Here is a 57671-nt window from a genome sequence, read left to right as displayed (position 1 = left end):
ACGCCAAGGTACTTTTACCTGTACCGTTTGGTCCCATGATGGCGTGAATTTCGCCACCTTTCATTTGAAGGTTAATCCCCTTCAAAATCTCTTTTCCCTCAATCGTCGCTTTAAGTCCCTCAATGACAAAATCTGCTGCCATAATATTATTCCCTCCATTGATCGATTTGCGAAATCAAAAGTTGTATTGAAACAGGATGATCCTGATTCCCAGCACAATTAGATTCTATATCACATTATAATTATTATAAATTGAATCACAATGATTATCAATGATTCTCAACAATTTTATAACAAACCCTGTCTTTTTACAAATATCTCTTTTTATTTATCCTTTAATGCACCGCATGTTTCGCTATTTTCCGTAACCACCTAACGCAAAAAATAAGACCTCCCGCAGGAAGCCTTATTTCATACGCTTTATCGTTTAGCTAAGGTAGGAACGCAGCATCCATTGATGTTTCTCAAGATCACCACGAATTTTAATAAACATGTCAGAGGTAGGCTGGTCCTTAATTTCCTCAGCAAGCTCAATGCCTTCTGTCAACTCTTCAGAAATAGTAGCGAAGTCTTCAATCAGAGACTGGACCATACCACGTGTGTCCTCTTTACCAGTAGCTTCTTGAATCGTTGCCAATTCCAGATATTCTTTCATCGTTGCAGCGGGACTTCCTTTGATGCTTAGCAGACGCTCTGCAACTTCATCCATTTGCAGCGTCACTTCATTATATAGATCCTCAAATTTCACGTGAAGAGAGAAGAATTGTTCTCCTTTTACGTACCAATGAAAATTATGGATTTTAACGTACAATACATTCAAGTTAGCAACCTGACGATTCAAAATTTGTTCCAGTGAAGTTGTATTTACTTTATTAGATGCTTTAGCCATGAGATGATCCCATCCTTATCCTTTATATTTACCGGGCTACTTAATCCTTCATCCGGCAGCAACTTGTCTATTCTTAATTTACCCCTTAGCATGTAAGACGAAACAAGGAGAACCCTTCCATAAAATCTCTGTTTAAATTATTTACACTAAAGACGCTCTCTATTATGTTCAATTTCTGATTCTTGCAAAAAAACACAAGAGGCCAATGGCCTCTTGTGTTTTGGATTTTGTAAGATTGTTCAGTCAGACCATGAGAAGTAATGCATCCGCACCCGTCATGCCGGGTACGATACCTAGACGCTCCGCTTCTATGGTTACAGACTCCAATGGGGCAGCTAACAGCTGTGACAGCGTACGTACACCAACCGCCCGGGCTGCGATAATATGCCGATCACTGAGCTTCTCATTGAGCAAACCAACATCCAGCGCACCACACATAATATACCCTCGGCTTGTGCTGATTGAGAGCAGCGTTGTTTTCGGAAGCTTAACTTCTACCCCGATCAGCGTATGTTCACCTACGGTAATGGGCTCCATAGTAACCAATAGCAGCACCTCCTTTATTCACCAACCACGATGTATATGTATGCTTCACTCCCTGCTGATGTGCAGTTGGTAGTCCTAGGCTTTTCGTAAAAAACACAGTACCTTGGTCCCATTTTCTCTAGTGTCAGGTATATGATTATTACTTGTTTAATGTTATAGTTTATTTACATTCTTATAATTGTAAAGAAATGTTCAAACGAAAAGCTGGGGGATCTATGGACGAGAAACTACAACACACAGACGGCAACTATTTATTTAATGTCGACATCCTGATTAATGCCCGTACCAACCCGCTTGCATTGCAATATCTGCTTGAAATGTTGAACAATAATGACAAAATCACAGATTTCAACATTAACTCCGGTCTTGAATTGGGGAGAACCATTGACAGCTTGCTTCGTTCTGCCAAACTAGCCTTGAATCAAAGCTCTGCTCCTCCAACTTCATTTAAGCTGCCACCAAAGACCACTAAAAAGCAGCTCGATAAACCGATTGATAAACAGGCAGTATTGCCTGCACAGCAGTCAGCTATTGAGACGCCAGCTGATGCATACGGGAAAATTCGACAGTATATTCAGAACAACCAATTAGTACGTTTACGAGCGAATCGGTACGGAAAACAAGTGTCCATGCCCTGTCGTATTTTAAATTTTGATGAAGCAGCCAACTCTATTAGTGTCTATCACGTGGATGAGAAACAGGTATACAGCTTTAATTTAAATGAAATCGACGAATTTCTGTAAACGTATACGTTACAGATAAATAAGCATCCGCCCCTTTATGGAACGGATGCTTATTTATCAACTTCTGTAACTTGATCGCTTAGGATGCCTCTTTGCTGCGTAAGAATGCTTCCACAGCCAGACATAACCAGCCTGCTATGAAGCATACACCACCAATAGGTGTAATCGCTCCAAGCACCTTAATTCCGGAGATGCTCAGTACATATAAGCTACCAGAGAACAAAATCGTCCCTGCTATTAATAGCCTTCCTGCCCAGCGTAACCGGGTACTTTCTCCCCATTGACCTACAGCCAGTGCTATCAGAATTACACCCAGCGCATGTACCAGATGATACTGTACACCCGTCTCATATACCTTCATATATTCTTCGCTAATAACAGGTTTTAATAAATGAGCGCCAAAAGCGCCTACTCCTACTGCCAGCATTGCTAGCACAGCCCCCCAGGCCATAAGTTTCCGTTGCATGCGATTACAACTCCTTAATATTAGACTTCTTCTATCATAAACGATTACCGATTGCTTTTTCCAGCAGCCATTTACGAATTAGCCACAATCAGGGGTTGCTTTTTTAGCATCAATATGAAAAAGTGGATATTAACAACATTTCATTCTTATCTCTCAAGGAGTGCAACCTATGGACCTTAATTCTCTCTCAAAATCTGACGCGCCTACAGCAGAGGTAGGAAATACCCAACCTGATCTGAGTCAGCCAAGTGCTGGTTCGTCGTATTCGTACCAGAAAGTAGATCATGACCTGCAACACTCTGGACCTGGTATTGCTTCTTTCATCATCAGCCTCGTGACCATAATGGGTTATGCAGCTCTCTTCGTTTTCATTATTATGAAGGCTTCTTCCATGGTTAACGAGAACTCGAATCTATTAGCCGAATCATCGCAGTCCATCATGCTTCTTGGAATGACTGTTATTATTCTTTCAGCTCTTAATGTAATTGGTGTTGTCATCGGCATTATTGGGCTTTCCATCCGGAAGAGACGTAAGGTTTTCGGCGTTATAGGCACTATCATCAACGGTGTGATTATCCTACTCTTTATGCTGCTTATTACTATTTTCTTAGTCAATGCCGGGACGCTATAACGTTCATTTCTAATTCCAAGACAAAAGGGCTGTTCCTGAAATCAATCAGGAGCAGCCCTTTTGTTATTCATAAATGATAGCGTTCCTTTACTTTGCAAGTGACAGCTTCGAAAGTACACGCTGTTTAACTGTAGCATCGCCTTCCACTGCTTTTTCAACATATTCAAAAGCTACAGGATCATCCGTATTTAACTTCTCAATAACGCTCTCCATACCAGCTGTGATCTCAAAAGCCGTAGGACCTTCTTTGGTCTCAATCTCAACAGAATGACTATCTATTTGGCCGACGTAAACGCCTGTTCCTTTAAGAATTTTAGCTTCTGGATTTGCAGTAGGTTTGGGTGCGGGAGTACTTGGATTCTCTGTTGGTGCAGTGGTACTTGTACCTTCTGTAGGTACGGGTGTGCTTGTGGTCTCCTCTGTTGGCACTGGAGAAGCTGTTGCACTTGGTTCTGCAGATGGCTGTGCTGAATTATTAGTAGCACCGCAAGCGGTTAGGGCTAGCGTTAATGCTGCGATTGCAGCTATAGCGGGTAAGGAACGTTGTTTTTTCATGTTGACTGCCTCCTCTATGTTTAGCGGTTGTTTGCAAAGTCATTTTCTATAAGCCTACTCCTATAAACGTATCAACTCTGCTAAGGTTTCATAATACGTTATTTTTAGTAACTTCCAATCTTTAATAGGCATCCGCCGGATGCAGGCTTAAGCGAGATTAATACAATAGTGTTGAGCCTGATTTATCCCTAAGGAGTGGTCCCCTTGAGAATCGATATCGGCTGCGGATCCAGTAAAGAAGCAGGTTATCTCGGGATCGATCGTATCGCGGGTCCCAACGTAGATATTGTCTGTGACATTAGCCAAGGCATCCCTTTGCCGGACAATACCGCCGAGTTTGTAATGGCTAGTCGTGTATTACCTTATATCGACGATTTATCCGCAGTTATGTCGGAAATTCACAGAATTAGCACTCACAAAGCCATTGTTTGTATACTGGCCCCGTATGCCCACAGTTTTGTTCATATGTCCAATCCTTCCTTTAAGCAGAAGTTTGATGAATATACTCCGAGGTATTTCACAGGATCCTTTTTCCAGCCCCCGTCCGGTCCAGTATGCCCATCGATTCCTGACTATCCTATCCCGGTGCCGCCGTTCGATTATCGATTGCTGCGGATGGAGCTTTTCTATCAATACCCTTATGAAGATCCTCTTTATGAAACAGAAGAACTAGAAATACTAAAGACGCTTCAAGCCAATGTTGTGCATGAAATCATGTACCATTTCACCGTAATCAAAGAAGATATTTCTATTCATGAGCTGGAATTGATGAGTAGAGGGCTTTACGCTGAACCGCGTGTTCTTATGAAACGCAGGCTAAAATCACACGATAGACAAAATTCCCTATAATTTATTGATGGGACATACAATTATACCCGAATTACATCATAGGCTAACATACAGGTATTAACTGTGCCGTCCTGATTATGGGACGGTTCACTTTTTTAAAAGAAAATTAACCTCGAAGGAGGTGAGAATCATTCCACTAGTCGTACGGGCAACGATCAATGCGACCGGTGCTATCACATTTACGGGCAACACACTTGGACTTAGTCGCTCTGATACAGTCGGAGTACCTGGGACACAGGACAGCATCGGTGGCTTTACCACTGTCAATACATCGTCTATTTTTGGAACCTACCCTAACGGAACGACTAGTCTTTATACAAGCAATAGTTCAGCAGCCATACTTGTCCTTCCTTCAGGTAGCACAGTGCTGTATGCAGAGCTGATATGGGGTGGCACCTATATAAATGGAACCGTAAACCTCAGTTCGGCGATAAACAACCCAGTCACCTTCATTACCCCTGCCGGGACTTCATTTAGCGTTACACCTGATTCTGCAACGAGTAACGTAGTCGATTTGGGAGGTGGTGCTTCTGCATATGTCCGTTCCGCCAATGTAACCAGCATTATACAACAAGGTGGTGCCGGTACCTATACTACAGGCGGCGTTGTAGGCACAATTGTAATTCCAGGAGACTCGACAGCCAACCATGCCGGCTGGACTTTAGGTGTTATCTACCAGAATACAGCCCTCCCATTCCGCAATATGTCCCTACGGGCAGGTGCAATACTAGTACAGGCAACATCAGCCCCGGTTTCAACTACGATAACTGGATTCGCAACACCAATAACAGGTGCGCTTGGAGGCAGAGCATTATTCAGCGCACAGGAGGGAGATGCAAACCGTTCAGGCGACCAGGCCTTGTTTGGTCCAACTGCTGCTACACTCGTAGCGTTATCTGGCCCCAATAACTTTGCTAACAACTTTTTCGCATCACAAATCAACAATGATACAGGTAATCTCAATACAACTGGAACATTTGGAACACGCAATCAGACGAACGGGAATCCAGGAACCAACATCATCGGTGGCCGACAAGGCTGGGACATTACTAATGTTGACGTGTCAGCCAGACTTGCAAATAATCAGTCTTCAGCGATTTTACAATTAACTACCTCTGGTGACGCTTATGTGCTTAATGGAAATGCCATACAAGTAGATATAAATGCACCCAAAATAAACCTTACTAAAAGTGCCAATGTGTCCGGGCCAATAGTCGGGGATACGGTAACGTACACTGTAATTGTCAATAATACTGGTACAGCGAGTGCAGCTAGCGTCGTTTTATCAGATGCGTTGCCAGCAGGATCAACCTTTGTTACCGGAAGCGTTGTAGTGGCCAGCGTCGCAAGACCAACCTTTGATATTACAGCAGGAATCTCTCTAGGATCATTAGCTTTGGGTACTTCAATAACGGTTACATATCAAGCCAAAGTTACTTCATTACCGCCAAGTCCGCAAAATATCGCGAATACCGCAAATGCTGCCTTTACGTTTCAAAGTGTAGCAGGAGGCCCTATCATGACCGGGGTCATTCCATCCAATACTGTAACTTTACCCGTATACTCACCCGTTCTTAACATTGTAAAATCAGCCAACACTGCAAATGCGACCGTCGGAAATCAAATCACATATACGCTTCAAATCACCAACACCGGAAACATCGGTGCGCTAACGACACTTACGGATAACATTCCTGCAGGGAGCTCTTATGTTGCAGGAAGTTTCACCGTCAATGGAACACCATTCGCTGGAAATCCTGCTACAGGTATTGCTATTGGAACGATAGCTGCTGGAGGTAGTTCTACCGTTCAATTCCGTGTATTAGTGAACAGCCTTCCGTCCCCTCCACAACTGGTCGATCAAGCAAGCGCCGCTTATACCTTTCAGGTTCCAGATGGACGAATTATTGCTGGATCAGCCTCGTCCAATACATTGTCTATTCCCGTTAGACTCCCGAATGTTGCCGTGGTTAAAAGTGCAGGTTTTGCCGATGTCGCCGTCGGCGATACACTCCTATATACTTCTGTAATCACCAACAACGGAATTGAAGCAGTTACTAACGTCACCCTTACAGACACCATTCCTGCAGGGACTTCACTGGTTACGGGAAGTGTTACCGTTGCGGGGACGTCACAGCCCTCTGCAAATCCAGGAACAGGAATTACTGTGGGTTCAATCGCTGCGGGAAGTTCGGTTGCTGTCACCTTTCAGGTCAATGTTATCTCATTACCTAATCCATCACAGCTATTGAACAAGTCTACGGCATCCTATAGCTCAGGAGCCTTCACTGGCATTTCGCTTTCCAACACAACTACGACTCCGGTATATCAACCCATCATTCAAATTGTCAAAAGCTCAAACACCGCTAGTGCAACCGTAGGCGGCAATATTCTTTATACATTAATTGTTCAGAACTCTGGAAATATTGGAGCAGCCGTAACCTTAACTGACAATATTCCATCAGGGGCAACCTTTGTATCGGGTAGTGTAACTGTAAACGGAATCGTAAGACCAACAGACTCTCCACTTACAGGAATTAACTTAGGAACTGTAGCTTCAGGGGCTAGTGTTCCTGTAACCTTTCTTGTCTCTGTGCAATCTTTGCCTTCACCACCTGTTCTGAACAATCAAGGCAGCAGCAGCTATACCTATCAACTACCAAGCGGAAGATCATTATCCGGGGCTAGTCTTTCCAACATCTTAACCATCCCAGTTTCCGCTCCAAATATCACGCTTACCAAAACCGCAAACCTTGCTGATGTGGCAGTTGGGGAGAATCTGACTTACACAGTCCTAGTATCCAACACAAGCAGCGTAGCTGTGAATAACGTTGTCGTCTCTGACCCCATTCCTACGGGAGGAACTTTTGTAGCAGGCAGCGTTATTGTTGGCGGTTCATCGGTACCAGCCGCAAATCCAGGTACTGGAATATCTATCAGTAGTATTGCGGCAGGCAGCTCTATAACGGTCTCTTTTAAAGTGAATGTTTCTTCTTTACCAAATCCATCGCAGTTTGCAAACAGAGCTAGTGCTTCTTTCTCATCCGCTGCCTTCACTGGTTCTTCACTTTCGAACACGGTAGTAACACCTGTATATCAGCCTATTATTAGTATGGTCAAAAGCGCGAATACCGCTCAGGCATCCGTAGGAGGATCTTTGTCCTACTCAATCCTCATCAGCAATACCGGTAATATTGCAGCCACACTCCTATTAACTGATAATCTTCCACCTCAAGCTGTATTTAACGCGAACAGTGTAATCATAGGCGGAACACCTTTACCCGGATATAACCCTGTAACCGGAATCCCAGTAGGCCCATTGGTACCAGGTGACAGCGTATCTGTGAGCTTTCTGGTCACGATAACAGCGTTACCTCCTTCACAAATGTTACTGAACTCTGCTTCAGCAACGTATAGCTTCACTCTTCCAGATGGGCGTCAGCTCGGAGGAAATGTAGTTTCCAATACGCTCTCTGTCCCTGTCTCTGCACCTAACGTTAGTGTCGTAAAAAGCGTGAATGCTGCTACCGCTGTGACAGGCGATATCCTTACATTCACCTCTGTTTTGACGAACAACAGTATAGCTACAGTAAGCAATATCATTCTCAGCGATCCTCTGCCTGAGAATGCAGCTTTTATTCCCGGAACCGTAATTGTAGGCGGCATTACCCAGCCGCTAGCAGTTCCGTCCGCCGGCATTCTAATCGGTAGTCTAGGCCCAGGCGCCACAGCTACCGTAACATTCGAGGTGAGGATAACGATGCCGATACCATCACAGATTAATAATCAGTCATCCGTCAGTTTTACATCCGGTGTATTCTCCGGTTCTTCTTCATCAAATATTACTAGCACACCAGTCATTCAACCACAGATCTCCTTAGTAAAAAGTGCCGTAGATGGAGACGGTGATTTCGATGCCCTAGTTGTAGGTGATACGGTCATCTACACAGTTGTCGTAAGCAATACTGGTAATCTTGCTGCAAATGTAACCCTAACCGATAACATTCCAGTCGGAACCACCTTCAATCCTAATAGTGTTATCGTGGGTGGAATGCCACAACCAGGTGCAGCTCCAGATACCGGCATCGCTGTAGGAAATGTCGCACCGGGTAACAGTATCCCTGTTAGCTTCTCTGTTAATATCGTTTCCCTGCCCACACCGCAACAAATCGTCAATCAAGCTTCTGCAAGCTTCACCTTTACTCCACCCGACGGTAGGCCCTTAAGCGGAACTGCTGTGTCTAATACTGTCACACTACAGGTCTCGGCACCTAATATCGTAGTATTCAAAAGCTCAACCTCAACTTCCGTAGCGATCGGAGATACAGTTACTTATAACGTAAATATTACCAATAACGGTTTAGACGCTGTTAATAGCGTGTTACTTAATGACCCAACGCCAGCAGGCGCTGCTTTCGTAGCGGGTAGCGTATCTGTGAATGGAGTGCCTTTTCCAAACCTGAATCCTGCTTCCGGGATATCTATTGGCACCCTAACCCCCGGAGCTTCGGCGCTGGTAGCTTACAGTGTGACCGTGACCTCTGTTCCTCCTACTGCTACACTTATCAATAAAGCATCCGTAACCTTTACATCAGGTGTTTTTTCGGGTTCGACTTTCTCCAATACCGTTACCATCCCTGTGTACCAGCCGAACATCTCGGTTGTCAAAACAGCAAGTACGAATAACGCTACAACAGGTGACGCTGTCAGCTATACCCTGACCGTGAGTAACACTGGTAACTATCCGGCAAGCTTAATCATTACGGACAATATTCCTGCGGGTACTACCTTCGTTCCGAATAGTGTGCTCATTAATGGACTCCCCTTAGCGCAAGCAGATCCATCTACAGGGATTCCGGCTGGAGTTATTGCACCCGGTGCTACTACTGCAGTAATATTCACTGTTGATATCACCTCACTGCCCAATCCTCAACAGTTGGTCAATCAGGGTACCGTAGCGTATAGCTTCACTTTGCCTGACGGCCGCACACTTGGCGGTTCCGTCCTATCCAATACAATTACTATCCCTGTCTCTTCACCAAATCTGGCTGTAGTAAAATCTACGCCTACCACATCAACTACTGTTGGAGACACGATCACCTATTCAGTTACAATTACCAATAACGGAATTGAAACGGTAAATAACGCTGTGTTCACAGACGCACTTCCTGCGGGTACTACATTCGTATCTGGCAGTGTACTAGTGGATGGCGTGGCTCGTACGGGGGTTAGCCCTTCCACGGGAGTAACCTTGGGCAGCATAGCACCAGGTGTAACTGTAACTGTGGCATTCACAGTAAATACAGTCTCATTGCCACCTTCAGGCCTCCTAAATAACCAGTCAACGGTCAGCTTCACCTCTGGGGTTCTCTCGAATGTTGCCTTCTCTAATATTGTATCAACGCCTATTTACTTACCGATTCTAGCCGCAGCAAAAAGCTCAAATTCAGTTCAAGCGACCGTCGGAGATACGATAACCTACACGATTAATGTAACCAATACAGGAAATTACGGGGCTTTGGCTACTCTGAGTGATACTATCCCATCTGGAACAACATTTGTGCCAAACAGTGTGCTCATTCAAGGTGCCCCAGCTCCGGGAGCAGATCCAGCGGCTGGCATTCCACTCGGTGTTATATCCGCAGGTGCAACACTATCTGTTATGTTCTCAGTACTCATTTCAACATTGCCAGCAAGCCAGCAACTGATTAACCAAGCATCGGTAGCATTTGCTTACACCTTGCCTGATGGGCGGACGTTTAACAGTTCGATCAATTCCAATTCGACAACGATTTCGGTATCCTCACCGAATGTGATCGTAACTAAGTCATCACCAGCAACAGATGCCGTTGTTGGCGATACAATTACTTACAACCTTACAGTTACCAATAGCGGAATCGCCAATATCAGCAATGTAAACATCAGTGATCCAATACCAGCAGGTTCTTCGTTTGTTGCTGGCAGTGTGATCGTTGATGGCACTCCGCATCCTAATGCCAATCCAGCGAATGGCATCTCGCTCGGCACAATTGCACCGGGCGTTTCGGTCAATATCTCGTTCAACACTATCGTCAATGTACTGCCTAATCCTGCCACGCTCACCGATCAAGCTTCCGTCAGCTTCACATCTGGAGCATTCTCGGGATCCTCATTCTCTAATACACTTGTTATTCCGGTGTATCAGCCTATCATCGTTGTAGTCAAAGGGGCAGACAGAACCGCCGCAACTGTCGGAGATACGATTACTTACTCCTTGAATGTGACTAATACTGGTAACCTCATAGCAAATGTAGTCATAACTGACACGATTCCTAGCGGAGCTATCTTCGTTCCAAACAGCGTGCTCATTAATGGGGTGCCACAACCAGGCTCCGACCCGGCTACTGGATTAAATATTGGAGCAGTTGCTCCGGGAAGCACGGTAACAGTGACCATAACCCTGCAGGTTACAGTAGCCTCCCTCCCGTCACCGCAGCAGTTAGTCAATCAGGCTTCAGCAACTTTCTCATTCACACCTCCAGATGGTCGTCTGCTCACCGGAACTTCACTTTCAAATGTCCTAATCATCCCTGTCTCTTCTCCGGATGTAAGTGTCGTTAAGAGCACTACTTCTATTGATGCCGTTGTCGGCGATATCATCACCTATACGATTGTTGTTACCAACTTAGGGATTTCACCAGTCAATAACGTCATCATGGTTGACCCTATCCCAGCAGGCAGCCAGTTTGTAACAGGCAGCATCACTGTAGACGGAACCCCACGACCTAATGGCAGCCCGGCTTCCGGTATTGCCATCGGAACGATTGCTGCTGGCGCTTCCTCAACCATCACCTTCCAGGTTCAGGTAGTAGCGTTATGATTCCCGGCTCACGTACCCAACCTGTCGTAACCAATCAATCTATGGTACTCTTCAACTCGGCAGCGGGTGTTGACGGCATTGTCTATTCCAATACCGTTAACACCCCGGTCGTGGGCCCCGTGCTTTCATTGCTGAAGAGTACAGACAAACTCCATGCCTCTTTAGGTGACACTCTGGTGTATACCATTAAAGCTTCTAATAATGGAAACACAGATGCTTCGCTAACCGTGTATGACATTCTTCCAGAGGGTGTATCCTTTATTTCCAACAGCGTGCTTAGAGACGGTGTGCCTCTCCCAGGGGCTACACCGTCTTCGGGCATACCGCTAGGTTCTATTGCTCCGCAGAGTCAAGTGAGCATCGCCTTTCAAGTGGTTATCATTTCACTTCCCTCTTCACTAGTGCTGCAAAATAAAGCACTGGGCCGTTTTTCTTTTGCCACACCCGAGGGAAGAATCGTTAATGGAGATTTATATTCTAATTCCGTACTAGTTTCTTTACGCTCCTACCAGCTCTCTACCTTGTTGTCTGCAAGCACTCCGACCTCTTTTATAGGTGATGTAATTACCTATACATTACGGCTTACGAACGAAGGTAACAGCCTATTAAACCAAATCATCGCAACGATTTCTATTCCTAACGGATCTGTGTTCATTCCAGGGAGTGTCATTGCAGGTGGCGTCTATTATCCAGAATCAGAGCCTACGCAAGGAATATTAATTGGTCAACTTGATAAAGACTTAAGCATTGATATTACCTTTCGCGTTCGAGTTACAGAGATCCCCTCATCCTTGGGCCTGACTAACCGTGCAGCTGTCACTTATACCGTCGACGACGATCCCAATACAACCGAGAGTAACAGCGTCGTTATCTCACTTGTTTTGGCAGGTGTCACCATCAGCAAGAGAGTAGATCATGTTACAGCAGCTCCAGGTGACAACCTAAGATATGAACTAACGGTAACCAACAGCGGGAACTTGGCCGTAAATGCGGTTCTGACCGATGCTATCCCTTCGGGCACTCTTTTCGTATGGGATAGTGTTCTCTTAAACGGAGTGATGCAAAAAGGCGCCCGTCCTGCTGATGGTATTCAGCTAGGCACATTAAGAGGCGAAACTTCAGCGGTCGTGGTCTTTCAAGTGAGCATTCCTGCAGCCATAAACATTCATGCCCACGCAGCTGTCCAAAATCATGGCAGTGTTCAGTATACTTTTGTGCTCCCGGACGGACGGACAGTAAGACAAACCTCTCGTTCCAATATCGTTACTACCTTAATAGTCCTGCCTATCATTTCTCTCGAAACTCATGCAAAGCCTACCCTTGTAGAAGAAGGAGAACATGTCCAATGCTGGATCTCCCTAACGAATAATGGGAATTGGCCAGCAGAAGTATCCCTTGATCGGCTCACACCGGAGGAATGTCTTATTGATCCTAGCAGCATTGTGATTGATGGGATTCCAAATCCACAATCTTCATTTAACGGTATTTTGTCGCTAGGGACAGTCAAAGCTGCTGCCACTGTAAACATCCATTATTTTGTGAGGGTTAGTGAACATGTACTGGGTCGTTTCCTTAAGGGCTTAGTAACCGCTCCATACTTCTTCAATCTGGATGGACGTGAATACACTGGCGAGAGCCAGTCGAACAGTTATATATTGACTGTGGAAGAGATCAGTGAATAAGAAATCACATATCCCCCATCCCCATGAATATACTTTAGTTACAACCCCAAAACATAAATATTTATATTCCATGGGAGGTGGTCATCCTGTCGCAATCATCTGGTCCCTTTTCCTTTGTAGTCTCAAAAGAAGACTGGTCCCTTCATCGCAAAGGCCATCAGGATCAGGAACGTCATCAGCAAAAGGTCAGAGAAGCTATCAAGGATAATTTGCCGGATCTCGTGACCGAAGAAAATATTATTTTGTCAGGCGGTAAGCAGATTGTAAAGGTTCCGATTCGCAGTCTGGATGAATATCGAATTATCTATAACTTTCGTAAGCAAAAGCATGTTGGACAGGGCGACGGGGAAAGTCAGGTCGGTGATGTACTTGGGCGGGATTCACAGTCGACACAGCCCGGCAAAGGGGAAAAAGCAGGCGATCAACCCGGTCAGGACACCGTGGAAGCAGAGGTCAATCTGGAGGATCTGGAGGACATCTTGTTTCAGGATATGGAGTTGCCACATCTGAAGCCAAAGAATAAGGAAGAGATCGAGGTTAAATCCATCATCTTCAACGATATTCGTAAAAAAGGCATGATGTCCAACATCGATAAGAAACGTACCCTGCTGGAGAACCTTCGGCGTAATGCAAGCAGAGGTAATCCCGGCATTCACAGCATAAGTCCTGATGATCTGCGCTACAAAACATGGGATGATATTCGAACGCCTCACTCCAATGCGGTCATTATTGCGATGATGGATACGTCAGGTTCGATGGGATCTTTTGAAAAATACTGCGCCCGCAGCTTCTTCTTCTGGATGACCCGCTTTCTACGCCGCCAGTATGAGAAGGTGGAGATTGTCTTTCTCGCCCACCACACGGAGGCTAAAGAGGTCAGCGAGCATGATTTCTTCACCCGCGGAGAGAGTGGAGGAACCATCTGTTCCTCAGCTTATCAAAAAGCGATTGAGATTATCGACAGCCGATACCCGCCAGCGCAGTACAACATTTATCCGTTTCACTTCTCTGATGGCGATAACCTCACCTCCGACAACGAACGTTGTGTGAAGCTAATTGGAGAACTGCTAAAACGAAGCAATATGTTTGGTTACGGGGAAGTGAATCAATACAACCGCAGCAGCACACTAATGTCCGCTTATCGTCATCTGAAGCACGAGCAATTCATGCATTATGTCATTAAAGACAAAAAAGAAGTGTACCAGGCGCTAAAGACCTTCTTCAGTCAAAAGGGCACTGTTAATTCATAATTCCTACGTTTGATTATAGCCCACAGCTAGACTACCTGTTCTATTGTCCTATCCATATAAAAAACCTCCATTCCAGAGCTTGGGAGGGGAGGTTTTTTTCATAATGGAAATCTATTCAACTGTCCTAAACCGTTCCACAATACTTTTATTACCTCTCAGAAAATAGATGGCAAGAGTCATATTCCAAGTGAGCTTTAAACTCTACTGCCTATTGTACCTTCTCTCTATCCTTGCCTTTATCAGATTCACCCGCATTTCTATTCGCTGCTTCCCGGTCCTCCATCATCTCGTCCACCGTCTTTACCTTCAGGCGAGCTGCGCCTTCATTGTTGGCATTCGTTGGAATAAGATTTCCTGAAGCTAAGCGTTCCTTCGCTTTTGCAATGGCCTCGCTGTATTGTGGCAGCCACTGCTCCCCAGCTACGAGCATCTCATCGACCATCTGCCAGATTTCTTTCGGGTTACATACGGCACCTACCAACGGATCCATCATAAATGCTTGACGTAGCAGCTTGTCATCGCCGTGCACAGCAGCTTCGACGGCTAAACGTTGCACCGAGATACTAACGTTGCACACTGCGGCTGCTCCTAAAGGCAATTCACCTACAAGCGGCATCGATATACCGTTCCGATCCACATACCCTGGTGCTTCGATGATCGCATCATCTGGCAAATTAGAGATCACGCCATTGTTCACAGTGTTAAAGTGACCTCTATAGACTCTGCCCGTTTCCAAGCCTTCAATAATAAACGAACCATGTTCTTCTCCGCGATTCTCCACTGTATACTCCAATGCCGATTCCTTCATCCAATTCGGAAAATCCGTTTCGAACCAATTCCGCCCTTCGGTGCAGACACGTAGATATCCACCCGTCTCACCGTTAATCCAGCTTCCGAGATCGATCCAATCCATAATTTCTTCGCTACGTTTACGGTACCATGGCACATATTCACTTAGGTGCCCATTGGATTCTGTACTGTAATATCCAAAGCGGCGCAGCATGTCGATCCGAACTTTTTCCGTGCGACTGAATTCTGGATGATTCTCAAAAGCTTCTAAAAGACCTTCGGTCAAATCTTTACCCTTATGACTCGCCGAAATATACCAAGTCTGGTGATTGATACCCGCACAAATAATATCGACTTCCGACTTTTTCAGCCCATACACATCTGCAATTTGCCCATGCCCATGCTGCACCCCATGACACAGACCAATCGTCCGTACACCACCGTATTTGTTGCAAGCCCAAGTCAGCATAGCCATAGGGTTCGAATAGTTAAGTAGGAGTACATCCGGCGCAGCCATTTCCCTAATATCACGGCAAATATTCAGCATTTCCGCAATCCCGCGCTGACCATACATGATGCCTCCTGCACAAAGGGTATCCCCTACGCACTGATCGACTCCGTATTTCAATGGAATATCCACATCTGTAGCAAATGCTTCCAGTCCACCCATACGAATAGTACAAAATACGTACTTCGCATCCTTCAGGGCTTCTCTTCGATCCGTCGTTGCCTGGATTTGAATATTTAATCCATTCTCTTTAATATCACGTTGGCACAGCTCGGTAACCATCTCCAAGTTGTGGCTATTAATATCCATAAATGAGACTTCAATATTATTAAATTCCGGCACGGTTAGTAAGTCCCGCAACAATCCACGGGTAAATCCAATGCTGCCTGCCCCTATAAAAGACACTTTAAATGACATCCTTATCATCCTCCGGTAATGAATTGATTGTTCCTGTCCATTGTAGCAAGGGCGCTAGGGAAAGCGTAACCAATATCATGACCTCTTTTGAAGGAAGGTGTCAAAAATCCTAACTTATCTATTGAACATCCATCTCTTCATAACTCCAAGCATGACGCTCAATGGAATTACGATATTCTACAGGCGTGTTGTCAGTATACTTTTTGAAAAGGGGATGAAAATATTGTCTGCTACTAATCCCTACATAATCGGCAATTTCAGCAATTGGAATATCACTCTGCCCCAGCAGCATCTTTGCTTTCTCCATTCGCAGCATATTCAAATAATCACTGAGTGTCCTACCTGTATGTGACTTAAAAATACGATGCAGATATCCGGGATGCAGATTGACCGCGGCAGCGATATCCTTAACCTGAATACTCTGGTCGTAATTCTGATGCAGGAATTCGATACTGCGCCGCACATAAAGCTGCGAAGGCTGTTGACTCGCATGAAGCTGATCCTGTCGCAAGCTTGATACTCGAAGCAGAAGCTCACAGAACAATAAGTCGACCATACTTCCGCCTTTCCCGCCACTTTGATCAAGCTCTAGTACAAGTCCTTTTAGAACATGATAAATTTCCTCCGAATCAGGCATGACTAGACTGGAAAAGGGCATCTGTAACCATTCAGCAAGTGCCGCTTCTTTCCGAGCGAGCTTGCCGATAGATGGAGCAACCCCTGTATATTCCATAAATCCAAACTCCACATTCAGCATTCGGCAGGGCGTCCCATCCTCGACAATCAGTCTGTGCGGTACATTTGCATCGAGGATGATCAGTTCTCCCCGCTTCAACCTAAATCTCTCTTCTTCACCTGCTTTTGAACGGACATCCACGACACAGCTTCCTGAGATCAAATACATGATTTCGGTTGAATTATGCTGATGGTAAGACATACTGTAGTTGTTCCACTGTTTATAATAGTAAGCGAAAAAATGAGGACTATAATCTCTTTCAATTAATGCCTGCTGAAAAAGACTCCCACTAAGATTTAGAGGAAAATTCGTCAATCGATCACTCCTTTCTTCTATTAAAATGTTAACCCAAGTGTATCTCTCAAACTACTTCTAAGACAAGAAGAGCTACTTGAAGTCATTAAGATAGAAAAAAACGAGCAAAACTCCAATACACAGGAGAGTTGCTCGTTTTATTGTTTTTACTTATAAGATTTAATTCTCATACTTGAAAAGAAACCATAGATTGCTTAAGATCTGCTGCTAAGCTCTCCAGCTTTTGAGATAAGGAAACTAGCTCCTCACTTACAGTAAATTGCTGTGAAGACATAGAAGCTACCTCCTGCGTCGAAGCCGTCGTCTGCTGCACAATGGAACTGACACTCGCCATGGATTCACCTAATTGACGCTGAAACTCTATCAGCTCATGGATAGAGGCCGAAGATTCACTAAGATGCCCCATGAAGTGTTCCATTTCCTCTTTGACACTTGCAAAGATCGTTGACGACTCACGTACAGAAGAAATCTGTTCACGGAACTTTGGAGCGGTCTCATTGATATCTTTAACCGTGTTCTCAATGTGTAGACCAATCTCTTCCGTAATCTTGGAGACTGATTGGATCGAATCATTCGATTGGTTAGCGAGCTGTCTGATTTCATCAGCAATCACTATAAAGCCTCTGCCTGCTGCACCGGCTCTTACCGCCTCTATAGTGGCATTTAGCGCCAAAATATTGGTCTGCTTATTTACGGCAATCATAGGACTAAGAATACTACGAATTAAATGAGTACTCTCTCTTAGCTTATTGGAATTCTCTTGTATTCGATTGAACATCTCCACCGTAGATTCACTCTGCTCTACTAGCAGCTTCATCAGCTCTGTCCCCTGATCACTAACCTCAATAACTCGTTCCGCCGAAGCGTCCATTACTGTATTTAGTTCAGTTACTTCACTCATCTTACTGCCAATGATTTCGACATTAGCATGGCTTTTTTCTGCTTCGACAGCAAGGCTTGCTGCTCCAAGTGCAATCTCACCCGTAGCAGATGCAACCTCTCTGGCATGAAGTGAGGTTGTACCTGACGCTTTGACTAATTGTTCTGAAGTACCCAGCACTTCATCCGCTGACATTTCACTCTGGCTTGCAAGCAGAGAAATTTGCTCCATCATTTTGTTGAAGCTATGCCCAAGTCGGCCAATCTCATCCTTACCCTTAAAATTCGTTCGTACACGAAGATTTCCTTGCTCGCCATCTTCCATTAAGGTCGCCAGCTTACCCAGAGGACGCCCAACCAAACGAACAAGAACATAGCCAATTAACAAGGCTATCACGGCAGCTGCAAGCACCACAGAGAACGTAATATAAAGGAGCTTGTCCGCTGACTTCGTAAAATCACTGACTGGTGCATATCCCATAAGCGTCCACTTTGCAGTCGTTAAAGGTTGATAAACGACAAGCTGAGGACTTCCGTTCTCATCGGCTGCTGTAAATGAATGTTTCTTCTCTACATCTTGCTCATCTGATACTTTTATGTAAGAGGGTTGACCCAATTTAGCATGATCCGCACCATAAACTATGTTACCTTCTGTGCTTAAAATTCTAATCTCACCCGTAATTCCAATCTGAAGATTAGACAACATTTCGGTCATGGCCTTCCCTTTAACTTCAATCAGCATGTAATACTCTGCTTCAGGATGTACAAGATTGCGAAGCAATCTCCCCATAGTTAAAGAAGGCTCAGTATAAGCATCAAAGAAGCCCTTCTCACGAACCGGAAACCACACTGGCTCTCCTTTAGCATCCGCAATTTGTTTCAGTCTTTCAGCAATACCTTCATCACTACGAAGGCCACTAATGCCAGTAGATTTATACGATTCCGTTTCTTCCAAGCTCTTAGATACCAGTCTGACGCCATACATCCGCTCATCTGATCCTTTAACTAAGTCTAGCTTTCTACGAATCCGGTCTTCTGCGGAAACTTTGGCTACCGTTGTAAGTTCTCCACTATTTATTTTTTCCAAATCACCTTTTAATGCGGAGTCGAGGGCAAATTGTCTCGAAAGTGCTTCATATTCATTTAGTACAAAATCCAGCTTGTCCGCCGCTTGAACTACAGATTGTGAGGAGGCCGAGGCAACCTCATCTGTAATGATATCTTTGGCAGCATAATATGAAGTCAATCCTAGTACAGAGGATAAAAGCACTATGGAGCTAAATAGAATAACGAACAATTTTATTCCAACGGATCTAAATTGTATAGTCCATAGCTTTTTCATTATGTTCACTCCCTATAATGGAATAAGGGTACAGCCTTCCATTTCTGTACAAAGGCTGTACCCAGTTCATTCTTTAGTATGAAGCGAAATTGTTACCCCTTACTAGCTCCTGCAGTCAATCCATCAACAAGCAGACGTTGCAAGAATACAAACAAAATCATAATCGGGATAGAGATCAGAACAGCACCGGCAGAGAATAAGGTAAAGTTAGTATTTTGGTTCGTGTTAACCATATCCCACATTCCGACTGCGACGGTCCAGTTCTCCTTCGTCCGCAAAATAAGTCTGGCGAATATGAAATCCACCCAAGGACCGACAAATTGAGTCAGTGCCATGTAAGTGATCATAGGGCGTGACAAGGGAAGAATAACTCGCATAAAGATCCCGAAATTGCTCGCCCCGTCTATTCGAGCCGCCTCATCCAAAGAACGAGGAATCGTGTCGAGGAAACCTTTGGCGATAAAGGTTCCCCCCAGCGGTGCCCCGGCTGCATAAACGATAATCAAGGCAATATGCGTATCCAGCAAATTAAACTCCTTAAGGAGCATATAAATGGCAATCATACTCATAAAGCCAGGGAACATACCAAGGATCAGAACCGTAGATAACGCTGTTTTACGCGCTTTAAAACGGAATCTGGATACAGCATAACTGGTTAACAAGGTAAGAACTACACCGATAAGCATGGAGAATATAGCTATCTTCAATGTATTCGCATACCAAGTTCCAAACATATAGCTTGGTGACGTGAACAATTCTCTGTAGTGATCGAAGGTGAATTGCTCAGGGATAAACGATTTACTGTACAGTGATTTACCAGGCCGGAAGGAAGCAAATAGAATCCAGAGGGCCGGATAGAGGGCCGCTATCGACAAAGCAATCAAGATGATGTAGCTACCACTTAAGCGAATATAGTTCGCGATCTTTCTGCTCATTGGATCATATCCTCCTCTTTGAATGATTTCGTCCGGCGGTAATTGTACAGGGAGAATGAAGCAACAATGATAAAGATAATAATCCCTATTGCCGAAGCCATGTTGTTTTTATTCTGATCAAGTGTTAATTTGTATAGCCAGGTTACTAGCAAGTCCGTGGAACCGGCATATTGATAATCACCATTTACAGGACTACCACCTGTTAATAGGAAGATCGCATTAAAGTTGTTAATGTTACCTGCGAATTGCGTAATTAAAGTAGGCGCTGTGGAGAACAATACCATCGGTAACGTAACAATACGGAACTTCTGATAACCTGATGCTCCATCCACCTCAGCGGCTTCATACATATCCCGAGGGATTGTAGTCAGTACGCCCATAATAAGTAACATCGAGACTGGAATACCAACCCACATGTTAACAATAATTACGGTAACCTTAGCCCAGAATGGATCTGTCAGCCATGGTAATCCGCCCATTCCAAAATACCCAAGGTATTGGTTGATCGGACCGAATTGACCGTTAAATAAATTGCGCATGAGCAGCAAAGAGATTAACTGTGGTACTGCGTAAGGCACAATCAGAATAACTCTCCACATTCCTTTGAAACGAATACCTTTTTGGCTCACCAATAAGGCTACCAATAGTCCTCCGAAATATGTAGTAATCGTTGAAAGAACTGCCCATATAATCGTCCATGTTAATACACCATAAAAAGTGTGGCTCCATGTTTTGAGAACTAATAAATTTCGGAAGGTCTGAAATCCAACCCAGTCCACCAATTTAGCGGGTGGAAGATGATCAGGTGCGGAATAGTTCGTAAACGCTAGCAGGATCATGAAGATGATTGGCATGATCGTAAAGAATAGAACACCAATACCCGGCAAGACCAAGAACGTCTGAGCGAACTTATAATCCAGTATATAGCGAACACTTTGTTTAAAGGTGTTTGCCTGAAGACCGTTATCGCGTTTCTCTCCAGTCTTATAAGCATCTTTAATGTTCAAATACCAAGCGAGGATGATGATGATAAGCATTAGAATGGTAATCAAGCTTTGAATCAAAATATAGATCGAGTGATCCCCAGCTACCATCTTAGCGATGCCTTTTACTTTTACCAAACGGCTAGGGTTTTCTCCTAGTGTGACAAACCCCCATAAAGCAGTAGCAAGATTCTGAATAAAATAATAAACAGCGGCGGCTTCTACAACTAAAAACATGATTCCTTTGATGAATTGGCGGTTATATATTTGTCCCAATCCCATGAAAATCGTCGACAGTACTGCGGCCCTCGTGCGATGTCGCTGCATTTCGCTTCCGTTCTCCTCTCCGAGTGAAAATAAGAAGCTGCCCACCGCTAATCATGCGACGGGCAGCTTGATTCACTGTATGCTGTTAAGACTGTAAATTATGATCCTTATTGAGCTGCACCGTTATTCAAATCTTTGATTTGTTGTACGGCTTTGTCCATTGCAGCTTTTGGATCTGCATTCTTATCCCAAATTTCTGGAAGTGCTGCGTTTACAGGACTCCATACGTTACCCATTTCAGGAATGGAAGGCATAGGCTGGGAGCTCTTAGCTTGTGCTGCAAAAGCGGATACGAATGGATCATTTACAATTTGCGGATCAAGAAGCGCTTCGTTGTTTGTAGGAACAGAACCGATCGTTTTGTTCAGTAGCAATTGAGCATCTTTACTTGAAGCAAAATGAGCGTACAATTTAGCAGCATTCGGATATTGAGTAAACGAGTTAACTGCGAAAATTTTGATACCAGAGAATGTGATAGCTGTTTTGCCATTTACTGTAGGGATCGGTGCGATACCAAGGTTATCTCCAAGAGCTGCTTTGTATCCTCCAAGCTCCCAAGGACCTGTGATATCCATCGCTACATCACCTGAGTTGAACAAGCTGCGTTTGATATCACTATTGATATCACCGCTCTTAATTGGCAATGCTTCTTTCATTTTCGCGAATTCTTTAAGTCCTGCAACAGCTCCGTCATTAGCAAGTCCGATATCATTTTTATCTGTACCGTCCTTACCAAACAGATATCCACCATCGGAAGCGATAAACATGTAGTTGAAGTACAGGTTTCCTACTTCCCACATAATTCCGTATCTGTTCTTGGATTTATCTGTGAATGTTTTGCTGAATGCAAGAACATCGTCGAAAGACTTAGGTGCTTCTTTAACGAGTGATTTATTGTAGAACAATGCATAAGTTTCTGCTGCTCTTGGGTAGCCATACAATTCGCCTTCGTACGAAGATCCGATAATCGAAGCTTCAGTATTGCTAGCTTTTGTTTCTTCACCGAAGACGTCATTAGGAAGAACCAAGCTCGCACTTGCCGCTTTACCTAAGTTGTCGTGAGGGATAAGAACAACGTCTGCTGCTAATCCTGAAGGACCATCTTGCGTAAGTTTAGTTACTTGATCTGGTGGTGCCAACTCTTCAATCTTGACTGGAACGTTATATTTTGCTGTGAACTGCTTAGCAATTTCGTCTGCGAATGGTCTTTCTTCCTTACTTTCCCATACAACTAGAGTCGCTCCATCTTCAGGTACAATCTCATCTGTCGCTGCTGCATCTGTGCCCTCTGGCGCTGCAGTCTCTGTAGTGTTATTAGCAGCATTAGTAGCTTTTGCTGCGTTGTTACCCCCGGCATTCCCATTGTTACTCGAACCACACGCTGTAACGGACAGTGCCATAGAGACAGCAGCGGTGATAACCATCACTTTTTTTAACTTCATTACTTTAACCCCTCCCAATTTTAAAAAAGCATAAGATGATAAAATAGTAGAGCAGAAACTTGCGCAAACGATTTCAGTAAAGCTAAAAAAAAAGTTATTCTTTTAGCTCACTCCTTCTAAAGCTGCATTTAGCAGATCAAGAAAGCGCTTCATTCATGAATACATCATACAACAGTATCGTTTGTTTTTAAAAACGTTTGCACATACCATATTTGACCATTTTCCATTAATTGATAAACAATATAGGCATTTATCTCCATTTTTCACATGATATCTTTTAATTAATCGATATTTCATGTGTTTAAAAATGGAATTGCTATTTTATTTGCCCCTGATATACCACAAATTCACTTTTCCAGTAGATTTACAATTATCGGGCAGTAGAAACGCTCATATACTCAAGTGAAAATTTGTGCAATGGTTTGAACAAGAGTATTGAAAGCCCTTTTATTCCATGCTATAATCCAAATCGTTAAGAGGCAACCCAACATGCCTCCTGTTCTATATAACTAAAAGGCAATGTTACTTATGAAAGGTACAACCTCGGACAAGCTACTTCGCGGCGGTTGTGCCTCTTTGTTATGTGCAAGTTTGTCTCATCATTTGCGCATGTTGCATAAAAAACTGTGCAACCAATAACAATAGCGACATTCTAAACCCCACGCGCTGTGGTGAATTGTTCGGGAAAGTATCGCTCACAAAACTTAAGCGTATACTTTCGAGTTAGTTTTGCCGAAGCTGGTCAGGGAAGTATCGCTTACAAAACTTTAGGAGGACTTATTCATGTTACTGGAAGCTGTGTACCATCGCCCGCGGTTAAATTGGTCTTATGCCTATAATGAGAGTACGATTCACTTACGCCTCCGCGCTAAAAAAGGGGATTTAACAGAAGTATTTGCTTTTGCAGGGGATAAGTACACTTGGGATACCACGAAAGAGCTAATTCCCATGACCCTCTTCACCTCTGATGCGATGTTCGATTATTGGGAATGTGCTTCAGTTCCCATCTATCGCCGATTGAAATACGGATTCTTACTGCAAAAGGATAACGAGAAGGTTTGGATGACCGAAAATGATTTTCAAACGAACCGGCCAGAAAATCCAAACAAGCTTTTCGAGTTCCCATTTATTAACCCTGTTGATGTGTTCACTCCACCTGCCTGGGTAAAGGATGCTGTTTTCTATCAGATCTTCCCTGAACGCTTTGCAAATGGCGACCCTAGCCTTGATCCAAAAGATGTTCAGCCATGGGGAGCAGAGCCAACACCAACCAACTTTTTTGGCGGCGATCTGCAAGGGGTTATTGATCATCTGGATCATCTTAACGAGCTTGGCATCAATGCTATTTATTTCACACCACTCTTCACTGCAACTACTAATCATAAATACGATACAGAAGATTACATGAAAGTTGATCCGCATTTCGGGGATATTGCAACGTTAAAAAAACTCGTCGACCTCTGCCATAAACGTGGTATTCGTGTGCTGTTAGACGCAGTATTCAACCACTCCGGTGGAACCTTCGCTCCATTTTTAGATGTTCAGGAAAAGGGAGAAGACTCTATTTACAAAGACTGGTTCCATATTCGTGAGTTTCCGCTTCAAGTTGTAAACGGGATTCCTACTTATGATACTTTTGCCTTTGAACCACATATGCCAAAGCTTAATACCGAACATCCTGAAGTTAAAGAGTACTTACTGAAGGTCGCTGAATTCTGGATTACAGAAGTTGGAATCGATGGTTGGCGCCTCGACGTAGCCAATGAAGTAGATCATGATTTCTGGCGTGAATTCCGCAAGGTGGTAAAGCGCGCTAATCCGGAGGCCTACATTCTTGGAGAAATCTGGCATGAGTCTGCTCCGTGGCTGGAGGGTGATAAATTCGATGCCGTCATGAACTATCCCTTCACTGATGCTGTCTTAGACTTTTTTGTTCATGGTAACCTTGATGCAGAGGGGTTTGCCAACTCTATTGGTAGACAGTTATCGCGCTACCCACTGCAAGCAAGTGAAGTTGCCTTCAATCTGTTAGATAGTCATGACACTCCACGCTTACTCACGCTGGCTGCTGGGGACAAAAATAAAATGCGATTAGCTGCACTATTCCAGTTCACCTTTATGGGTACTCCTTGTATCTATTATGGCGACGAGTTCGGAATGGACGGTGAAGGTGATCCAGGTTGTCGTAAATGCATGGAGTGGAACCCTGAGAAGCAGGATCGTGATCTGTTCGAATTCTACCGTCAGCTCATTCAAATCCGCAATGAGCAACCTGCACTTCGTACGGGGACATTTACTTTCTTAGAGGCAGGTCGACAAGGCAGTAAGATAGCCTACGAGCGCCGATTGGATCTTGAGACTATAGTTGTACTGATCAATAGCGAAGAGACCGCTCAAACGTTCCGTATTGACGTAGACGAGCGAAATTGGGAGAACTTGTTCACGGCCGATACAGTGCGTGCTGAGCGTGGCAAGCTGAACGTGAAGATGCCTGCTTATGGTTTCGCTATACTTAAAGCAATCAACTAGATTTAAATGCCTTTGGCAGTATAAAACATAACAAAACAGGGTATCTCACTAGCTATGATAGCTGTGGGATACCCTGTTTTCTATTAGAGATGACTAAGAATGACTTTCACATTACTAGCCAACTACTAATACTTCGGTGCACTAACAATCAGCACACCGAAGTCCAGTTTTACTTGCTCAGTAGCGTATAAATAATCTGTGCGCTTTCGGCGCGGGTCATCCATCCTTTTGGAGCAAATTGATTGTTCTCTCTGCCTTGGAGAAGCCCTAGACCTGCTGCTGTCTTCACGTAGCTATCTGCCCACTTGCTAATGCTAGATGCATCTGCAAATGTCGTGACACCCACTGCTGGTTCGATCTTCTTACCAGACTTCACTTCAAGCGCACGGATCACCATGATAGCCATTTCCTCACGGGTAATGGAAGCATTCGGCGCAAAAGTATCCTTGCTTCGACCACTAACAATGCCCAGCTTAGAAGCTGTTGCTACGTATGATGAATACCATGCATCTGACTTGATATCAGTAAATTGAACCGGCCCTTCCGCATTTAAACCAAGTGCACGAACTAGTAATGCGGTAAATTCCGCACGACTAACATTGCTCTTCGGATTAAATTCGGTTGTCGTAACTCCTGAAACAATTTGTTTTGCAGCAAGAGACTGAATCGCATGGAATGCCCAATAAGTAGTTGGAACATCCTCAAACGACTTCACAATCTCTAATACGGCATATTTACTAAAGTGCGTGACTTGTGTAGATATCACATCTCCATTCAGCTGTCCACCTACGTACTCAAGCTCGCCATTATCGCCTAAATAGTAGATCCCCAATAGATCTTTATTCGATTGACCTTTAATCTTAAACGATATCGTGATTGGCTCATCGAACTTCTTAACTACAATCCGGGTACCATCTTTCTTCAGAATGCTAAGTCTCAGTTCAAACACATCGGAAAGCGAAGTTACGGTCCCCACCTCTTTGTTTAAACCATCGACTAATGCTTTTGTAGCAGACTGGACCAATGGTTTCAGCTCCAACAGGATTTGAGCACCTTCCGCATCCACACCTGAAGCTAAACTTGGTATTGTGCTTAACAGTTTGTTAGGGATAGTAACTAATAGATCCCCCACTTTAAATACTAGATCATTAGATCCCAATGTTTTAGCTGCTTGCAACGGTAACAATACCGCTGTCTTACCTGCAGCAATAACAATCTCTACCTTACCCTCTTTCACGTTCTTTAAGCTATCCTCACTGACAACTTGCATATCAGCAGGAGTTGTTGGGCTAACTGCCACGCTTCCAGAAGTTGGTGAATTTGTCACTTCAGGCGACGGCGTTGGTGTTGGTGTTACTTCTGGTGTCACTGTTGGTGTCGGTGTTGCTTCTGGCGACACTGTTGGTGTTGGTGTTGTTTCTGGTGTCTTCGTTGGTGTTGGCGTTGCTTCTGGTGTCTTCGTTGGTGTCGGTGTTGCTTCTGGCGACACTGTTGGTGTCGGAGTTGCCTCTGGTGACGCCGTTTGTGTTGGTGTCGGTGTTACATCCGATGCCTCTACCAGAATAACCGTACCCCCATCATCTCTACCTGGTAGATCAATGATTACTTTTTGATCTTCGGATACCGTGTATGTTTTACCGCTGTACTCATCCTTCACAGATGAATTGGCAGCAAACGGTACCGGAATCGTTGCGGATTCCTCACTTGTCTTAGTGTTAATAACCGTCACGACGTTCTCATTATCGTAAGACTTATTGAAGGCTAAATAACCTAAATCATCTGAACCTGCCAGCTTCGTGCGCGTCCCTTTGGAATACACTTTGGAGTATTTTGCACGGATATTCAACAGCTTCTGATAATGATCATGAAGTGGCTTTTCTGCAGTCAACTGATCCCAAGGCATATCTTTACGGTTCTCACTGAACTCACCTTTAGACATGTCTCCTGCATTTTTGCCCGATTTCCCCAGTTCTTCTCCGTAGTAAATGACTGGCTGTCCCTTGGCTGTGATTTGCAGAGCGGCTGCGATCTTCAGCTTGCCTTTATCTCCATCCACATAATTAGACAAGAAGCCATCCTCATCATGACTACTCAGGAATTGAGCCATCATCTTCGTGTTATCAATCTTTAACTCTCGTTCCTGCAAATAGGAATCAACACTGTTAACTTTACCATCAGTAAAGTCTTTCGCAGCATCATTAAATCCAAAATCAAGCAGTCCGTCCATCTGGCCTGTTTCGAGCATTCCACCATTGCTATCAATGGTTCCGCCAAAGTATTCACCGGTCATTTTGAAGTTTGGATCAATTGAAGTCAGTGCATTTTTAAATGCTTTCCAAGTTGTATCTTCTACATGTTTGACTGTATCCACACGGAAATAGTCAATCGTGTCTCCACGTTCCGTCCGAGCGTTATCTAACCACCCTGTTTGCCAAGCGATAATTTTTTCACGAACGGCTGGATCTTCCGTTTTGAAATCCGGCAAGCCTGCAAGCTCGCCTTTGATTGGATCTGTATCCGCGGATACACCATCCGTACGAAGCATTCCTTCAAAACGTGCTTTATCCTCAGCTGTAATCGTCGGCTCTTTATCCTCAGCCTTTAAACCGTAGCCCGTATGATTGAGTACAACGTCGACCATGATCTTGATGCCCTTGTCATGTGCCTTTTCGATCAATTCCTTGAAGGTCTCCATATCACCAAGATGCTCGTCGAGCTTTGTAAAGTCCTTGGCCCAATAGCCATGATATCCGTATTGTTTGAAGCCATCACCTTTATTAAAATCAATATTATCTACAATTGGCGTAATCCAAAGCGTGTTAATACCAAGTTCTTGCAAATAATCGAGATTGTCGATCATTCCTCGGAAATCACCACCGTGGTATGCTTCCAGTTGATCTTTATCTACATTCTCATTATTTGTTGGATCTCCGTCTTTGAAGCGGTCTGTAAGCGCGAAGTATATACGAGCCTCATCCCAATCAAAATCCAGCTTATCTCCTGTGTAGGTTCTCGCTTTTACCTCGAGTTTAGCATTTTCTTTATGTGAATTTCCGTACTGGTCCACGAGCGTAATCGGAATATTTTTGATCCCCGCTGACACCGTGTCCTTCACAGCAACTGTCTGTTTCATCAGCCCCGTATCCAACTTAACTTTGCTTGGTCCACCAAGATTGGTTAAATCCATGTATCCCTCTGAATATGTTACCTCTTCTGAAGTCACTACATTGATGGTTACAACCGCATTCTGATTAGATGTAACTGCTTCCGGATTCACGGATGTCGTAATCTTAACGTCAGGAATATGATACACAACAATAGATTCATCATTCACTGTATTCTTAGGATCTGTAAATTCAGTAGTGATTCCGTTTTTCGTGATCAAGAACGTATACTTATACGTACCTTCTACTAAATCAGTCAAAGTGTAAGTGAACCACTCGTTAGCGGAATCATAAACCATTGGATATGTTTTTCCATTCACTTTTACTTTAGCAGCCGTGATCGCTTCCATATTTCCATTACGGAACAAGGCATCATCGCGATATCTAAAAGTAATCGTTCCATCCTTAAGGATAGGACCGCTAATACTTGGTTTGATATCAAACTCCTTCACCCCGCTAGTTACATTCACTTTAGTGAATAATTCACCAGGCGTCAGCGGAATGATACGGTCATCCCCGTAGGGGTCCTTAATCGACCAATCGGTACCTTTACGAAGGACGAACCCTACACTTGTCGCATTCTCAGCAACCTCAATCAAAACACTCGCTGTGCCATTCTTAAAGGTTGTAAAATCAATCTGATCATTTTTAACTCCTGTATTCCAGACCCAGATGTTCCAATCCTTATAATCCTTATCACTACGGGTATAAGTGAACAGAACATATCTCTTATCCGTAACCTTAACTGTAACGGTTGTAGAAATACCGCCATAAGTAATGGTAATTACAGCTGTTCCATTACCAATTGCCTTCACTTGACCTTTATTGGTTACTGTAGCCACTTCAGGCTTATTGGAAGTGTAAGTAGCCAATTGCGTAACATTTCTTCTGCTGTTGTCGTCGTACTTCGCAAAAACAGCTGTTTGATGCGTATTGCCTGCTGCCAGCGTGTAGCTTGCACTATCGGTCTCTATAGAAGTAAGCGTAGCGGCTTCAGCTTCCATTTTGATAATTACTGCAGTCAAAGGATCTAGCTTGATTGAATTAGCATTTAAAATGAAACCACTCTGTTGACTAACCGCAGTAACACCAGCTTCATCATTGTCAACAAGCACCTGACCACTCGTCAAATCCTCCGATAAAGTCAGAGTTCTAGCTGTGCTATCGCCATTCATGAAGACATAATAGATACCTGTGCCATCAGTAGCTTTGTTTGAATAGCCAATGACAAGATCATCGGTCTTCATTTCTGGTGCAGGAATTAGGTTAACATTGGAATCAACCAGATCCTTGTCGCCCAATCGGAATGCATCGGTAGACTTTCTCAATTCCATCAGACCTGACGTATATTTTCTTGTCGTATTCTGTACTGGGAATTGTGATTCATCCGTTGCTTTAGTCCAATCAAACATGTTGACAGCATCCGAAGAATCATACGAATCATGAATAAAATAACCAAAGGATTTGCCTTCACTATCAAACATTTCAGTGTATTTATCCTGAGGAATCGAAGTGCTATTCCATTGCTTGGTACGCCCATATTCCTGGCCTGCATGAATGAAGGCAGTGCCTTGGGAGGTTAGAACAAGCATGTTTCCAAGTCTAATCCGTTTCTGGATTTCAAGCTCATTCTTCTCAATGGCAGGATCTTTCTTGATCGTTTGTGCAATAACATCGTGCAGCGTCAGGTTATCATGCGCTTCGATGTACGGAACGATATCACCTGGATCATCAGCAGGCGTATTTGAGGGCTCCGCCTTAATATTGTTAAAGATTGTCGCTATTGGACGCGCTCCGCCTGTAATAAATCTAGGTTGACCTTCGGAACCATAACCAGATTTCAATTCATTACGGAATTCATCAGAGAAAACACCGACGCTATCCGTTTTATCCATCCAGTCCTGATCTGCCCCTTTTCCAGCAAGGGAAGGATCGGCTGCGGCACCGCCGAATGTTCTCCAGCCTTCACCGATAAAAAGTGCCTTCGGATTTATTGCTGCCGCGGCATCATAAGCATTCTGAACAGCCTCTGCTGTCGCATCGCCCATCATATCCCAGCGCATTCCATCTATCTTGTACTCTTCAAACCAGTATTTCACGGAATCTACCATCAGTTTCTCAGCCATTTTATGGTTAGTGGCCAGATTGTTTCCGAAACCTCCGATAAAGTTGCCATTTGCATCTTGGAATGCGTAGTAATTAGGTACGATGTCGTTTAAAAATTCTTTTTTAGCCATATGTGTGTACACTACATCCAGAATGACACCCATTCCAGCTTCATGTACGGCGTCAATCAATCCTTTTAATTCTTTAATCCGCTCCTCAGGATCAGCAGGTTTCTGCGAATAAGCACCATCTGGAGAGAAGTAGTTGTGAGGATCATATCCCCAGTTGTATTCATTGTTTTTAGCGGAATAATCTGTTTCTCTAGTCCCCATCTTCGTTTCGTCCCCGTAATACCAAGCCATTACAGGAAGCAATTGAATATGAGTTACACCGAGAGATTTAATATAATCGAGCTTCTTTTCAAAGGCGCTGTAAGAGCCCCATCTTTCGCCACTCAGACTATCTTCGATCGATACATCGGATGTAAAGTCTCTGACGTGGACTTCATAAATGATTGCGTCCTCGCGTTTTTCGTAGCCTTTAATATCTGCATAACCAAAGGTATCCGGGTTCGTCTGGCTTAAATCAACGATAGCCGCTTTACCGACTGTATCCCCGCCAGCACCAGCTGCACCTGTGGTATCCATAGTAAATACCGCCATTGATTTAGCATAAGGATCAAGGACCTTATTGGTTACACCGTCATTCGTCACTTCATATTGATAAAAGAATCCTCTTACATCGTTTGTAGTCGTGCCTGTCAAATCAGTCGGCTTCAAATCAACCGACCAGACCCCTTGATCTCCACTCGTTAAGTCAACACTGCCCACAAGCACGTTGGAGTCATTCTTATCGTACACATTTACGACAACCGAGCTAGCTTTAGGAGCCCACAATTTTAACGTGGCTGTTTTGTCAGCGTTGTACGTAGCCCCTAGATCATCTCCTGTATAATTGTACATTTCATCAAGCATTCTCCAACCACTAGCCGCAGAGACCGTTTTGCCTGAATAAGTAACGCTAAGCGGAACTTTATCCAGATCAAAGGCTTTTGTATCAACTTCAATTGAAGTTTTGCTAGTAATGGTTACAGCCGATACAGGAATAGCAACACCGTCTTTATCTTTAACGGTAATCTCATTCTTCAATGCTGCTGCATCCAAGCCGTCAGTTAACGTGAAACCAAGAAGGATTTTGCTCGTCGACAACACTTCAGCAGATACTAAACCGATAGGTGTTTCACCAAATGGTGAAACATATACATTGTTGTCTCCTTCTTTTATCCACAGCTGATTGTAACGATCCAGTAGAGTAAATCCTTTGTCACCGCCGTCTTTATTATCGCCATTCAACGGGTTCACTACGAGAAACCCAATTTTTTTCGCAGCTTCTTTCAATGGAATATCAATATAAGCACCAAAGCGACCTACTTGATCTGCTTGGAATGGAACTGCATCTTTAGGCCAATCCTTAAGTGAAACTGCAACATCTTCCCACAACCATAATCCATACTGACTTTGATTGGAATCTGATCTCATATAATGGATCCGAACGGTATTTGCCGGAAGCTTGACCGGTTCATAAGGCGTAACTACATCAGAGCCTTCTGTGATCCATACTTCATTAGTTTGTGGAGTATTAATCGAGAAGTTCTTATCTCCTCCATCTTTAGCACCACTTGCACGCTGAAGTGCAATAAATGAGATTTTCTTAGCCCCATCCTTAATCGGCACATCAACATATGCACCATAGGAATCCATTTGTCCTTCAGGGAAAGGGGTCGCACCCATAGCCCAATCATCAGAAGGATTTACAACATCACCCCATAACCACAATCCCTTATCGGTGTAATCACTAGCTTTGTAGTGAACACGAATGTGCCCTGCTGGAACAGGTGTAACCTCTACAGGTTCAGTAGGGATTTTATATTCTGCGGTCACACTGTGATCTGCAGTATTGTACTTGAAGGTTACCTTAAGATCTAACGGTAGGCTCAACGCTAGATCGCTTTCTGGATAAGACATATCCTCTGCTTCTGTGGCTCCTGGAACAGAAACCTTATATGTGTAATCTCCCTGAGGCACAGTAACAACTGTACTGTACACACCATCAAAATCAGGATCTGTTAATGTGGACAACGCCTCTGCTGGCAGGTTTCCTGTCAATTTAGGCGTAATTGGCGTGTAATACGTAGAATCAGCTATTTTATGAGTGATGTCATTATAATAAAAGGTTACAGTCGTTTCTTCTTCTAACTTTATGTGGATATTCTCTCCATCATTTTTCCCTTGAGGGTTTGTATACTTTGCAAATCCATAGTTCTCATCCCAACTATCATTCAGAGCAACCTTGTAATTATATTCTTTCGCTGGCAGTGTTCCAGTAAAAGAATAAAGACCATCGCCTGAGTAAGTCATTTGAGTGACTACTGATGTCTCATCCCAATCCTTGCCGGGATTTTCCGCCCCAGTAGAAATAAACTGTGATTGCAAATCACCGACCAAAACTACCTTTGTCGTTTCTGCTGAAACCTTAACTGGGTGTAAGCCGAGACTGGAGAACACAAGAGCAACGATCATGAAGATCGCGAACGTCCTCTTACCCCATAAATTTATTTTCATTTTTGTAAAACCTCCCATAATTATGAATTCTCTTTGTGCAAGCGGATACATAATTTCTCGAACCCCGCCAATTATTCTGAGGTTATGAAATCATGCGTCTTCCTTCTGTGGTTGGAGAAGGTCTATGTGTGCGGCTCGTCAAACCGGATTAACAGCATCATCCTCCCATCAAAGTTAAAGATCAACACCAAAACCATGAATTTAGTGCAAACGTTTGCAAATAGTCGTGCACAAACCTAAGTACATAAAATTCATTCCTTAACACAATTGATATCGATCCAAAATCGCCCAATGTAAACGCTTGCTATATTTTGATTTACATACTAATGCTGTATTTATGGTATTGTCAACCAGTATTTTTATGTGTTTAACGAACTCAAATTATCATAAAAGTAAAAATAAAGAAAAGTAAACCTGATAATCCCATTTAGGATTTATCCCTTTTTTTGAATGTCTCTCTAATTCCATTCCTCGAATCGAATTGTTCCAAAAAATTTAAGCCACACGTTTGCATTTACGAAATGCTCCTCTCGAAGAAATTGGATATCTTTTATACATATTAAGATCAATCTTGCTAAATCATTCATACTTTTTTGGTGAAAACAAACAATTTTACACATAAATTTCTAATACTCTTTCCAAAAGTAGCAATATTGCCCTTCCAAATGACTTTATCTATTTACAATTTAGAACTCTTAGATTAATATTACTGTGTAAAGCAAACGGTTCCATAAGGAGGTTTCTATGACAGTTACCATTAAGGATGTGGCCAAGAAAGCGGGAGTATCTCCCTCCACGGTATCCCGGGTATTGTCCAATCACCCCAGAATCAGCCTGGAAACTTCCCGCAAGGTCAAAGCTATTATGGAAGATATGGGCTATACACCTAACATGATGGCTAAGAGTCTAGTATCGAAAACTACAAATAGCATATGCTTCAGTCTTCCTAAACCAGCTGAAGAGCTGTTCTCAAATCTATTTTTTATGGAATTAATCCGAGGGATCGTTACACAAGCTAGCCGTTCCGGCTACGACGTGTTAATTAGCTCCGGAGCAAACGAGAAGGAAGAATTGGAAGCCGTTTCAAGACTTCTAAAGGGTCGTCGAGTAGATGGTGTTATTCTGCTTTACTCTCGTACAGATGATGCTGTTATTGATTTTCTAGAGAGTAACGATTATCCATTCGTACTGGTAGGCCGAAGTGATCGATATGAGAATATTTTATCTGTCGATAACGATAATGTGATGGCAGCATATGATGCTACAAACCACCTCATTTCAATGGGTCATGAACGTATTGGCTTCGTAAGTGGACCGCCTAATCTAATTGTTTCTCGCGATCGTCTCGCAGGATACCGTAAAGCACTGCTGAATAGCGGTCTTGAAATGCGTGATGAATGGATTGTAGAAGGTGAATTTCTACAGGATAGCGGATATAGAGCGATGTCTTTTTTCATGAATTTGCCTAATCGGCCTACTGCTCTAGTTGCAGTGGATGATATGGTATCGTTCGGAATTTTACGTGGATTGAATGAGCTGAAATACAAAGTGCCTGACGATCTCGCTATTGTGAGCTTTAACAATATTCCATTATCTGAATTATCCAGCCCTCCGATCAGTAGTATTGATATTGGAATTTATCATCTTGGCTACACTGCATCTCAGGTACTTATTCAGAATATCAAGAGTCCGAATCACGATGCTGGTTATACAAACCGATTTGTTATTCCACATCGCTTGATCGTGAGAGAGTCATCCATGTACTCACATGCTAAGAACAAAACCGAATGAATAAGTGAAGCGATCAACGCTTCATTTATTTTTTGAAAATCTGTACAAACGTTTGCGCTAAATTACTAAAACTTCTTGATCCAGTTCTTTTCAGGGTGAATATTCGAATCTGAGGTTAAGATAAACTTAACATCTTTAGCAAAGCTTATACGAATTGAAAGCAAATTCAGATACGATTACCCAATGGATCACGATACTGTCACAAATTTTAGGAGGTACTACAATGACGGAAATTAAAGCCTGCTTGTTCGATTTGGATGGTGTTATCGTTGATACTGCCAAATACCATTATATCGCATGGAAAGAGCTTGCAGATGGATTAGGGTTTCTCTTCACAGAACAAGATAACGAACGCCTTAAAGGAGTTAGCAGAACTGCCTCGCTAAATATTTTGCTGGAAATCGGCGGACTAACTATCGATGAAGAAGAGAAAGCTAAGCTTGCGGAACAAAAGAATAATCGATATGTCGAATATATTGCGAAAATGGACAGCTCAGAGATTTTGCCAGGTGCACTTGATTTTCTGAAAGAGTGCCGTGAGAATGGCATCAAAGTTGCCCTCGGTTCTGCTAGTAAGAACGCAATGACGATATTAAATAATACCGGATTGACCCCTTACTTTGATGCAATCATCGATGGCACACACACAAGTGCTGCTAAACCTGATCCGGAAGTTTTTCTTTTAGGAGCTAGAGCACTTGGCGCTGATCCTAAACACTGTGTTGTCTTCGAAGATGCAGAAGCAGGAATTGAAGCTGCGTCGCGTGCTGGAATGTTCAGCGTTGGTATTGGTTCACCGGAAACGCTCAATGCGGCGAACATCGTTGTTCCATCGCTCGCTCATATGAGTGTGTCACAACTCAAAAAATCTTTTGCTTAAAGTCTAACGAACATTAATCAACTGAAAGTGTTAATGTGATTCGCCCTGCTACATCTAACCTACAATCAAATGAACTAAGTATTAATCATTAGATTTCTGGTGATGAGGTGACGGAGAGGAATTTTGGAACTGTAGAAGCGTAGCGTTCGCCTTTATAATCAGATTTCATCCGCAAAACGCGGCTAAAATATAGAAATCTGATTATAACAGCGATCGAAAGTCCAAAGATTCCTCGCAGTCGCACTTATACCACCGGAATTTTAATGGAAGAATGATTTGTTCATTATATATCCCCACAACATATTTAAAGGAGCCGGTTATCGTGAAACAATATTTAACAATTGATGAATGGTCCATTATTGAAGAATCCTTTGATCCACAGACACAAGAAATCTCTGAAAGTGTATTTAGCCTTGGCAACGGATTTATGGGTGGTCGAGCTAATTTTGAAGAGCAATATAGTGGAAGTAGCCTACAAGGCAGCTACATGGCGGGCGTTTACTATCCTGACAAAACACGGGTCGGCTGGTGGAAGAACGGCTATCCTGAATATTTTGCTAAAGTACTGAACAGCACGAACTGGATCGGTATTAATATCGACATTGAAGGAACTCCTTTAGACCTGGCAAAATGTACGGTTTCCGATTTCCGTCGTGTTCTTAACATGAAGGAAGGTACGCTTTCCCGTTGTTTCACTGCCACACTCGAAGATGGTAAGGAAGTTAAAGTTGAGAGTATCCGATTCGTCAGCATGACTCGTCAAGAAATCGGTGCTATTCGTTACTCCATCATTCCTGTGAATTTCTCAGGCAAGATTACGATCACTCCTTATCTCGACGGTGACGTGAAGAACAAGGATTCCAACTACGACGAGAAATTCTGGAATGAAGTTGAGAAGCAAGCAGGCACTGAAGGTGGACACCTCACCCTTAAGACTAAAAAGCTCGATTTCCATGTAACCTCTGCTATGGCTTTTGATATCCTTGTCAACGGTGAGAAAGTCAACGCTGATGCTGAAGCCATTGAACAAGAGAAATATGTAGCCAGCAAAATGAATGTATCCGTACAATCTGGCGATCAAGTCGTCATTTATAAATATGTTGCTAACGTAACCTCGCGTAATCACGGTCTTGGACAATTGGTCGATGCCGCTCAAACTGCTTTGCAAGCTGCTAAGGAAGCTGGTTTTGTAACCCTTCTGACAGAACAAATAGAAGCTTGGAGAGAGAAATGGAAAGAAAGCGACATCATTATTGAAGGTGACGTTTCGGCACAACAAGCGATTCGCTTCAATATTTTCCAGCTAAACCAAACCTACAATGGTGAAGATGACCGTCTGAACATTGGACCTAAAGGCTTTACAGGTGAAAAATACGGCGGCAGCACTTACTGGGATACAGAGGCGTATTGCGTTCCCTTCTATCTCAGTACAGCAGACTCCTCTATTGCTCGCAACCTGTTGATCTACCGTTACAAGCATTTGGAGAAGGCTAAGGAAAATGCTCGTAAGCTTGGTTTCGCAAAAGGCGCATTGTACCCAATGGTTACAATGAATGGCGAAGAGTGCCACAATGAGTGGGAAATTACATTTGAAGAAATTCACCGTAACGGTGCTATTGCTTATGCGATTTACAACTATGTGAACTACACAGGAGACAAAGCTTATCTTGGTCAATATGGCCTTGAAGTTCTGGTGGAAATCTCCCGCTTCTGGGAAGAACGTGTTCACTATGCAAATCGTAAAGACAAATACGTGATGCTTGGCGTAACGGGACCTAATGAATATGAAAATAACGTAAATAATAACTGGTACACCAACCGGATGGCTTCCTGGACTATGGAATATACCTTAGAAGCTCTGGATTATCTGAAAAAGAACGAATCCACACGCTATGCAGAACTAGTTGATAAACTAGGACTCCAAGAGAGCGAAACTGCAAAATGGAATGATATCATTGCCAAAATGTATTATCCTGCAGATGAAGAACTGGGTATCTTCTTGCAACAAGATGGCTTCCTAGATAAAGAGATTATTCAAGTCAAGGATCTGGCAGCTGAGAACCTGCCGCTAAATCAAAAATGGTCTTGGGATCGTATCCTTCGTTCTTGCTTCATTAAACAAGCAGACGTTCTGCAGGGATTATATTTCCAAGGGGACCGCTACGATCTGGATACCAAAAAACGGAATTTCGACTTTTACGAGCCGATCACTGTTCATGAGTCCTCCCTATCCCCTTGTATCCACTCTATTCTAGCCAGCGAACTAGGATATAAGGATAAGGCTTATGAAATGTACTTGCGTACTTCAAGACTGGATCTTGATAACTATAACAATGATACCGAAGACGGCTTACACAGCACTAGTATGGCCGGAACTTGGATGTCAATCGTACATGGCTTCGGCGGATTACGTGTTCATGATGGCAGACTGACTCTGAGCCCATCGAACCCAGGTCACTGGACAGCGTACTCTTTCAAAATCATGTTCCGCGGCTCCCGTCTAAAAGTAAGCGTTTCGGACGCACAGGTTACGGTTACGAATGAAACTGATATTCCAGCTTCTATTACTATCTATGACAAAGAATATACCGTGAACGGACTAAGCAGCATCACTGCTGACAGCAATTCCGTCACAGTATAAACCGACACCACAAGAGACCCCTTTGAAGCCAATAGCTTTTTAGGGTCTCTTTATTTTTTTCCTAAATGGATAACTTATATAAGGAGTGATTATTAATGAAAAGAACCTTTTGGAAGGAAGCTGTCGTTTATCAAATTTATCCACGCAGCTTTCAAGATAGTAATGGTGACGGTATTGGAGATCTGCAAGGCATCATTTCACGTCTGGATTATTTGCAGAAGCTCGGTGTCGATGTAGTTTGGTTGTCACCAGTATATAAATCGCCAAATGATGATAATGGTTATGACATCAGCGATTACGAAGATATTATGGATGAGTTCGGCACGCTAAAAGACTGGGAGGAACTACTGACTGGACTGCATGATCGTGGCATTAAGCTAATGATGGATCTTGTAATCAACCACTCTTCTGATGAACATCAATGGTTCGTAGAGTCCCGTTCGTCAAAAGATAATCCATACCGTGATTACTACATATGGCGTCCAGGTGGACCGAATGGCGAACGTCCAAACAATTGGAGTTCCATATTCAGCGGTCCGGCTTGGGAACTAGATGAGACTACCGGTGAATACTATCTACATCTGTTCTCACGCAAGCAACCGGATCTCAACTGGGACAATCCAAAGCTGCGCGATGAATTATACAAGATGATTACCTTCTGGCTCGACAAGGGTGTGGATGGATTGCGGATGGACGTCATTAATTTAATTTCTAAAGCAGAAGGGCTACCTTCCTTCCAAATCGAGGGCGAGGCGCCAGAGGAACTTGCTTGGGGTGGCGATTACTTTATGAATGGCCCCCGAGTCCATGAGTTTTTACATGAAATGAACCAAAAGGTTCTTTCAAGCTATGATATTATGACCGTCGGGGAAACGCCAGGGGCTTCAGTAGAGGATGCCGTTCTTTACACAGACGAAGATCGTGAAGAACTTCAAATGGTATTCCAATTCGAGCATATGGACGTAGATTCCGGCCCAGGAGGCAAATGGGATGTAGCCCCATGGACATTAACTAAACTGCGCGACATCCTTCACAAATGGCAGGTCGGTCTGGCTGACAAGGGTTGGAATAGTCTGTACTTAAACAATCATGACCAGCCGCGTATGGTTTCACGATTTGGTGATGATGGGAAGTACCGCGTAATATCTGCCAAAATGCTCGCTACCTTACTACATACACTTAAAGGCACCCCTTATATTTACCAAGGTGAAGAAATTGGGATGACGAATGTAAAATTCACAACGCTGGAAGATTATAAAGACATCGAAATTCTGAATATGTACCGTGAAAAAGTAACTGAGGGTGGCGCAGATCATGAAACGATTCTGAACGCTATCCATGTCAAAGGCCGAGACAACGCCCGTACCCCAATGCAATGGGATGCATCTGCTAATGCTGGATTTTCAGAAGGAGAACCATGGCTCAAAGTAAATCCGATTTACAAGGAAATTAATGTGGAGCAAGCATTGGCGGATTCTGATTCAATCTTCTACTACTACCAGGAACTAATAGCTTTACGCAAAAAGAACCCGATTATGGTATATGGAGAATATAAGCTACTGTTGCCTGACCATGAGAACCTTTATGCTTATACAAGAACTTTAGAGGATGAACAATGGCTGATCCTGCTGAACTTCAACGAGGCTCCTCAAACCGTTGATCTCCCCGCTGAGCTGAGCACCGTTACTGATTTAATTATTGGAAATTACCCGGATGAATCACCAACACGAGAAATTCTGCGTCCTTACGAAGCAAGAGTGTACAGATTACAAAGCTGACTCTCTCCACCTTCCTGAGTTATACTATATAGGATGATTTTGTTAAGATCATTCTTCCATCAGCAACCTGTCATTAGAGAGCAAGGAATAACAGGATTTGCAAATGTTGGCATGATAGTATGAACTCAAAGGGAGATGGCAGGCTTGGAATGGCTTATCCGCATGAAAGAAGCTTTAGATTATATGGAGAGCAAAATGGAGGAAACCTTTAATATAGAAGATATAGCAAAGGTTGCTTATTCCTCCCCTTTTCATTTCCAGCGTATGTTCTACATGCTCACCGGAGTATCAGTCAAAGACTATATCCGTAAACGGAAACTAACTCTGGCGGCACAGGAACTCGCTATTTCTAAAGTTAAGGTGCTAGATGTCTCATTAAAATACGGATATGACTCTCCCGAGTCGTTTGCCAAAGCATTCCGCAAAGCACATGGAATTACTCCTTCTGCTGCGCGGGAGTCAGGGGTACAGCTCAAAGCCTTCCCTAGACTCTCCTTCCATCTATCACTGAAGGGAGATAAAGAAATGGACTACAGAATTGAGACAAGAGACGCTTTTAATGTTATCGGACTAGTAGAGGAAATGACAACGAAAGATGGGGAGAATTTACGCCGTATCCCCCAGCTGTGGATTGAAGCTAACGAAAATGGTACGTCGGATAAGCTGATTGAGATCGGTGTTGATAAGGACATCCTTGGTATTTGTAAAGATTTTAATCACGAAAAAGAAACCTTCTCCTATTGGATTGCTGTCGAAGCCTCTCCAGAGACGGACGCTCAGGGCTTTGCTTCTACGACGATACCAGCTGCGAGTTGGGCTGTGTTCACCTCAGTAGGGCCAATGCCGAATGCTATTCAGCAAGCATGGTCACGGATCTTTCAGGAGTGGTTCCCTGCAACAGGCTATGAGCATACAGGAGGACCCGAGTTTGAGCTATACCTTCCGGGAAGACCTGATGCAGAGGATTATCGCTGCGAGATCTGGATACCGGTTATGAAAAAAAATTAATGCTTACTTAGACTATTCGGAATTCCGGATAGTCTTTCTTTCTTTCAGAATTTCTACGATTTCATTTTGAGAATCGGCTTAATCTTGGTATAATAAATAGATTATATGATTCAATAATGACTATTGTCGTCCGATTATCGGTGAAGGAGAAATTCATGTCTACTGTAAAAATATTTTCAGACAGCACTTCCGATTTGCCTCAAGGCTGGAAGGATACTTTTAATATCGGCATCGTTCCCCTTTACGTAGTGTTTGAAGAAGGAACCTACAAAGATGGTGAAGATATCACACCAGAAGAAGTGTATCGCCGTGTCGCAGCAAGCGGAGTATTGCCAAAGACAGCCGCGCCTTCGCCAGCTGACTTTATCGCCGCTTTTCATCCGGTAATTAGCCGTGGAGATGATATTGTATATATCAGTCTCTCCTCATCACTATCCTCTACATATCAGAATGCACTTTTGGCTGCTGGGGAATTCCCAGAGGGGCGTGTACAGGTTATTGATTCACAGACCTTATGTGGAGGCATCGCTCTTCTCGTTATGAAAGCTGTCAGAGCCGCTGAAAAAGGTTACAGTGCCATTGAGATTGCAGCTATGCTGAAGCAGAGTCGTAATCTTGTAGAAACAGAATTCGTGGTAGATACGCTAGATTACTTATATATGGGTGGACGCTGTTCAGGTATGCAGAATTTCATCGGTAGTCTGCTAAAAATTCGTCCTGTTCTTAGACTTGTAGACGGCAGCATCGTACCTACTAGTAAAATTCGTGGCAAAAAAGAAAAAGCCGTGGAACAAATGCTCCAGAACGCCTTGATTAACATCGATCGGATGGATAAAGAGCTGCTCATCGTTGTTCATACCTTAGCGGAAGAAGATGCTCGCTATCTAGAGACAGCGATACGAGAGAAAACTCAAGTGAATGAGATCGCTATCCTCAACGCAGGTTGTGTTATTGGTAGCCATTGTGGTCCACATACTGTAGGTCTCATGTATATGCTTCAAGATTAATAATCTAACGCAAATCTCCGGCCATTGCTTCGTAAGTCAATGGACCGGGGATTTGTGCGTTTACCCCTCCTGATTTGAAGTTGAATTTAACTCGACCTCTTTTTTTATGAAGGGTAACATAAACCGGAACGTTGAACCTTTATTCTCTTCACTTTCTACAAAGATTGTCCCACCCATCAGCTCAACCAGCTGCTTACAAATAGCGAGTCCTAACCCTGTACCGCCATATTTACGGTTGATGATCGGGTGCAGCTGTGAGAAGGATTGAAATAATAAATTGAGTTTATTATCGGCAATCCCAACACCTGTATCACGGACAGAGAATTCCAATAAATATTCTTTTGAATCCGAAAGTGGAATGTTCTTAACCGATAGTGTAACGCTCCCATGTTCTGTGAATTTCAGAGCATTGCCTACCAGATTGACAATAATCTGTCGCAAACGGATCGGATCAGCCAGTAACGTTGTTGGAACACTCGTATCCGCCCACCACCGCAAGGCCAGCTTCTTCTCTTCGGCTTTAGGCGTAAATAAATCAATGATGTCCGATATCATCTCTCGAAGTTCAAACGATTCGGTTTGCAGTGGCATTTTGCCCGCTTCCATCTTGCTGAAATCAAGAATGTCATTCAAGATCTGTAAAAGCGTGTAACTACAGCTTCGTAAAATCTCGACATACCCCCGCTGTTCTTCTCCAAGATCAGTTTCAAGTAAAAGATCTGACATCCCTATCATTCCATTCATCGGTGTCCGAATTTCATGACTCATCATCGCTAAGAAATCAGATTTGGCTTGCGCCGCCTGTTCCGCAGATTCTTTAGCGCGAATGATTTCTTTCGCATTCGTAATATCACTAAAAGCAATAACTGCTCCTGAGATCATCCCCCCATCCATAAGAGGCGAGACCCGATAATTGACAAAAAAGCTGGTTCCATCCTTACGCCAGAAGATCTCATCGTCTTTCCTGCGGATAATTCCATCTGCAATTGTAAGACTGATCTGACAATCAGGGGTTGAATAACGTGAGCCATCGCCTTGAATTTGATGAATATATTCCATCAGCTTCAGGCCAACCAATTCTGTAGGCTGGTAACCTAACATATCTGCTCCCTCACGGTTAATAAAGAGCGTTCGCCCTATATTATCTAGTACGAATATTCCAGCTGAGACGGAGTTCAGAATAAGGTTCGCTCGTTTATCTTCGACTTCAGCAGCAAAAGTAGATTTGAAGTTTGACTCTAGTTCTACCTTATCCGATAATTTAGCATGAAAAGAATCTGCTAATGCGTTTAGCCAGTCATGTAACCCTTCCGAATAATGATGATAGTTGCTGTTATCCACTTGTATGATCGCGAATACCCCGACAATTCCCTCGTCTATCGTTATAGGAATAAAGTTTCCCTTCACAACGTCCACTTTGGGATTGTTCAGATCTTGCAATTCAAAGCTAGAGGGATTCCCTTGCAGGGCAGCCTCAAAACTAGCTACATCAACAAGGTATATTCTTTTAAGTGCTGTCAGACCTATATCTTGGAACGATGCTTCTGCACTGGATTGTAGATAGAACGTACGATTCGTTCCTACGCAGCGACCTTGCCGATCCAACACAAATATCAAATTAGGATGATGGTCATATAACGATTTATAAGCGCTCTCTTCCGAAAGCAATCGTGTTAGAATGGACGTCCAGTCTTTATCCACAATTCATTTCACCTCAGGCTCTCTCATCCATTATCATTACCCTAAAATGAGCGGAAATCATCTCAAATTTTAAATTCTTCTATTTTGACCATTATAGCAAATATACTTTAATCGGTCGCAGATAAACACTAAATCCCCCTTTAGAACCCAACCACGATGACTTACACATCGTACTGAGATTCTTAAGAGGGATTTCTATAAATATTTTAGGCTATATCTTTATGGTCAATATTGCGAATCGCCATATAGGCAATACCTGCTCCTATCAAGCCAAGTGAGATCGACACCGCCGCTAAATTACCTAAGCGTGCTTGATCAAATCCACCCGAAATTAGGGACGTAACTAACACCGCCGAGACGATGGTGGCAGGGACTGATTTTTTCTTCATTCCAAAGTACAAAGGAATCAAAGCAATGCCCGCTGCGTAAAATGCGTTTGCGCCTAACTTGATCAGCTCTGAAGTGATCATGGGAAGGTTTAACTCACCCGGAATAAGCCCTACAAAAGAATTGAATCCTATTAGGATAGCGCCAACCACAATGTCTGACACGATGATGGCAACAAATGTGAAGGCGAACACTATCAATATTTTCGCAGTCATTAGCTTTTTACGTGAGATAGGGTACATGAAGAGAAGAGTAATAGTGTTGTTCTTATACTCATCAATCACCAGCTTGCTAATAATAACGGAAGCGAAAATAATATAAGCAGCCTTAACAAAAACGAACACACCCTCAAACATATCTGCGTAAGAAGCGAACGACGGTTCATTCTCATTTCGATCAACGAATAAAACCATAATCATAAACCCAAGAATAGCGAGATTGACGATTGCTGCCCCTGTAAGAAGGGTCTTTAGCTTATTCTTCCGAATCTCCAAAGATATTAATTTAAGCAACGCCTTCACCCCCAATCAATTGTAAAAAATAATCTTCCAGCGTATGTTGTTTCTTGCTGATGCTCTCAATCTCCACGTCTGCTAGCACTAACGCCTTATTCAGATCACGTTGTGAGATTCCACCGTCATAGATTCTTACTGTAATATGATCTAGTACTTTGAAGTTATTGAGGCCAAGCTTGTGCTCCAACACGTACACTGCTTTGTTAATCTCATTCGTAACCACTTCGATATATTCTGTATTTTGACCGCGAATGGAATCCATCGCCACCTCTTCTACCAGAGCACCCTGCCGGATCACACCGATAGTATCAGCAATCTGCTCGATTTCCCCCAGAATATGACTAGATACAAGTAACGTCATTCCATATTCACGGCTAAGCATCCGGAACACTTCACGCATCTCTTTGATTCCCACAGGGTCTAGTCCATTAATCGGCTCATCCAGAATGAGTAGCTCCGGTTTCGTCATAAAGGCTCTGGCAATACCAAGGCGCTGCTTCATTCCAAGCGAAAATTGCTTCACCGGCTTTTTATCGATACCCGTAAGCTTTACCAGCTCTAGCGCTTCCCCAATCGCTTGCGGATCATAATAGCCCATGTACTCTCCATGCAGGATCAGGTTTTCCTTGGCTGTGAGTTTATCATAGAACACTGGATATTCAATGATGCAGCCCATCCGTTTGAGCATTTCATACGAATGATTTGTCATTTTTTCATTAAAAAACTCAATCTCACCACTCGTCGGTTTAACGAGGTTCGTGATCATTTTCATGACCGTTGTTTTGCCGGCACCGTTCGGTCCAAGAAAGCCATAAATTTCACCTTGTTTAATATTCATACTCACATTGCTAACGGCTTCTTTGCCTTGGTAGGTTTTCGTTAAATTTCTTGTTCGCAGTATCGTAGTCATTTCCGTGCTCCCCTTTGTTTTCGTCTCGTCTTCCTTAGTTCTTATTGTACACAGCAGAATTTTCTTTTTTATTACTCGATTCTTACAAAAATCTTAAGCTGTACACAATTTCATTCTTTAGAAGCTTAATCTACGAAAAGAAAGGGTAAATACTGTTCTCACAAACGGTTGACTAACCAGTGTAATGGTACCATTCATCTGCTCCGTTAATCTTTTGGTGATCGTCAGACCCAGACCACTCCCTTGATATGATCGATTTCTCGAATCCTCCAGTGTATAGAGCCGTTCGAATACTTTATCCTGGTGAACTTCACTAATGCCTTTTCCCCTGTCCCAAACATCTATGTATACTTTGTTCTTATCACTATAGAGTTTCAAGCCTAATACGCCTCCGGCATCCCCGTAAGCAATCGCATTCGATAACAAATTGGTCAATATCCGGTCAAGCGCCTCTTCGTTTCCCATGAAATAAAGCGAGTCATCAGGAATCTCTATCTCTACCTCACTGCCCTTGGCGCTAAGGATATCATAGAAAGAGAGAATATTACGTCTGCATACCTCGCCTGCCTCAACACGTGAAAGATTGATTTCCCGATCCCCCGATTCCAGCTTGGCCAAGTCAAAGAACTTGTTCATCAGATGGATCACTTCATTCGCTTTTTGGTGAATTGTGTTCATCATACGTTCCCGTTCCTCGGCTGGCATATGTTCATCCTGCTGAATCGTCTCAATATAACCGAGTACTACCGTTAGCGGAGTCTTAAGATCGTGGGAAATGTTCGACAGCATATTACGCATGGACTTCTCCAGCTTCACGCGCTCAATGCTTCCTTTATGATTAATGTCGAGCAGCCGATTTAGATCAATCAGCACACTTTGCAGCTCCACATTACTACTGAATAACAGCAGTCTTTCGTGTGAACCTTCAGCCATGATGCTACATAGCTTGTCATGAATATATTTCAGGTCTCTGGAAGCTTTACGCGAATGCTGATATTGCCATACAATGACGACGAGCAGGAGTACAATGACCACACTAAACGCCATGCTCATTATAGCTGCTCTCCCAGCTTATATCCGATCCCCCACAACGTCTTGATGAACTCTGGATGAGAGGGATCATCTTCTATTTTTTCGCGTAATCTTCTCATATGTACATTAATAACGTTCTCATCTCCGAAATAATCATCTGCCCATACGCTAGCATAAATCTGCGCTTTGGTGAAGACCCTGCCCGGATGCGTAACGAACAGCTTAAGAATATGAAATTCCTTAGACGTTAACTTCACTTCTTCCCCGTTCTTTAGCGCAGAGAAATTATCCAAATCCACAGTCAGGCCACCAATGGAAATCTTTTGCTTCGCAGGAATTGGAGCTTCCGGTTGGATGGTGGGGGTAGCATAACCCGCTCTTCGAATCGCAGCCTTCACTCTTGCAGCTAATTCGATCATTGAAAATGGCTTGGTAATATAATCATCCGCCCCAAAGCCAAGTCCAAGCGCTTTATCCACATCGCTGTCCTTGGCTGACATGATCAACACCGGAACTAGACTTGTCGCACGGATCGTCTGGAGAATATCAGTACCGCTGCGCTTGGGCAGCATGAGATCTAATAATACAAGATCAAAAGGATTACTAGTACGGAATGTCCTTTCCGCTACTTCACCATCAAACGCCGTTTCCACTTCATAGCCCTCTTTTACTAAATAGGACCTAACCATTTCACTAATTGCTTCGTCATCTTCAATTAACAATATTCGGTGCATGAATGCTGCCTCCAATGATCTGAGAATAAAAATTAGTTAAAAACTTAAGGTATTTCTTTAAGGTAAACGTGACTGCGGTGAATGTTTGGACTTCCGGTCGCTGTTGTCCCCAGATTTCTTGATTATATACCGTGTTTCACGGTTGAAATCCGGTGACGGCCCATGCTTCCGAAGCGAGCTTTCCTACGGAAAGCTTTCAGGCGAACGCTATCGCTCCTACAGTTCCAAACTTCCCCTCCGCCACTCTTCCTTTTTAGAATGTTTTAGTTCAACTTATTTAAATTATTCGTAATACCCCTTAACCTCAGGCAGTTGCTTATAAATGCTTCCAGCCTGCACGATCTTAATGATCGCTTGAGCTAGTTCAGTCATCTGACCATCATCCTCAGTATTCTGGCATTCCGTCCACTGATAATGACGCTCTCCACTATTAATCTGAACCGATAAATCGTAACTTACAGCAGGTTTTCGATTACACTCGGTAGATAACTCTTTTTCACCTAAGTAATTCGCTAGTACCATTTCTTTATAGATTTGTCCTCGTTCCTGTTCAGAAAGCTCAAAATCGCTAACCTCGACTACTTCCCCATTCTGGAGATCTTTGACCAACTTCTTCTCTATCGTATTAATTTCGTTTTTTTGGTTCACACCATACTTTAAAACAAACTCAAACTTATCTTGTTTCGTTACGTCAAAAGGAATCTGTAGCAGCTCGATCTTTGTTTGTTCGCCCTCGCAGCCCGTTAAGGTATACGACAGGAGTTTATCCGTTTCGTTTCTAACAAGGTTCTGACAAGTGTATGTGGTTACTTGGGGACTACCAAACGTATCTTCGGAATTATCATGCCGCATTTCAATCCCTTGGTCAGTATATTTCAAGTCATTAAAGATCGGATCACCCTCAATTGTGTAATGAACCACACGCTGCTTACCCGCTTTATTTTGGATAAAAGCATCCAGCTTCTTAAGATTCTTAACAATCATTCCATGGCTGTTTATCACATCTTCTTGTTCATTAATGGTAGTTGTGAATTTGTCTTCTCCATTGGATGGCTGGTTAAAGCAACCGGTTACTATAAGCGCTATAAAAATCAGAAGAATACCGCTCGATCTCATCGATCATAACCTCCTTAAACACTCCATAAGTAGAATCTTTTGTTAAAGTATACCAATAATAACGGGGGCTGGGTATCCCTTCAGAGGGATATCTGATGATAGAGAGATTGATAGGAATTTAAACTAGATAGCAAAAAAGCCGATTGGATATCCAATCAGCTGTGCTTCTGTACCTCAGAAATCTTCTCAATATCTATCGCACTATATGCTTAACCTCTTTGTGAGTCTACGGAAATTCCTCCGGCTCTTAATGCAAGAAATGCATCAGGAACGGTGCTGCTACTGCGCCACCTAACATACTAGTCCCAAATATTGCCCAGTCATTTAAAATATGTGCAATGATCGACGTCCAGATATTCTTTGTTTTCATGTAAGCAAGCGTTAGAATAATTCGAGCTATTCCGATTCCCAGAATGGCCTGAGCAAAATTAAAATTGTACGTTTTTAAGTGTATTGCACCAAAAATGAGTGCTGTTACGATTAATGCAATAAACACGGACACCTTGCGTGACATTTTAAAGCCAATAAAGCAAAGCTGCATAATCGCCAGGAATGGCAAGATCGTTAACAATTCCTCGCCAATTAATTGAAATCCTGAGAAGAACAATGTCCAGAGCTTCTCACCTGTTGAAAGGGTATCCCCATGACCTAGCACCGCATTTACTGTTACAGCTCCCATCGATGAAAGCAGCGCAGCTACCCCCAACGTTACGATGAAATTAATAATAAAGAATAAAATCCCGTATAATACATGACTTACTTCAGGCTTTTTGAAGAGAATTCCTAACTTCCCTTTGGTTGCCCACACTAATGCGATTAACGGAAACAGCGTGAATAGAAACGGAGCAATCTTGCTCTGCACTTCATTAGGCAGAAAAGGAATCTCTACTGTCATTGTTAAATAGCCTACAACGATACTTGCAAGGATCACTACCCATTTGCCAATAGGCATGAAATACGGCTGTCCATTATACAATGGATAATCTACGGTTTGTTTTACTTTTGTCATGTTGCACGACCTTCCAACGCTTATTATTATACTGTGAATCCTATCACTGGAATATGAACTATAAATGAACCGACAAGTTCATTTATAATCCCTGATGAAATGCTCAATTTCTGGCCGAAGATGGAGCATAAAAATAACCAGTCACCGACATCGATCGGTAACTGGTTATCTTTGAATTATCAATTGAATCCTAAGGAATCGTCAAATAATCTCGATATTCCGATAAGCGTGTGTTCGAACACATTTTCTGAAGTAAATATACCAATAGATGAATCAGCCAATCCCTTCTGGAGGGCGGGGCTAAATAAATCGATGCTTTTAGCAATCTGTCCGCCGATAACGATGCGGTTTGGCTGATAGTCTATAACATAGGACTTTAGCATCCTAGCCAATCGTGTACCGAATTCTTCAAACACCTTGCAGCACAAGCTATTCCCGTTTCTTGCTTGATCTGCGAGGTCCTTCACGTCCATTCCTTTTTCTAGAGCTCCCATCTGCTCAGCCAGGCGAAGAATTCCGCGACGTGAGAAGACGTTATCTATGGTGCTCTCCAGGAAAGGTTTATCAAAAAGCCAACCGTCCTCGGGAACACCTGGTCCTTCGTTCAGGATCAATGCACGATCAATAAATGCGGAGCCTAACCCTGTCCCTAAAGTTAACGAAATATATCGTTCATTTGCTTACGCCTAAGGCAAACAGCTTCGCATCATTCTCAAATCGAATATCTGCCTGCAGCAGGTGCTTCGCCCATTCCTTATGTTGTAAGGTATTGAACCGGGTATATAATACTTCTCGTATATTCTCACCATACAACGCCTCATATTTACTAAGCCCCTGAATATAACAGATGCCTTGCTGATAATCAAAGGGCCCGGAAAGGCGAGACCGATGCGCCAAGTACAGTCTTGAGGATTTCCCTAGTGTAACGGAATAGAACTGATATTGATCTTCGAATATAGAAATAAATTGGTCTATAATCACATCGGCAGCTTGGTCAGCGAAGGAAGGATGTTGCTTGCAGCTAGCCTGTAGCAATTCTCCATCCACGACCAAACCAGACTTAATAAAGGTTCCTCCCACATCTAAAGCGATCACGACTTTAGGCTTCAAAGGAGACTCACATCCCAGACCTTGGATACGCCAGCTTTCACTACTCGTGCGCCATAACCATTCTATTCTTCTATTGAATTAATAATTCTCCACGATAATTAATATGATGGTATTTTGATAACTGCAAGCTACTTACGAATCACCTTGAGAAAATCATAAAGATATATAACGGATTCTCCCTCCCGTCATATTGCCCCTCCCCTACCCATATACATAATATGAACTACATTGATCGACCCATCTATATGAAGCCAAACCCCATTTCGTGAGGGTTTATTCAAGTTGGATCTACAGAATTATAGGAGGGAGCACAGAATCATGCCAAGCGAAGAAATTAATGCGTTGGAGCGGGCGATTACTGAAATTACGGAAATAGCTACTGGCTTCGGCTTGGATTTTTATCCCATGCGTTATGAAATATGCCCTGCAGATATTATTTATACATTCGGCGCTTATGGAATGCCGACACGATTTGGTCACTGGAGCTTCGGAAAAACATTTCACAAAATGAAATCCCAATATGATTTCGGGCTGAGTAAAATATACGAGCTCGTCATTAACTCCAACCCTTGTTATGCCTTCCTGCTCGACGGAAACTCGCTGATTCAGAACAAACTGATCGTAGCTCACGTGCTGGCGCACTGCGATTTTTTCAAAAATAACATGCGTTTCTCCATGTCCAACCGGGATATGGTCGAGAGCATGTCGGCTACAGCGGATCGGATCGCCGGCTATTCAGTAACCTACGGTACCGATGCAGTGGAGCGCTTCATCGATTCCGTGCTGGCCATTCAAGAGCATATAGATCCCAGCCTGATTCAGCCGCGCAAGCTAGGTAAGACCCATCTGCTGGAAGCCAAAATGAAGGAACTCAAGGATGCCCCTCCGGGTGGCTCCAAACCAGCTAATCCGTACGACGAGTTATGGAATCTAGACAAGAGTAATTCTGGACCTCAGGAAGCACCTTCTGGCAACCGAGCTTTCCCACCTGAGCCGGAAAAAGATATTGTCTGGTTCATCCAGCAATATTCCACCGTCTTGGAGGATTGGCAGCGCGACATTATGACGATGCTCCATGATGAAATGCTCTACTTCTGGCCACAAATGGAGACAAAGATCATGAACGAAGGCTGGGCTTCGGTCAGCTAAGGTGCTCAAGAAAAAAGACACCCTTTAGGTGTCCTTAACAAGAATGTTGCTTATTAACTCTATTGCATTTTCTTCAGTTGACAGATTTGTTCCAAGTTCACCTCGGAAAGCTTTAGAAAGTATAGAACTTTCTAGGCGTTTAACTTTCTCCATTAGGTCGATACAATCTCTTGCTAATTTTTCTTTGTTTAAGATCAGATTTAACATACGAATAATTTCTATTTGTTCCTCTTTTATAGGCAACGGAACAGAAACATTCTTAACATCCTGTTGGTTAATGCTTGCTTGATTTACAGCATGTTTTGCGTTCTTTCTAAGTTCTTCAAGTCCCTTAAAAGAATTAAGATACAATATTAAAAATTCAGGGATGATTTTATCATTTAACTTTAATCTCATTACATTGCTTTCAAATACAGCAGGTTCAACTAAATTTCTTACCAAAGCTGATTTCCCCAAGTATTCAATACTATTAACCCTATTAATAATTACATCATCGTTATCTAAACCATAAAGGTTTAATTCATTGCCCTCTAGATGTAACCTCTTTAAAGTTTCCCATTCCTTTATCTCTCCACTATAGAAACTATCTATTCTGACAATTAATGTACCATCCCCATATGCATTCTTAGGCTTATATAATCCATTTTGAGGACCTTCTTTAACTAAATCCCCAAGTTTTCTAAGTTCCCAGTCAAAATCAACATCATTCTCCATACGCCAATTCGCAGTCAATTCCCCACGAAAAGCCTTATCCAATATTGCCGCTCGACGAAGTTCAAATGTTTCTTTGGCTTCTACGATTAGTTGTTTGGCTTGATTGATTTTATTCAAGAGTATTTCGATCTTATTAACTATCCGTCTTTGTTCATTAATTGGTGGAAGTGGAATTTTCAGATCTTGAATCCGATGAAGCGCTAGTTTTGGTTGTGAGGTAGCTTTCATCGATAAATCAATTTGATTTTTCAACTCAATACTATTTAGTAAAAAATGAATGAATTTATTAAAGGAACCCTTTATATTAGTTATTTTAGCAGCATTTTCGGTTAAATTTGATCCATCTAAATGTTTAGGTACTATACCTGTTCTCCCAATAGTTCCCGCTATAGAAATATAAACATCATCATTAGAAATGATATAACGAGAGATTAGCTGATGTGTTTCTTTAGAAATATATTTTAAGTCGTGATCTAAAACAGTCCCCTCTTTAAGATCAACCACTCTTAAATACGCATGGTCAGTTGTCCCCTCAACAAACTCATGCCCCGCAGGCAGTCTCTTCCCTCCCTTAACTTCTGCTATAACATGAATTTTCGTCCATACCCAATTCTCAGGTATAGGATAAAGCTGCTCCTCCACAGGCACCAATGCCTCTTGCAGCAATTCTTCCGCCGTCTTCCCTTTATTCTTACTCATACGTTATACTCTCCACGCACTTCCGCAACCTGAAGCAGCTCTTGACGTTCTTCAGCAGCATACTCTGGCTTGTTCTCAAGCGCTTTAAGCTCCGCCACAACCTCCAGCAGCAAGGTCAATGCTTCATCCAGCTTCGCAATGGCTTCTTCCGCTGAATCAATCGGATCAGGGAGATTATCATAAGGAGTTAATGACTCATCCGCGATCAATCCAATATCCAATCTATCATCTTTCTTACGGATATCTTCACGTGCAAAAACATTAAATCTTTCGTCCTGCACACTACTGCGATCCTCAGCAGTATAAGCCTCCACAAACGCGTCAAAATGTGCGGTTGTCAACGGAGTCCGCTTTCCAAAATTAGGCATATTCGTTCGCAGGTCATATACCCAGACATCTTTCGTGCTATCCTTATCTGTCTTCTCGCGACTGAAGAACAGAACATTGGTCTTTACCCCTTGAGCATAAAAAATCCCTGTAGGCAGGCGTAGGATGGTGTGCAGATTACACTTGTCCATCAAGTCGGCGCGAATTTTGGCACCCGCTCCACCTTCAAACAGAACGTTGTCAGGAAGCACAACGGCTGCTCGGGCTTTTCCGTTGGCTTTTAACGCCCGATAAATATGCTGTAAGAAGTTTAATTGCTTATTGGATGTCGTAAATGTTAAGTCATCACGAGTAAGCCCTTCTCCGCCTTGCTTAGTTCCAAATGGTGGATTGGTCATAATCACATCGTAGTTCTTCAAGCCTTTCCCGAGATCAGAAAGGGTATCTCCCAGCATAATCTCCCCATGAAGATCATGAAGCATCGCATTCATCATCGCCAGGCGATGCGTATCTTTAACTAGCTCCACACCTGTGAAGGCTTCATTTCTTTGAAACTCTGCTTCTTTTTCACTTAGGTCAAAATACTCATCCGTCTTACTGCGAATGTGTCTATCCGCTGCAATCATAAAACCAAACGTGCCTGCGGCAGGATCATTACAGCGCTCGCCTGGCTGTGGATCAACTAGCTTCACGATTACATCTATCAATGGACGCGGTGTAAAATATTGACCAGCCCCTGATTTGGTTTCACTCGCATTTTTCTCCAGTAGCCCCTCGTAAAGATCCCCAAGACCTTCTTCCTTAGCGGAATACCAATCAAGTTGATCAATGGAACGAACAATTTTCTCTAGATTCTTGGGTTCATCTATATTTGAGCTGGCATTCATATAAATCTGTTTAATAATCTCATTACCCTCTTTGCCAAGATCAAGCAGTAGTTGGCGGTAATGATCGGTTAAATCTAAGCCGTGACGTTCCATTAGCGAATCCCAGCGATATTGCTCAGGCAGAATTCCCTCGTTGTCCGTCTCCTTCATCATTTTAAGAAACAGTAGATAGGTGAGTTCCGTTACATATTGGTGATACGTGATGCCATCATCACGAAGTACATTACACAGGTTCCAAAGCTTCTGTACGATTTCCTGATTTCTCATGTTCTAAGCTTGCTCCTTCTCTCTAGGTGGGTATAGCGCAACGTTTATTGTAGCAACAATTTGGTCCAGTTGACCATCAAATATTTTATTCAACTGCTTATAGCCGCCCTTACTGCGGAAAGGTTCCACATCAAACGCTTTTTCAGGGTTAGGGTCTAAGACCGATTCTTGGAGCAACTGCTTCTCAATCCGTTTCAGCCAGTCTTTTTGCACTTTTGGCCAAACTTTCATCTCATAAATTTTCTTCATCGCTTTCTCGATCCGTTCTTCATGACTGATTAGCGGATCACCAAGCGCCTGCTGGCGGATAAAACTGATGATGTCTGCGGCAATGTCCTGCTGCTTCACATCGCGCCATGCGGTTTGCAGATTTTTCTCGGTAAAGCCTTTCTGATCCAGAGCCACACGAAGCTTCCGCAATTCTTCTCTAGTCAGGTCATTTGGGCGTGTGCAGATGATATTCAGTGCTGGAATCAGGTTAATATTTTCACGAATAAAACCGTTGAATCCTTCCAGATAGTCCTCTGGCTTGTTGGCATCCCCATAACCACGAGTAACTCCAATCAATTTATCTTGGTGATCCGAGATGAACTGACGATTATGCCGCCCACGATTTTCTTCAATAAAATGTAGCAATTGCGGCTTGCGCAGTAGCGTTTCACTTACCTGCTCAGCGCTTGCCTTTTTCACCTCATCAATATACTCGTCAATATTCTTCCCATCAGAAAGAGCTTTGAAATCTTCATGATCCTGCGGTGTCCAGCGCTGCTTCTTTCGCTGCATCTTAGCAACAATCTCTTCCTGATGCGACTTTATATGGTGCTCACTCTTCATCTGCTTCAGTTCATCTACTAAAAGATCCAGAGTGACCTTTGGTCTCGTCACTACAGGTTTCATGTCCGTATAAGGCTTAAGCGACTCATAGATGCCTACAGCATCATAGATCATAAAATGATCCTTACCGATTTCATCACAGCGACGGGTAGCCCGTCCCAACATTTGTTCATACAGGATACGGGAACGGACCCTCCGTAGGAAGACTACATGGGAGATACTCGGGATATCTATTCCAGTCGTAAGCAAATCCACAGTGACCACGATGTTAGGAAGCCGTTCATTTTTAAAGAGCTTAATGGCATGTAGTGGATCTTTAATCGAACCTGTAATCTTTAGGATCGCACCATCGTCTATAGGACCATATTTCTTCTCCAATTCTTCCTTAAACATCCGAACTACCATGTCTGCATGATCATCTGTTGCCGCAAAGATTAAGGTCTTGCCATCTGCTTCGGGATCTATATATTCAGTCAGTGCTTTAAGCACCACACGATTGAAATTCTCTGTAATCACTGTTTTATTGAACTGTGTAACTTCGATGCTTACCTCATCTTCCAGCATTTCTTTCTCCACGGTTCCTAAATCCACATTATAGACAGCCACTTCCTCACCGATTTGCCACTTGATGCCGTTCTTCTTTAGTTCGGTTTCAAACTGAATTGGCGGCTCATGGTCGATCAGATACCCATCAATTACAGCCTCGCGGTAGGAGTAGTTAAAGATCGCCTTGTCAAAAATCTCAACGGTATGAAGAGCTGGGGTAGCGGTTAATCCGATACGTACAGCATCAAAGTAATCCAGTACCTTCCGATACTTGCTCACATAATCGGCATGATCACGAAACTCCAGTTCAATCTCTGTCATTTCCTTATCCAGTGTGTAGCCACGGTGGGCTTCATCCACGATAATACAATCGTACTGATCTACGGAAGGAATGCCTTTGTCGTCATCACTATAAAAAAGTCTTTTCACCATACCCTGAACAGTTGCAATCTGTACCTTAGTTTCCGCATTTGGCTTCTTATCATCCAAAGTCTGTAACTCAAAAATCTCAGTAAATGAATGATAGCTTTCCAGTTTGGAATCCTTAAACGCAGCTTCAGCCTGACGTCCTAACGCGGAACGATCCACCAGGAACAAGATTCTTTTAAAACGATTATGTTTGATCAATCGATAGATTAAGCCGATGGCCATTCTCGTCTTTCCTGTACCTGTAGCCATGGCTACAAGAATTTTGCGCTGTCCAGCTTCTATCGCATGTTCTACCGACAAAATCGCATTCTCCTGATATTCACGCAAATGCAGATAATCCAGCGATTCATCGCGGAGATCTTTTGTCGCCTGATCTATGTCCTGCTGTAAAAGGGCTTTTAGTCCTTCAGGTGAATACCACGTTTGCAATACTCTGGCATGGTTCGTAGACTTGCGTGCATCCAGAAACCATATTCCCGACTTGTGCTCAAGCTGCTTCAAATACGGGCGTCCATTGGTCGCAAAAAGAAACGGCACCTGATAGTTTCCCCACGGCCCATAAATAACTTCCTCGCCGTGTTTAATTACATAGGAGGCGTATTTCTTGGCCTGCTCGATGTCAGCTTGCACATCCTTA

At 43.2% G+C, this 57671-nt stretch carries 37 protein-coding genes and 1 pseudogene (2 of these 38 running past the window's edge); 14 read left to right on the top strand and 24 right to left on the bottom strand.

Going from position 1 to position 57671, the window contains the following annotated elements:
* From sufC to PAENI_RS15300, 3 genes are all read right to left on the bottom strand, one after another.
* Positions 1–142 carry the 5' portion of a Fe-S cluster assembly ATPase SufC gene (sufC, locus tag PAENI_RS15310; RefSeq protein ID WP_042186351.1) on the bottom strand. The gene continues 641 nt to the left of window position 1, outside the view, so 142 of the gene's 783 nt are visible here — the first part of the coding sequence; the start codon lies at positions 140–142; the stop codon falls past the left edge of the window.
* Positions 143–427: 285 nt separating this feature from the next.
* Positions 428–889, bottom strand: coding sequence for a Dps family protein (locus PAENI_RS15305; RefSeq protein WP_042125852.1), 462 nt, complete (start codon positions 887–889; stop codon positions 428–430).
* A gap of 243 nt (positions 890–1132) precedes the next feature.
* Entirely contained in the window at positions 1133–1435 is a 303-nt protein-coding gene (locus PAENI_RS15300; protein WP_042186349.1) for a YunC family protein, read from the bottom strand.
* A gap of 215 nt (positions 1436–1650) precedes the next feature.
* Between PAENI_RS15300 and PAENI_RS15295 the strand changes: the two genes are divergently transcribed.
* Complete coding sequence (locus PAENI_RS15295) at positions 1651–2178, top strand: hypothetical protein (protein WP_149645884.1); 528 nt, start codon at positions 1651–1653, stop codon at positions 2176–2178.
* A 79-nt stretch (positions 2179–2257) separates the two neighbouring features.
* Here the strand turns inward: PAENI_RS15295 and PAENI_RS15290 are convergent, their stop codons facing one another.
* Positions 2258–2644 (bottom strand): DUF423 domain-containing protein, encoded by a 387-nt coding sequence (locus tag PAENI_RS15290; protein WP_149645883.1) that lies wholly within the window; start codon positions 2642–2644, stop codon positions 2258–2260.
* Positions 2645–2813: 169 nt separating this feature from the next.
* Here PAENI_RS15290 and PAENI_RS15285 point away from each other — a divergent pair, with 169 nt between their 5' ends.
* Complete coding sequence (locus PAENI_RS15285) at positions 2814–3275, top strand: hypothetical protein (protein ID WP_052404212.1); 462 nt, start codon at positions 2814–2816, stop codon at positions 3273–3275.
* 87 nt (positions 3276–3362) lie between these two features.
* On the opposite strand, the gene PAENI_RS15280 is transcribed toward PAENI_RS15285, so the two are convergent.
* Positions 3363–3830, bottom strand: coding sequence for a hypothetical protein (locus PAENI_RS15280; RefSeq protein WP_076284187.1), 468 nt, complete (start codon positions 3828–3830; stop codon positions 3363–3365).
* Between the two features lie 204 nt (positions 3831–4034).
* Between PAENI_RS15280 and PAENI_RS15275 the strand changes: the two genes are divergently transcribed.
* The 4 genes from PAENI_RS15275 (at position 4035) to yhbH (ending at position 14470) form a co-directional block, all read left to right on the top strand.
* A complete protein-coding gene (locus PAENI_RS15275) occupies positions 4035–4679 on the top strand; it encodes a methyltransferase domain-containing protein (protein WP_149645882.1) in 645 nt (214 codons plus the stop codon).
* A gap of 121 nt (positions 4680–4800) precedes the next feature.
* Positions 4801–11538, top strand: coding sequence for a DUF7507 domain-containing protein (locus PAENI_RS15270; protein ID WP_149645881.1), 6738 nt, complete (start codon positions 4801–4803; stop codon positions 11536–11538).
* Positions 11535–13220, top strand: a complete 1686-nt coding sequence (locus PAENI_RS15265; RefSeq protein ID WP_149645880.1) for a DUF11 domain-containing protein — start codon at positions 11535–11537, stop codon at positions 13218–13220. Before PAENI_RS15270 ends, PAENI_RS15265 begins: the two co-directional genes overlap by 4 nt.
* Positions 13221–13306: 86 nt before the next feature.
* Positions 13307–14470 (top strand): sporulation protein YhbH, encoded by a 1164-nt coding sequence (gene yhbH, locus PAENI_RS15260; protein WP_149645947.1) that lies wholly within the window; start codon positions 13307–13309, stop codon positions 14468–14470.
* A 208-nt stretch (positions 14471–14678) separates the two neighbouring features.
* Here the strand turns inward: yhbH and melA are convergent, their stop codons facing one another.
* From melA to PAENI_RS15230, 6 genes are all read right to left on the bottom strand, one after another.
* A complete protein-coding gene (gene melA / locus PAENI_RS15255) occupies positions 14679–16184 on the bottom strand; it encodes an alpha-glucosidase/alpha-galactosidase (protein ID WP_149645879.1) in 1506 nt (501 codons plus the stop codon).
* Between the two features lie 118 nt (positions 16185–16302).
* Positions 16303–17235 carry an AraC family transcriptional regulator gene (locus PAENI_RS15250; protein WP_149645878.1) on the bottom strand — a complete coding sequence of 311 codons (933 nt, stop codon included), beginning with the start codon at positions 17233–17235 and terminating at the stop codon, positions 16303–16305.
* Positions 17236–17401: 166 nt separating this feature from the next.
* Complete coding sequence (locus PAENI_RS15245; RefSeq protein ID WP_149645877.1) at positions 17402–19456, bottom strand: methyl-accepting chemotaxis protein; 2055 nt, start codon at positions 19454–19456, stop codon at positions 17402–17404.
* A 92-nt stretch (positions 19457–19548) separates the two neighbouring features.
* Positions 19549–20391 carry a sugar ABC transporter permease gene (locus tag PAENI_RS15240; protein ID WP_149645876.1) on the bottom strand — a complete coding sequence of 281 codons (843 nt, stop codon included), beginning with the start codon at positions 20389–20391 and terminating at the stop codon, positions 19549–19551.
* On the bottom strand, positions 20388–21701 hold the full coding sequence (locus tag PAENI_RS15235) for a sugar ABC transporter permease (protein WP_042125830.1): 1314 nt from the start codon (positions 21699–21701) through the stop codon (positions 20388–20390). Before PAENI_RS15235 ends, PAENI_RS15240 begins: the two co-directional genes overlap by 4 nt.
* A gap of 107 nt (positions 21702–21808) precedes the next feature.
* Positions 21809–23143 (bottom strand): sugar ABC transporter substrate-binding protein, encoded by a 1335-nt coding sequence (locus PAENI_RS15230; RefSeq protein WP_149645875.1) that lies wholly within the window; start codon positions 23141–23143, stop codon positions 21809–21811.
* Positions 23144–23926: 783 nt separating this feature from the next.
* Here PAENI_RS15230 and PAENI_RS15225 point away from each other — a divergent pair.
* Positions 23927–25672 carry an alpha-glycosidase gene (locus PAENI_RS15225; RefSeq protein ID WP_042186327.1) on the top strand — a complete coding sequence of 582 codons (1746 nt, stop codon included), beginning with the start codon at positions 23927–23929 and terminating at the stop codon, positions 25670–25672.
* A 169-nt stretch (positions 25673–25841) separates the two neighbouring features.
* Here the strand turns inward: PAENI_RS15225 and PAENI_RS15220 are convergent, their stop codons facing one another.
* Complete coding sequence (locus tag PAENI_RS15220; RefSeq protein WP_149645874.1) at positions 25842–33563, bottom strand: pullulanase; 7722 nt, start codon at positions 33561–33563, stop codon at positions 25842–25844.
* A gap of 744 nt (positions 33564–34307) precedes the next feature.
* On the opposite strand from PAENI_RS15220, the gene PAENI_RS15215 reads away from it, so the two are divergent.
* The 6 genes from PAENI_RS15215 (at position 34308) to PAENI_RS15190 (ending at position 42668) form a co-directional block, all read left to right on the top strand.
* Entirely contained in the window at positions 34308–35354 is a 1047-nt protein-coding gene (locus tag PAENI_RS15215; protein ID WP_042186323.1) for a LacI family DNA-binding transcriptional regulator, read from the top strand.
* Between the two features lie 223 nt (positions 35355–35577).
* Positions 35578–36234, top strand: coding sequence for a beta-phosphoglucomutase (pgmB, locus tag PAENI_RS15210; RefSeq protein ID WP_149645873.1), 657 nt, complete (start codon positions 35578–35580; stop codon positions 36232–36234).
* A gap of 322 nt (positions 36235–36556) precedes the next feature.
* Positions 36557–38875 (top strand): glycoside hydrolase family 65 protein, encoded by a 2319-nt coding sequence (locus tag PAENI_RS15205; RefSeq protein ID WP_149645872.1) that lies wholly within the window; start codon positions 36557–36559, stop codon positions 38873–38875.
* 95 nt (positions 38876–38970) lie between these two features.
* Positions 38971–40653 (top strand): glycoside hydrolase family 13 protein, encoded by a 1683-nt coding sequence (locus PAENI_RS15200; RefSeq protein WP_149645871.1) that lies wholly within the window; start codon positions 38971–38973, stop codon positions 40651–40653.
* Between the two features lie 144 nt (positions 40654–40797).
* Positions 40798–41661 (top strand): AraC family transcriptional regulator, encoded by an 864-nt coding sequence (locus tag PAENI_RS15195; protein WP_188114583.1) that lies wholly within the window; start codon positions 40798–40800, stop codon positions 41659–41661.
* A 155-nt stretch (positions 41662–41816) separates the two neighbouring features.
* Positions 41817–42668 (top strand): DegV family protein, encoded by an 852-nt coding sequence (locus tag PAENI_RS15190; protein WP_149645870.1) that lies wholly within the window; start codon positions 41817–41819, stop codon positions 42666–42668.
* Between the two features lie 60 nt (positions 42669–42728).
* Here the strand turns inward: PAENI_RS15190 and PAENI_RS15185 are convergent, their stop codons facing one another.
* The 9 genes from PAENI_RS15185 to PAENI_RS15145 form a co-directional block, all read right to left on the bottom strand.
* Positions 42729–44369 carry a PAS domain-containing sensor histidine kinase gene (locus tag PAENI_RS15185; protein WP_149645869.1) on the bottom strand — a complete coding sequence of 547 codons (1641 nt, stop codon included), beginning with the start codon at positions 44367–44369 and terminating at the stop codon, positions 42729–42731.
* A gap of 206 nt (positions 44370–44575) precedes the next feature.
* Positions 44576–45277 carry an ABC transporter permease gene (locus PAENI_RS15180; protein WP_231573408.1) on the bottom strand — a complete coding sequence of 234 codons (702 nt, stop codon included), beginning with the start codon at positions 45275–45277 and terminating at the stop codon, positions 44576–44578.
* Positions 45261–46181: an ABC transporter ATP-binding protein gene (locus tag PAENI_RS15175; protein WP_149645868.1), complete on the bottom strand. Its 921-nt coding sequence runs from the start codon at positions 46179–46181 to the stop codon at positions 45261–45263. The genes PAENI_RS15180 and PAENI_RS15175 overlap by 17 nt, the downstream gene beginning before the upstream one ends.
* 117 nt (positions 46182–46298) lie before the next feature.
* Positions 46299–47234 (bottom strand): sensor histidine kinase, encoded by a 936-nt coding sequence (locus PAENI_RS15170; RefSeq protein ID WP_149645867.1) that lies wholly within the window; start codon positions 47232–47234, stop codon positions 46299–46301.
* Positions 47234–47947, bottom strand: a complete 714-nt coding sequence (locus tag PAENI_RS15165; protein WP_042186305.1) for a response regulator transcription factor — start codon at positions 47945–47947, stop codon at positions 47234–47236. The genes PAENI_RS15170 and PAENI_RS15165 overlap by 1 nt, the downstream gene beginning before the upstream one ends.
* 282 nt (positions 47948–48229) lie before the next feature.
* Positions 48230–49063, bottom strand: a complete 834-nt coding sequence (locus tag PAENI_RS15160) for a DUF4362 domain-containing protein (RefSeq protein ID WP_149645866.1) — start codon at positions 49061–49063, stop codon at positions 48230–48232.
* 247 nt (positions 49064–49310) lie between these two features.
* On the bottom strand, positions 49311–50072 hold the full coding sequence (locus PAENI_RS15155) for a CPBP family intramembrane glutamic endopeptidase (protein ID WP_149645865.1): 762 nt from the start codon (positions 50070–50072) through the stop codon (positions 49311–49313).
* Between the two features lie 179 nt (positions 50073–50251).
* On the bottom strand, positions 50252–50686 hold the full coding sequence (locus tag PAENI_RS15150; RefSeq protein ID WP_188114582.1) for an ROK family protein: 435 nt from the start codon (positions 50684–50686) through the stop codon (positions 50252–50254).
* Positions 50687–50744: 58 nt separating this feature from the next.
* Entirely contained in the window at positions 50745–51182 is a 438-nt protein-coding gene (locus PAENI_RS15145; protein WP_149645863.1) for an ROK family protein, read from the bottom strand.
* Between the two features lie 318 nt (positions 51183–51500).
* On the opposite strand from PAENI_RS15145, the pseudogene PAENI_RS15140 reads away from it, so the two are divergent.
* A pseudogene (locus PAENI_RS15140) lies at positions 51501–52322 on the top strand (SpoVR family protein); the annotation flags it as partial.
* Positions 52323–52355: 33 nt separating this feature from the next.
* Here the strand turns inward: PAENI_RS15140 and PAENI_RS15135 are convergent.
* The 3 genes in view from PAENI_RS15135 to hsdR are tightly spaced (at most 3 nt apart) and all read right to left on the bottom strand, a layout consistent with a single transcriptional unit that may run on beyond the window.
* Entirely contained in the window at positions 52356–53744 is a 1389-nt protein-coding gene (locus PAENI_RS15135; protein ID WP_149645862.1) for a restriction endonuclease subunit S, read from the bottom strand.
* Entirely contained in the window at positions 53741–55225 is a 1485-nt protein-coding gene (locus tag PAENI_RS15130; RefSeq protein WP_149645861.1) for a class I SAM-dependent DNA methyltransferase, read from the bottom strand. Before PAENI_RS15130 ends, PAENI_RS15135 begins: the two co-directional genes overlap by 4 nt.
* Before the next feature lie 3 nt (positions 55226–55228).
* On the bottom strand, positions 55229–57671 hold the 3' portion of the coding sequence (gene hsdR, locus PAENI_RS15125) for a type I restriction-modification system endonuclease (RefSeq protein WP_149645860.1). It continues 809 nt past the right edge of the window; only the last 2443 of its 3252 coding nucleotides appear in the window; its start codon lies beyond the right edge, outside the window; its stop codon occupies positions 55229–55231.

The organism is Paenibacillus sp. B2(2019) (genome assembly GCF_008370385.1).
GTDB lineage: Bacteria > Bacillota > Bacilli > Paenibacillales > Paenibacillaceae > Paenibacillus_AQ.
The sequence above is the reverse complement of the archived record's forward strand: the minus strand, read 5'-3'. Positions and strand labels throughout refer to the sequence as shown.

Excerpts from the sequence above, each read along its gene's own strand:
- PAENI_RS15305 (WP_042125852.1), bottom strand. The coding sequence starts at position 889 with ATGGCTAAAGCATCTAATAAAGTAAATACAACTTCACTGGAACAAATT.
- PAENI_RS15295 (WP_149645884.1), top strand. The coding sequence starts at position 1,651 with ATGGACGAGAAACTACAACACACAGACGGCAACTATTTATTTAATGTC.
- PAENI_RS15290 (WP_149645883.1), bottom strand. The coding sequence starts at position 2,644 with ATGCAACGGAAACTTATGGCCTGGGGGGCTGTGCTAGCAATGCTGGCA.
- PAENI_RS15285 (WP_052404212.1), top strand. The coding sequence starts at position 2,814 with ATGGACCTTAATTCTCTCTCAAAATCTGACGCGCCTACAGCAGAGGTA.
- PAENI_RS15280 (WP_076284187.1), bottom strand. The coding sequence starts at position 3,830 with ATGAAAAAACAACGTTCCTTACCCGCTATAGCTGCAATCGCAGCATTA.
- PAENI_RS15265 (WP_149645880.1), top strand. The coding sequence starts at position 11,535 with ATGATTCCCGGCTCACGTACCCAACCTGTCGTAACCAATCAATCTATG.
- melA (WP_149645879.1), bottom strand. The coding sequence starts at position 16,184 with ATGTCATTTAAAGTGTCTTTTATAGGGGCAGGCAGCATTGGATTTACC.
- PAENI_RS15245 (WP_149645877.1), bottom strand. The coding sequence starts at position 19,456 with ATGAAAAAGCTATGGACTATACAATTTAGATCCGTTGGAATAAAATTG.
- PAENI_RS15240 (WP_149645876.1), bottom strand. The coding sequence starts at position 20,391 with ATGAGCAGAAAGATCGCGAACTATATTCGCTTAAGTGGTAGCTACATC.
- PAENI_RS15235 (WP_042125830.1), bottom strand. The coding sequence starts at position 21,701 with ATGCAGCGACATCGCACGAGGGCCGCAGTACTGTCGACGATTTTCATG.
- PAENI_RS15230 (WP_149645875.1), bottom strand. The coding sequence starts at position 23,143 with ATGAAGTTAAAAAAAGTGATGGTTATCACCGCTGCTGTCTCTATGGCA.
- PAENI_RS15225 (WP_042186327.1), top strand. The coding sequence starts at position 23,927 with ATGTTACTGGAAGCTGTGTACCATCGCCCGCGGTTAAATTGGTCTTAT.
- PAENI_RS15220 (WP_149645874.1), bottom strand. The coding sequence starts at position 33,563 with ATGAAAATAAATTTATGGGGTAAGAGGACGTTCGCGATCTTCATGATC.
- PAENI_RS15215 (WP_042186323.1), top strand. The coding sequence starts at position 34,308 with ATGACAGTTACCATTAAGGATGTGGCCAAGAAAGCGGGAGTATCTCCC.
- pgmB (WP_149645873.1), top strand. The coding sequence starts at position 35,578 with ATGACGGAAATTAAAGCCTGCTTGTTCGATTTGGATGGTGTTATCGTT.
- PAENI_RS15200 (WP_149645871.1), top strand. The coding sequence starts at position 38,971 with ATGAAAAGAACCTTTTGGAAGGAAGCTGTCGTTTATCAAATTTATCCA.
- PAENI_RS15190 (WP_149645870.1), top strand. The coding sequence starts at position 41,817 with ATGTCTACTGTAAAAATATTTTCAGACAGCACTTCCGATTTGCCTCAA.
- PAENI_RS15175 (WP_149645868.1), bottom strand. The coding sequence starts at position 46,181 with ATGACTACGATACTGCGAACAAGAAATTTAACGAAAACCTACCAAGGC.
- PAENI_RS15170 (WP_149645867.1), bottom strand. The coding sequence starts at position 47,234 with ATGAGCATGGCGTTTAGTGTGGTCATTGTACTCCTGCTCGTCGTCATT.
- PAENI_RS15165 (WP_042186305.1), bottom strand. The coding sequence starts at position 47,947 with ATGCACCGAATATTGTTAATTGAAGATGACGAAGCAATTAGTGAAATG.
- PAENI_RS15160 (WP_149645866.1), bottom strand. The coding sequence starts at position 49,063 with ATGAGATCGAGCGGTATTCTTCTGATTTTTATAGCGCTTATAGTAACC.
- PAENI_RS15155 (WP_149645865.1), bottom strand. The coding sequence starts at position 50,072 with ATGACAAAAGTAAAACAAACCGTAGATTATCCATTGTATAATGGACAG.
- PAENI_RS15135 (WP_149645862.1), bottom strand. The coding sequence starts at position 53,744 with ATGAGTAAGAATAAAGGGAAGACGGCGGAAGAATTGCTGCAAGAGGCA.
- PAENI_RS15130 (WP_149645861.1), bottom strand. The coding sequence starts at position 55,225 with ATGAGAAATCAGGAAATCGTACAGAAGCTTTGGAACCTGTGTAATGTA.